Here is a 56,556-nt window from a genome sequence, read left to right as displayed (position 1 = left end):
ACACGGCAAAATAAGCATCAAGTTAGCCGTCTTCATTGCATCCCATCACACCATCACACTCAACAAAACCACGACACAATGAGTTCAGCCATTCAAATTCATGCCGGTAAAACCGCTCTGGAACATCTCCGTACCAACGGATTACATGCCAGCGATATTGCCGTCATTCCGGCAGCGGCAGGTGGGCCCAAAGGTTTGATTTTGCAAGCGCTGGACCAATGGCTGTTTGGCGAATGGCTACCGTCTGCACCGCGTGAACGCAGTCTGATCGGCGCATCGATCGGTGCCTGGCGCATGGCTGCCGCCAGTCATGCCGATCCGGTTGCAGCGTTTCAGCGTCTAGGCGATTTATATTGTGAACAGCGTTATCCTGAAAAGCCATCTGCACGCTACGTGACGGACGAGATTCAACGGCTTTTACAGGCATTTATCGGTGGTCATGAAGATGAGATCGTGTATCAGCCCTTGCACCGTTTGCACCTGCTGGCCGTGCGTGGACGAGGACTACTGGCTGCACCGCAAAGCAGTGCCAAAGCCAAAGCAGGGTTCGTCGCGGCGACGTTTTCGAATCTCGCCTCACGTGCCAAACTGGCGAAACATATGGACAGAGTCGTCATCGGCGACATGCGCGATCCGCTGTTTTGGCTAAAGGCGAAATTCGATCATTTCGATACCCATTTTTCTTCACTAACGCCGGATAATCTGGAGCCAGCTTTACTGGCATCGGGGACCCTGCCCTTGATCATGGAACCGGTACGCCATATTCCGCACGCACCAACCGGTACCTATTGGGACGGCGGAATTATTGATTACCATCTGGCGCTGCCTTATTCACGGCTGACTGGCGGTAAAGAAGGCGGGCTAGTCTTGTATCCGCACTTTACTGATCACATCGTACCTGGCTGGCTGGATAAGCCTTTGCCCTGGCGTCGCGGCAGTCTGGGTAAAGACCGTCATTGGCTGGATAACGTGATCATGATCTCGCCATCACCCGCCTTCCTGCGAACTCTGTCGCGTGGCAAATTACCTGACCGTAAAGATTTTTTCTACTACGGTACCGACCATGATTTCCGGATTCAAAACTGGAAGCTAGCCATCGCAGAAAGTGGCCGCATGCGCGATGCATTTGCGGCTTTTGTCGAACAGCCCGACCTGAGTCAGGTATTGCCGCTGTAAGTGGATCGCATCATTACGCGCCAGTCTCACCCTCATCCGAGACTGACGTAACTGGAGGCGTAACGCCTGTCTGTACACGACCACGCCTACTCAACGCATCTCTCAATAGATATTCGACTTGCGCATTACTACTCCGTAGCTCCTGTGCGGCTAGGCGTTCAATCTCTGCCCACAACGCTGGATCGATGCGCAGTAAAAACGATTTTTTCCCTGGACTGGCCATGTCGTTAATGGCTTGAATGGCTTGTTGGAACGATGAGCTGATGCAATTGCGCGAACAGGCGGTCTGGCTCGGCTGAACCAAGACGGATGGTGCTGCCGTCTGCCTTGGTAATCCTTACAGCTCCGCTGCCCGTAGCGTTGTATAGCATACCTTCTTTGGTGAAGCGTATTCCCCAGCCCTCGACCCAGCGGGTCTCGCATAATTCCACGTGACGGATCTCATTGAGAGGCAGTTTCCATGCGGGCCAGCCGAATACACCAAAATGCCAGCGCAGATACGTGCTATCGACTTTAATGGTGAGGCGCCCTATCACGCCAAGTACGAGGAAATTTATTCCGGCCATCGTCAGTAAAGCACGTAGGCGTGCGGCAGTATCGAGGCCGTTGGTTTCTATCGTCATCACGATCAGCGTGATCAGCGGCAAGGTGATCCACAATACTTTCATCCACTGACTTTGCTGGTATTTAATTTGATTCACACTTATTTCCTTTATTCTTAATGCTTTTTTTAAGCGCCGTTTTTATACGGATGACTCGCTAATTCTTTTTGTATTGTCAGTTTTAGGCGCTGGTACGAAGGGACCTTGCATCCGAAATTTGATAAAGCGTTCCACCTTCTCCTGACCAAAAATCTTCATCAACCAGGCTATCCCGAAGAAGCATATCGTCAGTGCCAATACCGTGACAATCATGACACCGATAATCAGTAAAAGTGGATGCATACCAGCTCCGTTCAAAAAGTAAAGTGACTGAAAACAATCAGCCTCAATTGTAAAGCGTACCGGTGTTGATAATCGGCTGCGTCTCTTTATCCGAGCATAAGACGACGAGCAGATTGCTGACCATGGCGGCTTTTCGCTCGTCATCGAGATTGACGATCTGACGCTCGGATAAGCCTTTTAAGGCTTCTTCTACCATCGAGACCGCGCCGTGGACGATTTTTTTGCGGGCACTGATGATCGCTTCCGCCTGCTGCCTACGCAACATCACTTGCGCGATTTCCGGCGCATAGGCCAAGTGCGTGAGTTTGGCGTCTTCAACATCGATACCGGCGAACTCAAAACGTTTGTGCAGTTCGACGCTGAGTGCCTTGGTGACCTCATCAAGACCGGCACGTAAAGTCGTTTCATGCGTTGGTACGTCGTCGCCTTCGTCATAGGCATATTGCGACGCCAGATGGCGAATAGCAGTTTCTGCCTGCACATTCACAAAGCGCTCAAAATCGTCGATGTTAAATAAAGCCAGAGCGGTGTCCTGGACTCGCCATACGATAGCAGCGCCGATCTCGACCGGATTACCGCGTTTGTCATTCACTTTTAAGGTGGGCGAATTCAAGGTACGGGCGCGCAGGCTGACTTTACGCACCGCATAAAAAGGATTCGCCCAGCGTAAACCCGGATTACGGTCGGTACCGATATATTGGCCAAACAAGGAAAGTAAGGCAGCCTCATTGGGTTGCAACATGTACAGACCGGACAACAAAAAAGCACCCAGCACACTGGTCAGCAATTTAATCAGCAAAGCCGGCAAATCGAGGTTCGCAGCGCCAGACCATGCCCAGTAAGCACCGCCAACGATCAACAAGAGACCAATCGCCACCATTAAGTATCCATCAGGGGACGAGTGGATACGTTCGTGCATCAAGACTTTTTTTCCAGCGGCAACCGCTGGTTTGTTAGATTTGTCCATATATTCTCCGTTTGAATGACATCAAAGTGATATCACTTTAGTAGCAGTCAAATTGAAAGTCAAGGAAGATCTCCATCAGGTTTCCGCAAAAGCATATTTAAAAATGAATCCGCAAGCTGGGTGCGTCTCTTGGCATGAAACAGGGCTGCAACCCGCAACCCGTATGCGGATTTGCTTTTGGGAGCTGCTAAAAATCCTTTAGTCGATAGTTGATGGAACTGCCTAGCCTCTGTCTTTTCTCTGTGGTCCTGTGATGAGAAATCTTGTTTTTGAATAGGTTCTATCGATGTGATTTTTTTAATGTGGGGGTTGTTAGAAATCCCTTTTGGGCGCTTCGACCACCTCCGCTATCTGGCCCTGCTGAAGCTGGATGCGAATCCAGATAAGGTAAGATACCGCTTTCTTTGCAGAACGATTTCTGCCGCGCTAATGCAAAAAAACTATTTGATCGCATTAGAGCCTCACCCGCTCCACTCATTTCACCCGTCTTACTCGCATCATGAAAACAAAAATCCTCACTGAATCCCGGGCTTTATGGCAGCTAGCATGGCCCGTACTGATCGGACAGCTCGCCACCGTTGGTATGGGCGTATCGGATGTGGCGATGACGGGTCACGCGAGTGCCAACGATCTGGCCGCAGTCGCTCTGGGGGCATCACTCTGGTCAATTGTTCTGGTGACGGTGATGGGTGTGATGATGGCGATTAATGCGATTGTGGCGCATGAAGTCGGCGCCAGTGCCGATCACAAGATTCCGCATATCGTCCGCCAGTCTTTATGGATGGGGTTGGGAGTTGGTGTCCTGGCATGCGTGCTGCTAAACTTGTCCACGCTGGTGTTTGATCACCTGTATCTGGAGGATAGCGTACGCGATAAAGCCGCTGAATTCGTCCATGTGATTAGCATCGGTTTGCCCGCTTTTGCCTGCTATCGCGCTTTGTATGGCTATACCGCCAGCCTAAACCAGACCAAACCAGTGATGCTGATTGCATTGGGTGGGCTGGTGTTCAATATCGGCATCAACTGGTTATTAATTTATGGTCACTGGGGACTGCCGCAACTGGGTGCGACGGGCTGCGCTGTAGCGACTGGCGTGGGTTTGTGGCTGATGTTAGGGGCGATGGTTTTCTGGATTAGCAAAGCGCCCGCTTACCGCAGCACTTATCCATTTACGCACAGAGAAGCGCCAAACTGGCATGAAATTCGCAGTATGCTGCGCATGGGACTACCTATCGGCGTCACGTATTTTGCCGAAGTCAGCGCATTTGGCGTGATTGGTCTGCTGGTTGCCCGCTTTGGGGTGACTGCGGTATCGGCGCACCAGATCGCATTGAATTTTTCATCGCTGGTATTTATGGTACCGCTTAGTTTCGGGATCGCCTCGATCACCCGGGTCGGTCAGGCACTGGGTGAAAACGATCCACACAGAGCCCGCTTTTCGTCGTGGGTCGGTGTCGGCATGTCATTGGGCTTTGCGCTGATTTCTGCATTAATGATTACGTTATTCCGTCATGAAATTGCGGCGGCCTATACCAGTGATGTAGCGGTGCAGCAGGTAACCATTAACTTACTCTTGCTCGCCGCCCTGTTCCAATTGTCAGACGGCGCACAGGTCGCCGCATCGTCGGCAATCCGCGGCTACAAAGTGACACGCACACCGATGCTGATTCATCTGGCGGCATTCTGGGGTGTCTGCATTCCTCTTGGCTGTGTGCTTGGGCTGGCACCGGCATGGTTACCATGGCGACCGGCGCAACCAATGGCGGCGACTGGCTTTTGGATTTCACTGGTCGTTGGCCTGACGATCGCTGCCGTCGCACTCGTGATTTACCTGCATCGGGTATCACACCGGCGTCTGAGTGCCTGATTGACTGGCACAACCGGGATTCAAAACAGGTAAAACCCGCCCAAACTCAGCAAAACTGACTTGCACAATCGATGTTCAAGTAAAATAGTGGGTTAATCTAATCACGTTTCACCTACTCGGCAAACTATCATGAGTCTCAAATGCGGCATCGTCGGCCTGCCTAACGTCGGCAAATCCACTCTGTTTAATGCACTGACTAAAGCAGGCATCCCAGCAGAAAATTATCCTTTCTGCACGATTGAGCCTAACGTCGGTATGGTAGAAGTACCCGATCCGCGCCTGGCGCAATTGTCCGCCATCGTCAAACCAGAACGCATCCAAAACGCAATCGTCGAATTTGTCGATATCGCTGGCCTAGTTGCCGGCGCATCCAAGGGCGAAGGCTTGGGCAATCAGTTCCTCGCCCACATCCGCGAAACCGATGCGATCGTCAACGTTGTCCGCTGCTTCGAAGATGACAATGTGATCCACGTCGCAGGCAAAGTCAGCCCGCTGGATGATATCGAAGTCATTCAGACGGAACTGGCATTAGCCGATATGGGTTCAGTAGAAAAAGCAATTCACCGCGAAAACAAAAAAGCCCGCTCAGGCGACAAAGACGCCGCCAAACTGGTCGCCATCTTAGAGCGCATCATGCCAGGTCTGAATGATGCCAAGCCGGTGCGCGCATTAGGTCTGGACGCAGAAGAAATGTTGTTGATCAAACCGCTATGCCTGATCACTGCTAAGCCAGCGATGTACGTCGCGAACGTCTCCGATACCGGCTTTAAAGATAATCCTTTATTAGATCAACTGACTGCCTACGCCAAATCACAGAACGCACCTATCGTCGCTATTTGTGCCGCGATTGAAGCAGAAATTGCCGATCTGGACGACGCCGATAAAACCGATTTCTTAAACGATATGGGCATGGAAGAACCCGGCCTGGATCGTCTGATCCGCGCCGCATTCAAACTACTTGGCCTACAAACTTATTTCACCGCCGGTGTCAAAGAAGTACGCGCCTGGACCATTCATGTCGGTGATACCGCACCACAGGCAGCAGGCGTAATCCATACCGATTTCGAGCGTGGCTTCATCCGCGCACAAACCATTGCATTTGATGATTACATCGCCTGCAAAGGCGAAGCAGGCGCCAAAGAAGCGGGCAAAATGCGCGCCGAAGGTAAAGAATATGTGGTCAAGGATGGTGATGTTCTGAACTTCTTGTTTAACGTCTAAGTACTGATTTAATTATTTTCGCCATCAGTGGTGAAAGTTCTTAAAAAAGCGTAGCCTGCATCAGCAAGCTACGCTTTTTTTATTCGCTCTATCGAATGCTTATTTGAATATTGATGTGATTGCCATATCAGCGTTACAAGAGAGTTTTACTAGAGCTGCGTTTGTACTTTGTTAGTGTTTGATAAGTCCTATTTCGATTAGGCCGATTGATGCGCACGTCCGGCCATGTGCGACACCAATACGTTACTCTTCTCCAACACACCGCCTGCATTAATTACCTTAATCCATTCTGCTGTGCTGTTCACTGCGCCAAAATTGGACTGGAATACGACATTGAAAGCGCGATGGATTTCTTCTGCGCTGGCGTATCCTGCGCTGTTTTCGTAGGGTAAAGCGCCAGTTGCGTCGGATAAAATTTCGACTTGATAAGCATCGTGTGCTGCTTGATAAATGGTGCTGGCATTGCAGTTGTGCGTCATGTAGCCAACGATCGTCAGGGTATCAATTTTATTTTTTTCCAACCATTGTTTGGCATCCGTACCGACAAAAATACTAGCCATCGACTTTTCGATCAAATGATCATAAGGCCGACTTTTGACCGTTGTATGTAGCTCCCAACTGGCAGTGCCACGCGCAAAGATCGGGGAGTTTTCGGGTGCAGAATGCTGTACTACCAAAATGGGAATGCCAGCGGCCTTGGCTGCGTCCATCGCAAGACCAATCTGATGCAGGGACATTTGCGGATCTGGGTATTCGATCAACATGTTGCCGGTAAAGTATTCGTTCTGCACATCGATCACTATCAATGCGCGCTTCGGTGTGGTCGGAATGGATATGGGCGTAGTCATGATGAAGCTCTCCAGATAGAGTAATGTGGCAAACAGCGATTCCGTTTGTGCTGTTATTTTCAGATATCTCGTCCAGATTAAGAAGTGACCCGATTGCCAATATTCGATACAATCAGGCCATGCATAAGGAAACTCTGATTCAGCCTCCGACTCAAGCCAGGATACCATCCTCGATTCAACGCGCGTCCAAGGCTGTAACGGTTGCTGTGCTGGCATTTGATGGCATTAGTCCGTTTCACTTATCAGTCCCTTGTCTGGTGTTCGGCGAGCAGCATGGCGAATTTAACTTACCTGCGTTCAAGCTGAAAGTATGTGCCTTCGCAGAGAAGGCTGGTAAGCATGTGGTGACGACGAGTGCTGGTTTTTCGATCAACACGAATCATGGTCTATCGGCCTTAGCGCGGGCGGATATGATTGTGATCCCGTCGTGGCATAACGATTTACAACCTGCGCCGGCCGCACTGCTAAAGGCTTTGCGCAAAGCGCATGAGACTGGTGTGCGGATTGTTGGTTTATGTTTGGGTGCGTTTGTGGTGGCGGAAGCGGGTTTGCTTGATCAGAAGATGGCAACGACTCATTGGGCATTTGCGAAAGAATTTTTACAGCGCTTCCCACAAGTGCACCTCGATCCCAATGTCTTGTATGTTGACAATGGGGATGTGATTACCTCGGCGGGTACTGCCGCGGGGATTGATTGCTGTTTGCATGTGCTGCGATCTCAGTATGGTGCGGAGGCTGCGGCGCATGTCGCCCGGCGTCTGGTGGTGGCGCCACATCGTCAAGGCGGACAAGCACAATATATTGAGCAACCTGTTCCCACTCTTGCCAGCGATGATCGTTTATCCACAGTACTGGAATGGATGCTACAGCATCTTGCTGAACCACAACATCTGGATCAGCTGGCTGAAAAAGCCTTAATGAGCCGACGTAGTTTTACCCGCCACTTCCAGCAGTTGACCGGGACCACGGTAGGTAAATGGCTGCTCAATCAGCGACTGGCACAGGCGCAACGTCAGCTAGAATCGAGTAAGCGCTCGATTGATGACATCGCAGTGGATACCGGCTTTGGCTCGGCGCTATTATTGCGACGCTATTTTGCGAGAGAATTTAACATCTCGCCATCGGCTTACCGGCAAGCTTTTCAGGGTAGGTAATGGGTTAACGTAGCGGATACGGCGGTTGAATCTGTCAATTTTTATAGAGTGCTTCTGAATATCCGGTAATTTACTGGCCATCAAAATAATGATACTCCCATACAGTATTATTATTCGCCCTTTTAATTCCAGCGCAAATCGGGGTATTTTATAAAAATATGAGGGGAGTATATTCAATATCCGCGCATGAACTGATTACCACGACGACTTATCACCTTATGAATTTTTGATTTGTGAATATGAACTATGCCTACGATTACTGAACTCACGCTTTATCCCATTAAATCCTGTGCTGGTATCGCCTTACGCTCTGCGGTGTTAAGCGAATCTGGTTTATCCACTCAGACCGGCGTGAGTGTGATTCACGATCGCGAGTGGATGCTCGTTGATATGGAGGGGCTATTTTTAAGCCAGCGCAGCCATCCTCGCATGGCATTGATACGGCCAATAATCAACGGCGATCAGTTAACGCTGCTTGCGCCGGATATGCCAGCATTGCCACTGGCACTTAGCTGGACTGAGTTAGCTGCGGCAACATCGTTACAAGTACAAGTCTGGGACGATCTGGTAGCGGCCTTTGACTGTGGCGATCAGGTCGCCGCCTGGCTTAGTCATGTCCTAGACACGGATTGCCGCCTAGCACGATTTGATCCTGCAGGCAGACGTTTAGCCAGCCAAAAATGGACCGGCAATCAGGAAGTCGGTACGCTGTTTTCAGATGGTTTCCCACTCTTGCTGACCTCTACCTCTTCACTGGACGATCTGAACCAAAAGTTAATATCGCAAGGTCGTGAGACGATTCCTATGAATCGCTTTCGCCCGAATATCGTTCTGTCGGGACTTGACGCTTTTGAAGAAGACTATGCGGGCTTTATCGATCTTGTAAGTGCTGACAGAGAGATACAACTACAGGCAGTCAAACCCTGCACCCGTTGTACTATTCCGGCAGTAGATCAGATCACTGGGGAAAGTGGTCCCGACCCTGTCGATATTTTGCAAACCTACCGTGCAAATCCTCAGCTGGATGGCGGCATTACCTTCGGCATGAATTTGATTGTGAGCAAAGGTGTCGGCTCACAGATTCATGTTGGTGATCAGGTCGATCTTCAGTTAGCATTCTAGCGGCTGCAAATAAAAAATACTGGGCAAACCCGGATACCTAACGCACATGAAAGCTGATATGGGGACAGGACTAACACCACCACTTGATCTGAGTACACAATTCACTATGAACGAGCTGCGCAGAGAGAATTCTATGCTGCGCAATCAATTAGCGAATTTGCTGGAGCATGCGCATCAGAATCAGCAAATCATGTCGCGGCATCAGGACTTCGATCTAAGATTGATCAGTACCAGTAGTTTTCGTGAGCTGGTTGAAAATATTTTCAGTACACTGGCAAAAATGTCGGAGCTAGATATTGTGACACTGGGTTTACTGGATAGACAAAAAGGACTGCAAACAATTGTCCAGGATCTTAACATCACACCGGAAGAGTTTCCCTCATTGTTTTTTGTGCAGAACGAACTTGATCTGCGCATACATGGTGAGCAATTACGCAAACCTGCGCTCGGCATCTTCAATCAAGCTGACCACGGCAATATGTTTCTTACTTGCGAGAAAAAACCAGCCAGCGTAGCCATCGTTCCCTTGATACGACAGAATAAATTATTAGGCTATTTGAATCTTGGCAGTTTTCAGGCGTCACGGTTCAATACTACGATGGCAACCGATTTCATTGAACATATGGCATCCATCATTGCGATCTGTCTGGAAAACGTCATCAACAACGAACGCCTGACCCACATGGGACTCACCGATCCTTTGACCAATGTCAGTAACCGTCGTTATGTAGAGCAACGTATGCTGGAAGAAATAGGACGTGCGCGCCGCCAGCAATACAGCATTGTGTGCATGTATTTGGATATCGATTTCTTCAAACAGATCAACGACCGTTACGGCCATCAGGGCGGCGATGATGTCTTGATAGAAGTTAGTAACAGGATCAAAGCAGAGCTGCGATTAAGCGACACCATGGGGCGTTTTGGCGGGGAAGAATTCGTCGCCCTGCTTGTAGACGCGAGTGCAGAGGACGGTATGATGGTGGCAGAGCGCATTCGCAAAAGTATTGCGGAGCGGCCATTCCAGTTTCATCAGATGGGAAGTTGCCAGGCCACGATTTCGATCGGAGTATCAACCCTATCCGAATCCCTGAATTACGGAAAAATCGATAATGTCGCTCGCGAGCTGTTGCAAGATGCAGATCAGGCGCTATTCAGAGCGAAAAATCAGGGTCGTAACCGGGTGTGTGAGTCGACCTAGATCAGCATATTAAAACGAGACGGTTTTAACAGCGGCCTGCAAGCGCTCATACTTGGCTTGCAATTCTTCTTTGGTCTCACGCCAGGCGGGATTGAATGGAATGCAGCTCACAGGACAGACTTGCTGGCATTGCGGTTCTTTGTAATGGCCAACGCATTCTGTGCATTTGTGAGGATCAATTTCATAAATCTCCGGGCCCATATAAATGGCATCGTTCGGGCACTCGGGTTCACATACGTCACAATTTATGCAATCGTCTGTAATCAATAAAGCCATACGTTCTCCTGCTACTGCGTTGCACTACTTAATTAGTTGCATAGTTACTTAGTTAATTCAATCTTGAGCGCCTGTTCAGCTACTTTTTTCTGCAACCATTTATCGACCGACGGGAATACGAATTTAGATACGTCACCGCCAAACATGGCGATCTCACGCACGATAGTGCCTGAAATGAATTGATATTGGTCAGAGGGTGTCAGGAACAAGGTCTCTACGTCCGGTAACAAATATCGGTTCATGCCCGCCATTTGAAATTCATACTCAAAGTCAGATACCGCACGCAAACCGCGAACAATCACACGCGCATCGTTTTTACGGACAAAGTCTTTCAGCAGGCCGGAAAAGCTTTCTACCCTTACATTTGGGTAATGTCCCAGCACTTCGTTCGCAATCGACAATCTTTCGTCCAGCGAGAAAAAAGGCTTTTTGTTCTTGCTGTCTGCAACGCCGACCACCAGCGTGTCAAACAAACCAGAAGCACGACGCACCAGATCTTCATGACCACGCGTTAGCGGATCAAAGGTTCCCGGATATACAGCTGTGACCATTTTTACTCCCTCATTTGTGTCTGTGCACCAATTTGAAGAGGCATTATGCCTGATTTCCGAGCGCCTCATGCGTCATAATGTTGCGTTGCAGTATGTGGAAATACACACTACCAGCCTGATCGGCGCGAATCACTTTCCAATCTGCCAACCATTCAGGAAGCTCTTGCGCACTGCCATCCGTCGATAATACATGCTCTGCTTCGACATACAGCAAGCCTTGTGCGCTTAAGAGTTTTGCACAATAAGGTAAAATTTTTGGCAGGTAAGCTTGATCAAACGGCGGATCCAGAAAAATCAGATCGTACTGTTGTTGGCGCGCCACCATGCTTTGGACAATGGTCAGCGCATCCCCTCTCAGCAAGTTAACCTGGCTGGCGCTCAACTTTTCCTTGACCTGATCGAGTTGCCTGAACGCGGGTGTGTGGTATTCCACCATTGTGACACTGGCGGCACCGCGACTCGCGGCCTCAAAACCCAGCGCACCGGTTCCAGCAAACAGATCGAGGCAAGTAAGCGCCGACCATCTGCCGTCAATCAAGTGGCCAAGCCAGTTAAAAACCGTTTCTCTGACACGATCAGGAGTAGGACGCAATCCCTCTGCGTCAATGACGCTGAGTACAGTACGTTTCCACACACCGCCAATAATACGCACCTGATGAGGCACGCGCTTGTGCGCTACTGGCGGCTTGACGGGTTTCTTTGCCTGGTTTTTCATTCAGTTACTGAGCTCTATTTTGTTGGTGGAAGTCATAGATGGATTCTACGCATCCAAAGAAGGTCGCATTATCCTAGATTTTCCCTCAGAACAGCAGCATGTATATAGTTGGCGAGCTGGCTGTGTATGACGACAATACAGACTGCATGGGGAAACATCAACGCCCATAGTTGGCCAGATGCGCAATTGTCGCAATAGCGCTCGCACGCAAATTACGATGACCATGCCGCCGAGCGCTACATTGCACTTGCGTTATTACGAAGTGATAGCGGCCGAACGGATAGTCCAGAATTATGACGCAGTCTGGACTGCTGCCCCAGCAAACTTCCGTCTGTTAGAATGGCGACATTCCAATCTGTCGCATATTCAGAGTCCCCACTATCCTCGATGTTTAGCTTTTTCAAGAAAAAACCCAAAGAAGAAACCGTCCTCCCGCCGGTTGTCGCAACCCAGGCAGCAGAGCTGGCTATCACGCCTGCCGAACCAGCGCCCGTGACCACGGCTGCGGCGAGCGATATCAATGCAGCAACACCAAAACAATCCTGGTTAAGCCGTCTTAAAGCCGGACTCTCAAAAACCTCGTCGAATCTGACCACCTTATTCGTTGGCGCGAGAATTGATGACGACCTGTACGATGAGCTGGAGGCCGCTTTATTGACAGTGGATGCAGGCGTCGAGGCGACCCAATTTTTACTAGATGGCTTGAAGAAAAAAGTTAAAGAACAGAAGCTAACCGAAGCAGAACAAGTGAAAGCAGCACTCAAAGTTTTGTTACTGGACTTATTAACACCATTACAAAAGCCTCTGGAGCTTGGGCGCTACCAACCTTTAGTGATGATGATTGCCGGTGTGAACGGTGCCGGTAAAACAACAACCATAGGCAAGCTCGCGAAACATCTGCAAAGCCACCAGCAATCCGTGTTACTGGCCGCTGGAGATACTTTCCGGGCGGCGGCACGCGAACAATTGACGATTTGGGGCGAGCGGAACAATGTCACGGTGATCTCACAAGAATCCGGCGATCCGGCTGCGGTGGCTTTTGATGCGGTCGCGTCTGCCAAGGCCCGCGGCACCGATGTAGTGATGGTAGACACCGCAGGCCGTTTACCGACGCAGTTGCATCTGATGGAAGAACTGAAAAAAATTAAGCGCGTGATTGCAAAAGGTATGGATGGCGCACCACAGGAGGTGCTGTTAATCATCGACGGCAACACAGGACAAAATGCACTGGCGCAAGTCAAGGCATTTGATGATGCACTCGGCTTAACTGGTCTGGTGATCACGAAACTGGACGGTACCGCCAAAGGAGGCGTACTTGCGGCGATTGCTAAGACGCGCCCTGTCCCGGTTTATTTCATTGGTGTCGGTGAGCAGATAGAAGACTTGCAACCATTCAATGCCCAGGAATTTGTAGACGCCTTGTTGAATTAAAAGGATCACGCCGATGATAGAGTTCCAGCAAGTCTCCAAGCAATATGCGCACGGCGCTTATGCGCTGCGCAATGTATCGCTGAAGATCAATGATGGAGAACTGATTTTTCTTGCCGGACCATCGGGCGCTGGTAAATCAACCTTACTCAAAATGATCGCGGGTATTGAACGCGCCAGCACTGGCATAGTCAGTGTGAACGGTCAGGATATCAGCAAGCTTAAATCAGGCAGCTTGCCTTATTTACGACGTAAGCTTGGCTTGATATTGCAAGACAAAGGCTTGCTTCTCGACAGAAGCGTGCTGGCAAATGTCATGCTGCCACTGATTGTCAATGGAGCATCTGCCGCAGAAGCAGAAACCCGAGCGCGCGCTGCACTCGACAAAGTCAATCTGGCAGATAAGGCAGATGTATTTCCGCTCGCGCTTTCTGGCGGAGAACAGCAACGTGTTGCAATCGCCCGTGCTATTGTCAATCGCCCACAAATTATTCTGGCTGATGAGCCCACAGCATTTCTTGATCGCGATAATGCAAATAAAGTCATCAGCGCGCTGAAAGCCTTTCAAAGTGCAGGCGTGACCTGCATTATCTCTAGCCATGATGAACAGTTTCTGGATCAGGCAAGCCGCGTCATTTATTTGAACAAAGGTGAATTGTCAGACGTATGGCAATCGCCCATCGCGGCATAGTCCAGGGAAGAAGAGGAAAAATCGATGTCCATCTGGTTACGTCAGCATTTGTTTGCCCTTAAAAGTGCCTTGTCGCACTTACGCTCTGGCCCGGGTAATTTTTTATTCAATGTATTGGTAGTAGCGATTGCGCTCGCATTACCGATTGCAGGATTAACGCTGATTGAAAATATTCGGCCGGTCTCTGCACAGCTCTCCATTGAACCAGAGATTAGCGTATTTCTTACGCCTGACACCGCAAGATCAGATGCAACCGCTCTGTCGCTCACAATTAAAAAACTTTTAAAAGATGCGAATATCAGCGCAAAGCTTAATTTTGTAACGAAAGACAAAGCGCTTGCCGCCTTAGAAGAAACATCAAGCCTGGCAGAAGTGCTATCTACTTTGGGTGGCAACCCGCTGCCCGACGCTTACATTTTGTCCTTGTCTAATTCCGACGCACATCGAGTTGAATTTTTAACACAACAACTTAAAAGCTTGCCGGGAGTTGATGTGGTACAAGTGGATTCTGCATGGGTAAAACGGCTAGCAGCTCTGGTACAAGTTCTCCAGCTGTCCTTACTATTTCTGGCGGTTACACTGAGCGTAGTTGTGGTCGTGGTGATTTTTAATGCAACGCGCTTGCAGGTGATTTCACATCAAGCGGAAATTGCGATTGCCCGTTTATTAGGTGCAACCAATAGCTTCATCCATCGGCCTTATTACTACACCGGCGCTTTATTGGGGTTTCTTGCCGGTGGCATCGCATTGGGTTTAATTGCCCTGTCTTTGCGCCCGCTCAATCAAGCCATTGCAGAATTTGCTAAGTTATATGCATCGGAGTTCCACTTAGTCCCGCTGGGACTGGTTGCCAGCATAATATTGCTTGCAACCAGCGTAATGCTCGGGCTGTGTGGTGCCTTTCTCTCGGTGAGAAGACAGCTATCGCGGCTGACCTGATTAATTATCAATCCAAGAGGAATTACAGGCTGTTTTGCCAATACGCACTTACTACCAAATAATCCGAAACTTTTTTCTTAAATACCCCTCTAATCAATAATAGCAGTTTCAAATTAACCATTATTTTTTAATATAGTTTTTCTATATTAAGTATATAAATTTCGAGTATTAGCACTCAACTCAAGAGAGTGCTAATATAAGAACTTGAAATTGGTGGTTTAGCCCAAAACTGTGGCTAAATCGGCAGCAAATAGGGAGGAAGAATGAATCAATCATCGACATCTGTGATGCCATCTTCGGATAGCACAGCGCTTGCTTTAGGCTTTACTGGCAGTCTGGGTAATATTGACGCCTATATTTCAGCGGTGAACCGCTTGCCTATGCTCACGCACGAGCAAGAGATCGATCTGGCGAAAAAACTCACCCAAAATAATGATTTGAACGCCGCGCAACAACTGGTTATGTCGCACTTGCGCCTAGTTGTATCCATCGCCCGCGGTTACCTCGGTTATGGCTTGCCACATGCTGATTTGATTCAAGAAGGCAATATTGGTCTGATGAAAGCCGTGAAACGCTTCGATCCTGATCAGGGTGTGCGCCTTGTGTCCTATGCGATGCACTGGATCAAAGCCGAAATGCATGAGTACATTTTGAAAAACTGGCGTCTGGTCAAAGTGGCGACGACCAAAGCACAACGTAAATTATTCTTTAATCTTCGTAGCCATAAAGAAGGTTTAGATTCAATGTCGCCTAAACAGGTTGATGCATTGGCTAAAACTCTGGATGTCAAACGCGAAGAAGTCATCGAAATGGAAATGCGCTTATCCGGCAGAGATATCGCTCTGGATGCACCAACTGACGATGACGACGATAAGTTTGCACCTATTGCGTATCTGAAAACAGAAAGCGAAGAACCAACTCGTGTTTTGGAAGCCCGTCAACGTGACCGTTTGCAAAGCGAAGGCTTAGAAAGTGCCTTGTCCAAACTTGATGCGCGCTCGCGCCACATCGTCGAATCACGTTGGTTAAAAAATGATGATGGTTCTGGCTCAACGTTACATGAATTAGCCGATGAGTATGGCGTTTCTGCAGAACGTATCCGCCAGATCGAAAGCGCTGCCTTGAAGAAGATGAAAGGCGCTTTGGCTAGTTTTGCATGATATGGAATCAGCCTAAATAAAAAGCACTCCAAGGAGTGCTTTTTTTATTGTAGAAGTAATTTCAGATCATGGACAATCGGTTCAGCGCCCTGTCCATGACGCAAAAACAAACGTATCCGTCCCTCAGGATCAAATACATAGCTACCTGCGGTGTGATCCATCGTGTAGGAACCTAGCGTCTTTCCTGGCACTTTTTGGTAATACACTTTAAAATCCTTCGCGACCTTAGCCGTGGCTGCAGCATCACCGTACATTCCTAAAAATCTGTGATCAAAATTAGGCACATATGCAGCTAATAGATCCTGCGTGTCGCGCTCTGGATCAACCGTCACAAACAAGACCTGTACCTTATCGGATAAGGTTCCCAATTGCTTCATTACTGTCGCCATTTCAGCCATGGTTGTGGGACAGACATCCGGGCATTGTGTGTAGCCAAAAAAGATGACGACAGCCTTCCCTTTAAAATCAGACAGGGTTCTTGCTTTGCCATTGTGGTCAGTCAAGGAAAAGTCTTTGGCGTAGTCCAGACCCGTCAGGTCCGTGTTTGTAAACTGTGGAGCAGGTTTGCTGCATGCCACCATGACTAACATCAGCAGCACGCTGGCAAAGCGAATGAATGAAGTCATAATTTAATGTAGTGATCGACCAGCAATACAGCAAACAGCAACGATAAATAAATAATAGAAAAAGCAAACGTCTTACGGGCAAGCACGTCATCATAATGACGATAAATTCGCCATGCATACCACAGGAAAATCGTACCGAGAATGACCGCACTGACTAGGTAAATCAATCCGCTCATATGCACGGCATAAGGCAGCATGGTGGTCGCAAACAAAGCAATCGTATATAACCAGATATGAAAACGGGTGAATTCCATCCCATGCGTGATTGGCAGCATCGGTAAGCCGGATTTGGCATAGTCATCACGGCGATACATTGCCAGAGCCCAGAAATGCGGTGGCGTCCAGATGAAGATGATCAATACCAAAAGCCAAGCTTGCATGGGGACATCGTTCGCAATCGCTGCCCAACCAAGCGCCGGAGGCATCGCTCCGGATAAGCCACCGATCACGATATTTTGTGGCGTCGCTGGCTTCAGAATAATCGTATAAATAACCGCATACCCAACAAAGGTAATAAAGGTCAGCCACATCGTGAGTGGATTCACCATGGTGTACAAAACCCACATCCCCAGTGCACCAATGACGCCGGAAAAAATCAATATCTGCAAAGGATTGATTTCACCCTGAGCCGAAGCTCGTCTTGCCGTCCTGGCCATACGTGCATCAATTTCACGCTCAACCAGGCAATTCACGGCGAATGCTGCGCCCGCCAATAACCAGATACCGATCGTTGCTGCGACAACGATTCGCCAATCTGGCAAATCTGGCGTAGCCAGGAACATACCTATCACCGCACAAAATACCGCCAATTGTGTGACACGAGGCTTCGTCAGAGCCCAATATTGAGCCATTCGACTGGATGGAATACTAAGTGATGTCATAGAAAATCTAGGGGAGGAGGACGCGTGTTACTTTTTATTACTGAGTTGCTGCCGATGCACTTACCACGTGTCTAATGCGGTAGTTTAACATGCTCAGTAGCAGGACAAGTAAGGCCGCACCACCGTTATGTAACACGGCGAGAAACAAGGGCCATGAGAAAAATACGGTTGAAACGCCGGTCAAAAACTGAACTCCGATAACAATCAGTATGTATCGGCCCAGCGATGCCACCTCAGTTTTTTTACGCGCCAGAGAGGCGGTAATAACGACCGCAATGATCACTAGCCACGCAAAACTCCGGTGCACCCAATGAATAGCGACCAGTGCAGAAAATGGCAAAAATGATCCGTCGGCTTTCTGACCCAACTGACGCCATAAGCTGAAACCATGCTCAAAATCCATTTCCGGAATAATGACACCATGACAAAGAGGATAGTCTTGGCAAGCTAAAGCAGCGTAGTTAGTGCTAACCCAGCCACCGAGAGCAATTTGTATTGTGAGCAACGTGAGCGCTACGGTTGCAAAAGTAATGAGTGGTTCAGGCTTGGATCTCTGTGTAGTAGCTGTGCCTTGCATTTGATTCTGACTAGCCAGTGACCAAGCTTGAATGGCAAGCAATGCCATTCCCAACAAAAGATGCGTCGTGACAATCACCGGCTGCAACTTCAAAGTCACAGTCCAGGCGCCAAATGCGCCCTGTACACACACAAGAAGAAATATCGACGTTGGCAACCAGGGTGAGGTCAATAAATCTTTGCGTCGCCACCAGGCATAAACCATTTGCGCGACAATCAAGAGACCCACACTCATCGCTAGATAACGATGGATCATCTCTATCCATGCCTTTGACAACGTTACCGGTCCGGTTGGCATCAAGGCCTGGGCAGCACTAATTGCATGGTGGGCTTGAAATGGATTGGCCTCGCCATAGCAGCCGGGCCAGTCCGGACAGCCCAAACCTGAATCAGTCAGACGTGTAAATGCGCCAAACATGATCAGGTCAAAAGTCAGAAACATACTGACCGAGATGAGTTTGTGATATTTACTTTGATTCTTTGACAGCCAGACAAGACTCAGCGGAATCGTCGCAAGAATCAAAGCCGTAATTGCAATTTGCATCCACATATTTAGCCTATTGCCGACGCTTTCAGTAATTTACCGATATCCTTCTTCACCTTATTCGGATCGGCATCTTTTGGGAAACGCATCATCAAATTACCTAGCGGATCAATCATATAAATATGATCGCTGATAACAGTATTCGCATCCACTGGCAGCCAGGATTTGAGCTTATCCTGACTTACGCTCAACATGCGCATGCCGTCGTATTCGCGAATTAAAACGGTATCTACGGGTTTATTGTCAGTAATTAGCCAGACACGCTCTATACGATCCATTTCCTTTCCCTGAATCAGGCGTAACTGCCGCATGTCGTACATTTTTTTCTTACATGCGTCGGCACATTCACCGCTATCGGCTTGCAGCAGAATCCATTTACCTTTATACGCATCGAGCTCTTTTGATTCACCACCTAGCAAATGCGCATCAAGTTTAGGCATGGGATAGGAGCGAGGGTCCAGAATGACACCATAATTAGTTCTGCCTTCGGGTTTAATGACAAAATAAAACAGGTAAGAGAGAAGCATCGGCGCAGCACAAACAGCTAAGACCAATAAAAGTTTCCAGCGACCTGCATGTTTACTATTCGGTTTTTCCACGACGATATCCTGTAACCACAAAAAATATAATTGCCATCAATGACAAGGCGTACCACTGAAACGCATACGCCCGATGTTTATCAGAACCATCTGATAGCAGCGGCCAATCACGCTGTAATCCGTCCGCTAAATCCGAGTTTTGCTCCACAATCAGAGGATGTATTTTCCACCCATTTTTTCTTGATAATTCTGCTGGACTTACATTTTGCAAAACAGCACCAGGCTTAATGACTTCAGCTTGCCCTAACTGCATTACATGACCAAAATTTTCATGCAATTGCCCCTCTAGCTGCACGACTCCCGAAGGGGTAACTAGCGGCGGCATGTTTGCACGGTCATGTGCATTACGTGCTTGCCAGCCTCTGCCGACCAAAACAAACTGATCCACACCTTCAATCTTAAACGGCATAAGAACATAAAATCCTGCCACACCTTTTAATGGCCTGTTATCCAGATAAAGAGGCCATTCAGAGACAAAATGTCCCGTTAAGCTGACGCGCCGATATACAGAATCAGGAGAGGCAAATAGAGCCTGAGAAGATAAAGCTGGTAACTTAGCGCGCTCCCGCATTGCCTGGGCAATTATTTCTTTTTCATGCGCCCTGCGAGTTTGCCATTGTCCCAGACTTATGCCGATCACACAGAGCAACATTGTGACCAATAGAGGAATCCAGCGAAAACGAAACTTATTAAGCATTACAATAGAGTTTTTATGAGTGGGCAGAACGGCATGAAAATCCTGGTAGCAATCGCTTTTTTTCTGATCATCTTTAACATGGGATCTGCACTGGTTTACCTCATGAAGGATAAAGGCCGCAGTAATCGTACCGTCAAAGCTCTGGCCTTTCGGGTTGGTTTTTCGATTAGCCTGTTTCTCTTGATTTTACTGGCAAATCATTTTGGACTGATTCAACCAACTGGCATCAGATAAATAAGCAATCAACTATGCACACCTAACAAAAAGCCGCACATTGTGCGGCTTTTTTATGTATGACAAGTGTATCAGTTATAGCCAATATACGACGACATACAGACCGAGCCATACAACGTCAACAAAGTGCCAGTACCAAGCAGCACCTTCAAAAGCAAAATGCTGTTCAGGAGTGAAATGGCCCTTCATGACACGATACAAAACAACAGACAACATAATTGCACCCATGGTGACATGGAAGCCGTGGAAACCCGTCAGCATGAAGAATGTAGAACCATAGATACCTGAGGTCAGCTTCAGGTTCAGTTCGCTGTACGCATGCATGTATTCATACGCCTGAAAACCCATAAACACTGCGCCTAATAACACCGTAGCAAACAACCAGAACGCAGTTTTCGCGCGATGGCCTTCACGCAGCGCATGATGGGAGATTGTCAGTGTCACACCAGACGTCAACAGCAATGCCGTATTGATGGTAGGAATAGGGAAAGGACCCATGGTTTTAAATGCTTCAATCGTACCCGCCGGGCCTGCATTACCCCATTGTGCTGCGAAATCTGGCCATAAAACCTTATGGTCAAGATCCGCCAGCCAGGGCATAGAAATACTACGCGCATAGAACAAAGCACCAAAGAATGCACCGAAGAACATCACTTCCGAAAAAATGAACCAGCTCATACTCCAACGATAAGACACATCAATACGTGCGCTGTATTTACCGCCTTCAGATTCAGCGATTGCATCACCAAACCAGTTGTAGAGAACAACCAAAGTCAGAAAAATACCTGCAAAATTGAGGTAAGCACCCCAAGTAATACCGTTGACCCATGCTGACGCACCGATCATAGTCAACAATAAACTCGCCCCACCCAGAACTGGCCATTGCGATGGTCCAGGCACAAAGTAGTACGGTGCATTAGCGTTTTGAGAACTCATTTCCATCTCCCGATACAATTTTTAAACTTGAAGTATTACTTTATTTATTGCTAATTTTGACTTACTTTGCCACAACAGCTTTTACTATGAGCACCAAGATCGTAATAAAAATCAATGCGCCGAGAACACCAGCGATGATTACGTGAATTGGATTTAATTGCGCCGCATCCTGCTCATAATCATTTTTTTTTCGTATCCCTAAAAATGACCAGAATACTGCTTTCATCGTGGCAAAAAAAGAAATTTTCCGCTTACTAGCCTGCTTCAGCTCATCCATGTCATACGCCTTTATCAGCCAGTTTAGGTTTTCCACCTACCTCGAAAAACGTGTAAGACAAAGTAATGGTCTTTACATCTTTTGGCAGCGCCGGATCAATATAAAACACGACGGGCATTTGCCTAGCTTCATTCGCTTCTAAAGTCTGCTGCTTAAAACAGAAGCATTCCATTTTCTTGAAGAATGCCGAGGCTTGTTGTGGCGCATAACTAGGGATAGCCTGAGCATCCATTTTGTATGACTGCTTGTTCACCACCTCATACATTACTTGTGCCATTTCACCAGGATGCACTTTCATGCTTGATACCGTAGGACGAAAGCGCCAAGGCCCCTGTGTATTAGCATCAAACTCAATGGTAACTTCCCGCGTGCGGTCAATTTGAGAGTTCGTAATTTCTTTCACCGAAATATCTTTCGGCGTCAAAATATTCACTCCTGTCAACTCACAGATCTGCTTATAAATAGGTACCAAGGCATAACCGAAGCCAAACATCAATACAGCGATCACCAGCAGCTTACTCAACATAGTCGCGTTGAGTTTATTTTTACCTGATTTCACTTGATCTAATTCATCGGACATACCCTGAGCCTCAGCGCAAGGTTTGTTTGACGAATACACCAATAAAAAACACCAGGGCAACCGAAAACAAAATTAAAGCCGTTCTGAGATTGTTTGGTTTTTTGCCGTTACTCATTTTTACTTAAGGCGCTGCTAGCAGCGCCCTACCTTAATTTATTTAACGACAGGTGGTTCTTCGAATGTATGGAACGGTGCAGGACTAGGTACTGTCCATTCCAATCCTTCTGCGCCATCCCAAGGCTTCGCTGCTGCTGGTTGCCCGCCCTTGATCGACGGAATAACCACAGCCAGCAAGAAATAAACTTGCATCAGACCAAACCAGAAAGCGCCAATAGTTGCTACCTGGTTGAAATCCGTAAACTGTGCTGGATAATCCGCATAGCGGCGTGGCATACCGGCCAAGCCCAGGAAATGCATAGGGAAGAAAGTCACGTTGAACGCAATCAATGACCCCCAGAAGTGAATCTTGCCACGTGTTTCGTTGTACATGAAACCAGTCCATTTCGGACCCCAGTAGTAGAAACCGGCGAACAGTGCAAACAGTGAACCCGCCACCAATACATAGTGGAAGTGGGCAACCACGTAATAAGTATCCTGCAACTGGATATCAATCGGCGTCACCGCCAGGATCAGACCTGTGAAACCACCCATGGTGAATACGAAAATAAAGCCGACAGCAAACAGCATAGGCGTTTCGAAAGTCATCGAGCCTTTCCACATTGTTGCTACCCAGTTAAATACTTTCACGCCTGTTGGTACCGAGATCAACATGGTGGCGTACATGAAGAACAACTGTGCCGTCACTGGCATACCGGTTGTAAACATGTGATGCGCCCAGACGATGAAGGACAGAATCGCGATGGATGCAGTTGCATAAACCATCGATGCATAACCAAACAAAGGCTTACGGGCAAATGCAGGCACAATCTGGGAAACAATACCAAACGCCGGCAAAATCATGATGTACACCTCTGGATGTCCGAAGAACCAGAAAATGTGTTGATACATCACAGGGTCACCGCCGCCTGCAGCATTGAAGAAGGAAGTACCGAAATGACGATCAGTCAAAGTCATGGTGATCGCACCAGCCAATACCGGCATAACCGCGATCAACAGATAAGCAGTAATCAGCCAAGTCCAGCAGAACATCGGCATCTTCATCAAAGTCATGCCAGGAGCGCGCATGTTCAGGATGGTGGTGATGATGTTGATGGAACCCATGATGGAAGAAGCACCCATGATATGGACAGCGAAAATCGCCATGTCCATACCTGGACCCATTTGTGTGGACAATGGTGCGTACAGAGTCCAGCCAGCAGCAGTTGCACCACCAGGCACCCAGAAAGAACCCATCAGCAACAAGGCTGCCGGTGGCATCAACCAGAACGAAAAGTTGTTCATGCGGGCAAATGCCATATCGGACGCGCCGATTTGCAAAGGAATCATCCAGTTAGCAAAACCAACGAATGCCGGCATGATCGCACCGAACACCATAATCAGACCATGCATGGTCGTCAGCTGGTTAAAAAATTCCGGTTGCATCAATTGCAAACCAGGCTGGAACAATTCACTACGGATCATTAAGGCCAGCACGCCGCCAGATAACAACATCGTGAAAGCGAACCACAAATAGAGATTACCGATATCTTTGTGGTTGGTGGCGAATAAATAACGGCGCCAGCCATGAGGATGATCATGTGCATGATCGTCATGCGAGTGGTCGTGAGCGTGCGCGACTGTAGTAGAGCTCATCAAATTCTCCTGTTCTTCCTGCAATTACTTACGCGCAGCAAGCACTTCTGCTGGCTGAACAATGTTTTCGGCGGCTTTATTGGTCCAGCTATTACGAGTGTAAGTAATAACAGCAGCAATTTCTGTATCAGATAAAGTTGCTTTCCATGCTGGCATACCATTTTTACCGTTCAACAAAATCGCTTCCTGACCTGCTTTAGGACCATTCACAACAGCTGAGCCGTCCAGCGCAGGGAACGCACCAGGAACACCTTTACCCGTTGCCTGATGACAAGCTACGCAATTTGCCGCGTATACTTTTTCACCGCGCTGTTTCAGCTCATCGACTGTCCATACTTTATTTGGATCATCCGCTTTGGCTGCCATCTCTTTTTTCTTGCCATCGACCCAGACTTTGTAATCTGCTTCGGAAACAACTTTAACAACGATAGGCATAAATGCATGCTCTTTACCGCACAACTCGACGCACTGACCACGGTAAGTACCAACTTTTTCAGCCTTAAACCATGTATCACGAACGAAACCAGGGATAGCATCTTGCTTCACTCCAAAAGCAGGAATCGTCCATGAGTGGATCACGTCATTTGCCGTTGTAATGATGCGGACTTTCTTATTGACCGGCACGACCACTTCGTTATCAACTTCGAGCAAATAGTTATCGCCACGCGCTTCGGTAGGCGCTATACCAGGCGCACCGACTTGAGACCTTGGCGTGGAAAGTGTGGAAAGGAAGGAAATACCTTCACCCTCACCTTTGAGGTAATCGTATCCCCATTTCCACTGCATGCCCGTCGCCTTGATAGTCAGATCCGCATTGGAAGTATCCTTCATCGCGACGACTGTTTTAGTCGCAGGCAATGCCATTGCAATAACAATAATAAAAGGAACGATTGTCCACGCAATTTCAACTGCGGTACTTTCATGAAAAGTCGCCGCTTTGTGTCCTACCGATTTACGATGTTTCAAAATCGAATAAAACATCACGCCAAACACAGCAATAAAGATAGCCAGGCAGATGCCCAGCATTAAATTGTGTATGGAGTAAATTTGTGACGCAATTTGTGTCACCGGTGGTTGCAAATTCAATTGCATTACAGCTGGACCGCCTTGACTGTCTACCACTGCCCAAGATGGCAAGCTTGCCGCCAGGAGCGAGGCACCAAGCATTAACGACGGTAATCGCTTCGCATGTTTCATGATTTCCCCAAAAAACCCATTAGAATTCTTTTAACAGAAGCGTCCGTTTTGCTACAGCTCAAACAAAATATAGTGCCAATGCACAAGGACAACTTCCACAACTGCAAGAGTATAAGGCGTAAAGCGGCCCCATATCAAGCAGAAAGCGGGTCATATCACTATGATCTGGCGCATATCAGGCTCAGATTACGACACCTAAAATAAGTGGTGAGAAAAAAATCTCACCGAAGTTTGAGCTGAATTAAATTCCCTTTTTGGGAAAATCAAGCCGGATAATTGATTCACCTGATGCGAGTTTTTTGGGAATGGGCCGAAACGCATGCCCATAGACCACCTCCAGAGTCAACGGAATTCGCCCGTCTGCGCCGCGTGTGTGCGACAGGGCATCACTTAAACGCTGATGAGCAGCCCGCCCCAATAAGCCCTGACGACGTGTTAAAAGAGGATTGCCACCCATTGACTTCACGTCGGCAAACAATTGCTCCACGCTTTGATAGGTCAGGGTAATTTTTTCCATATCCATCACGGGAGTAGAAAATCCTGCATTGACCAGCATGTCGCCAAAGTCATGCATATCGACAAAAGGCAAGGTATGAGGTAAGTCATCGATCTCCGAGAAAGCACGGCGTAACTCCACTAAAGTATCTGGCCCAAAACAAGAAAACATCAGCAAACCCTCAGTACGCAGGACTCTGCGCCACTCAGCAAAGACCAGATCTGGCTGAGGATGCCAGTGCAAGGCAAGATTTGACCAGACCATATCGATAGAATTTGAGGCGATTGGCAGTCGTGCAAAATCCGCACACAAAAGACTATCCGAATGACTTGCACGCAAACCCGCTGGCAGCCACTTACCCAAAAGACGCCCCACTGAACTCTGTGCCGCGTCTCGCTTCCGGTGAGCTGAGCGCAACATCTGCTGCGAAGCATCCACACCAAGCAATTGCGCCTGGGGATATAAGCTCTGCATGTGAACCAAATCTGCCGCCTCGCCACAACCAGCATCCAGCAAGCGGCCGGGCTGAATTTTGACTAATTCCAGCTTTTCACGCATACGGACAGCGACCTCACGCCTTAAAAAATCAGATCCTTCCGTTTTTTCAGGATGTGAAAACAGGTACCGTACACGTGACAAATCAATTGGAGCGCTCAACATGGCTTAGGAATTTAGAGAATGCGATAATGTGCTGAGTTTACACGTTTGTCATCCATATCGCCGACCCTTGCATGCATTCCTCACGATTTAACCGACTTACTGCGTATCTGATGAAGACGGCAAGGCTACTGCCGTCTGCCTGCGTTTTATGTGGCAAGGACAATGAAAACACGCTTTGTCAAGCTTGTCGCATGCAGTATTTTCAGGCAACACAGATACGCTGCACGACATGCGCGTTGCCGATATTGAACCATATACACGTCATAGCCCTCACCACAAAAACACTACCGCGCTGCGGTGAATGTATTGCAAATCCTCCCAGCTTCGACCGTACGATCGTGGCATGCAACTATGTAGCACCGGCAGATCAGTTAGTACTAGCCTTAAAATTTGCCCATCAATTAATGCTGGCACCGCTGCTATCCAACTTATTAAGAGACGCCATCTTAAACAGCCTGGATCATCCATTGCCCGATGTATTGACGACAGTACCGCTTGGACAAAAAAGATTACAGGAACGTGGGTTTAATCAAGCAGTTGAGATAGGGAGACCGCTTTCCAAGCAGTTAGGCATTAAGTTTCAGGCCAATCTAATGGAGCGGACCAGAGAAACGCGACAACAAAGCAGCCTGCATCCAGATGAAAGACACAAAAATATGCGACAGGCATTTATCCCCAATGCCCAGTTCATTGACCAAGTTAAAGGTCGCCATATCGGAATCGTCGACGACGTCATCACAACAGGCACCACCTTGAACGAGATGGCCATGACACTTAAACGTTTTGGCGCCATCCGCGTAAGCAACTATGTATTTGCCAGAACCATCCCTCACTAATATCATCGCACTATCACGTAGCATCATGCACCACATCAGCTAAACAACTAAAGGAAATCACCTTGTTTCATGTCGTCTTAGTAGAACCCGAAATCCCGCCAAACACAGGGAACATTATCCGCCTCTGTGCCAACACAGGTGCAGAGCTGCATCTGATTGAACCACTTGGGTTCCCTCTGGACGATAGCAAAATGAAGCGTGCAGGTCTGGATTACCATGAATACGCAAATATGAAGGTGCACAAGAACTGGGAAGCTTTTTTGGAACTGGAACAGCCTGATATGGGCCGTATGTTTGCGCTCACCACACATGGCTCGTCAAGGTTTTCGGCAGCCAGCTTTATGCCGGGCGATTACTTTGTATTCGGCGCTGAAACACGTGGCTTGCATCCGAACTTGAGAAACTCATTTCCCGAATCCCAACGCATACGCTTACCTATGCGACCAGATAACCGCAGTCTCAACCTATCAAATACAGTAGCAATCGTCGTGTATGAGGCATGGCGTCAGAACGATTTTGCTGGCGGCGCTTAATTCGGTCCAACATTGCAAGGACCGAGTTGAAAACAACTAAATTAGATTCTTTCTGGAAAATTCCTCCCGCAGACAATACAAAGAGTTAATATTTGATCAAAGCTACCAAGCAAAGCTCAACCAAACGTACGCTATAAACTTCAATGTTCGACCTGATTGAATGGGGCTGATGAATTGAAAAATGTCGGTACATGGACCTGGTCCAAAGAATCCGGAGAATTCTACTGGTCACCGCTGGTGTGCGCCATTTTTGCTCTTGATCCCGCAAAAACCCGCTTATCAGCAACAGAAGCAGCACAGATTTATCCGGATCCCACCTGGAAGAAACTAGATTCAGCAATCAAAGAATCCGTCTTAAAAAGTACCCCCTTTGATATTGAATTTCAATTCACTGGCCCTGACGGACGCAGCAAATGGATAAGGCAACGTGGTATTGCTAATCAGGTCATCGAAGGAAAGGAATTTGCCACCGGTGTCACGATCCGCGGCACCATAGAAGATATCAGTGCAATGAAGTCGATCACTCAAGGCTTTCCGCATGAAACAGAAAATCTTCTGAATCTGATCGACGCACTTCCTTTCTGTATCTCCTATCTCGACGCAAATTTTCGCTACCAATTCATCAATCAAACCTATGTGAAATGGTTTGGCTTTGAAAAATCGGACGCAATTGGTATGGAAATATCGTCCGTCATCGGTCTTGAAGCGTTTGAAAAAGTACACGGGTACATTGATAGGGCCTTGGCTGGCGAGTATGTATCCTACGAAGCCCTCGTACCCTATTTTGGCAACACAGCCCGACACATAGCGGCGGAGCTCTATCCCGATTTTGGTGACAATGGCGTAAGAGGTTGCTATGCATTTATCCGGGATATTTCAGATCAAAAAAAAATTGAAGAACAACTCAAGACGAATGAAGAACGATGGAAACTCGCGCTAGAAGCATCTGGAGATGGCGTCTGGGACTGGTATCCGCAAACCGGTATAGAAATACTCTCGCCCAGACTAAAAGAAATTTACGGCTACGATGATAAAGAAATTCTAGATCTGTCAGAAGAACTAGACCGGCGCACACACTCGGATGATCTGGCTCAGATGTACGCTGATCGTCAGGCACATTTTGAAGGTAAGACGCCGATCTACATCAACGAACATCGGGTTCAGTGCAAAGACGGTCGCTGGAAATGGATACTCACTCGCGGTACCGTTATCCAAAGGAATGAACAAGGTAAACCTGTGCGTGTCATCGGTACACATACCGATATTTCAGAACGTAAACATGCCGAAGCCGCATTAAAGGAAAGCGAAGAACGGTTGAGGATGACGCTCTCAGCCAGCAGACAAGGACTCTACGATGTCAATGTCCAGACTGGCGCAGCGGTGGTGAATCAGGAATACGCGCAGATGTTGGGATACGAGCAAGCTGATCTTTGCGAATCGCATCAAGCCTGGATAGAGCGCATGCATCCCGATGACGTTCCTGTCGCAACCAAAGCTTACAATGATTACATTCAGGGACGCACCCCTGCGTACCGTGTCGAATTCAGACAAAAAACGACCAGCGGAGACTGGCGCTGGATACTCTCAGTCGGCGCGATTGTTGAGCGTGACGAGCATGGACAGCCGTTACGCATGCTCGGTACGCACCTCGACATCGACGAACGGAAAAATGCAGAAAGCGTTATCTGGCAACAAGCTCATATTGATACACTGACTGGCTTGCCAAACCGCAGGATGTTTTATGACCGCCTGGAACAGGACATCAAAAAATCCAAGCGCAACGGAAGAATGCTGGCCATCCTGTTTATCGATCTGGATCATTTCAAAGAGGTCAATGATACACTCGGCCACTCCGTCGGCGACACCTTATTAATTGAAGCAGCCAACCGACTGCTAGGTTGCGTCAGAGAATCCGACACCGTGGCACGTCTCGGTGGCGACGAGTTCACGATCGCCCTGCCGGGTCAGCATAACCCTGAACACGCGGAGCAAATTGCGCAGGCCGTCATCGATAAAATGACGAAGCCGTTTCAATTGGGAGAAGAAGAAATTTTTCTCTCCGCCAGCGTAGGAATCAGCTTGTATCCAGACGATGCGGACAACCTTGATGATTTGCTCAAGCACGCCGATCAGGCGATGTACGCGGCAAAAAATTCCGGTCGCAATCGCTTTCACTACTTCACACCGAGCATGCAAACTGCATCACTTGCTCGCCTCAGGTTGGGTAATGACTTGCGTACGGCGCTTTCAGAAAATCAACTTTCAGTTCATTTCCAACCTATCATTTCTCTGGAGACAGGACAAATCCATAAAGCGGAAGCGCTGATTCGCTGGCGTCACCCGCAACGTGGCTTTATCAGTCCGCTGGAATTCATTCCGATCGCTGAAAGCAGTGGATTGATTGTAGAAATCGGCGACATCGTATTTCGCGAAGCTGCGCGCTGCACGGCAAAATGGCGCCAGCGATTTCATGCACAAAAAGATTTTCAGATTAGTGTAAATCAATCGCCTGTCGAATTTCAACGCGACACATCCCGCTATGTCAGCTGGATCGATTATTTACATGAATTAGCATTGCCGGGACAAGCAATCAGTGTAGAAATTACCGAGGGTTTGCTGCTCGATGCAAGCACCAAGGTCACGGACAAATTATTACAGTTCCGGGATGCAGGGATTCAAGTCGCGCTGGACGATTTTGGTACAGGCTATTCATCCTTGTCCTATTTGAAAAAGTTTGATATCGACTACCTGAAAATCGATCAGTCATTTGTACGCAATATGACACCCGGCTCTAGCGATTGTGCACTGGCGGAGGCCATCATTGTCATGGCACACAAGCTAGGACTGAAGGTCATTGCCGAAGGGGTAGAAACTGAATTGCAGCGCGACTTGTTAAAAAATGCCGGATGCGATTATGGACAAGGCTACTTGTTTTCGAGACCGGTGCCACCAGACGAATTTGAGCTGCTGTTAGCGCGGAACCATTAATGTCCCCTTGATACAGCAACAATTGCGGCAATTATTTTGCCCGGACTTTCGCCAGTAATTTACTCGTGGAGCGATCATGTTCAAAATCAATTGCTTTCACCTGCCCGCCATAAGCCAAGACCGCTTTGCCTTCCGGAATCGCCGCCATATCGTAGTCTCCACCCTTTACATACAGATCTGGCTGAGCAAGCTCAACAATTTGTAAAGCCGTGTCCTCATCAAAATCGACAACCAGACTAACGGACTCCAAGGAAGCTAACACAGCCAGTCTGTCTTCACAGCTATTGACCGGTCTGTCGTCACCTTTGCCTAAGCGCTTCACAGAAGCATCTGTGTTTACCGCAACAACCAGAGATGCCCCTAAAGCGCGTGCCTGATCAAGGTAAGTGACGTGCCCCCTGTGCAAAATATCAAAGACGCCATTCGTCATCACGACCGGCTTTGGCAAAGCTGCGATACGCTCGCGTAAGCCGCTTGCTGTGGTTATTTTTTGTTCAAATGTGGTCATGATGTCTTGTGATTCCAACCAATGAAAAAAGCCGCAATCTGCTGCGGCTTTTTCATTGTAAACGAATTGCGTAACAATTCGGATTCTATGCGGCACCCAAAATAACAGGATCTCCTGCTGCCAGTCTCTGCGTCACTTCTTTACGGTAGCGATTTAAATCCTGAACAGATTCAAAGGTGCGGTCAAACAGCAAGGACATATTGTGCAAAATTCGTTCGATCACTTTCTTTTCCCAAACACCGTCGAACTTAATCTGGCCATCAAGCCAGCGCTCCAGCCAGTCAGGATCAGGCAGGCGACTTTGCACTGTGTCTTTAGGAAACAACGACTGATTTACATGCAGATTGGTCGGATGCAAGGGCTTTTCGGTACGGCGGGCAGACGCCATCAATACACCGATCTTTGCAAACGCTGCGCGGGCAGTATCGCCGGCTTCGCCCAGGGCTTTTTTCATATAGCGTAAATATGCACCGCCGTGACGTGCCTCATCCTGGCTGATGATTTTGTAAATCTGCTTGATCACAGGTTCTGTATGCCAGTCGGATGCGCAGCGGTACCAGTGATTCAAACGGATTTCGCCGCAAAAATGCAGCATCAGCGTTTCCAGCGGTGGTGCAGGGTCGAACTCAAAACGCACATTGTCCAGCTCTTCTTCAGTAGGCACTAATTCAGGGTGAAAGCGGCGCAGATACTCCATCAATACTAACGAATGTTTTTGCTCTTCAAAAAACCAGATCGACATAAAAGCAGAAAAATCACTATCGCCACGGTTATCGCGCAAAAACATTTCCGTAGCAGGTAATGCCGACCATTCGGTAATCGCATTCATTTTGATCGTCTGCGCCTGCTCTGGCGTCAACTTTGACGCATCGTACTGATCCCAATTAATGTCCGTTTCCATATTCCAGCGGACTTGCTCTAAGGATTTAAACAATTCTGGGTAAAGCATGATGACCTTTACAAAGTTAAAGCAAAAATAGAGTCGATTTTCTAATTTTACCAGACGGATGTGACCGCTTCACGACAAGCTCGATTTTGCCTGTTTTATATCTTGCTGCTAATTTGATAATTGGGGTTCAACCGCATTTTTTCAAATGCGATAAGATAGTTTTCAGGAAAAAAACGCTGAAATCCCCCAAAACTAGGCCAAGGAAACCATCATGAGACGACTAATTCGCATTTTCACCATCCTGAGTGTAGGATTTATTGTAAATGTAGCATCAATATCAAGTGCCTTTGCCGAAGACAAGACAAGTTGTCCCGCAGTTTTAAACCATAAATTTAAACGCTTACAAGACGAATCTGCACAAGATCTCTGTCAGTTCGCAGGCAAAGTCACTTTGGTTGTGAACACCGCTAGCTACTGTGGATTCACCAGCCAATATCAGGGGCTGGAAGAGCTGCACGCTAAATACAATCCTAAAGGTCTGGTGGTATTAGGATTTCCCTCAAACGATTTTGGCCAGCAAGAACCGGGCAACAGCAAGGAAATTGCCGACTTTTGCTTCAATACTTACGGAGTGAAATTTCCCATGTTCACCAAGACCTCAGTCAAAGGCAAAGAGGTGAATCCTCTGCATGCACAGTTGATCCAAGCAACCGGTACGACACCAAAATGGAATTTCTACAAATACCTGATTGACCGCAAAGGCAACGTCGTAGCGGCCTACTCCAGCACCACGACACCGGACGATAAAAAGCTGGTTGCTGACATCGAAAAAGCACTAGCCCAATAAACCAGAAGACAATCAGACGAAGGGTGCGGATTACGCACCCTTTTTTTAAAAATGAACCTCGGGATCTTACCGGCATTCAGATCCTGGATACTTCCAATATCAAAAAGTTTTTTGCAATAGTTAAAAATAGTTGAATCCGATAGGCAACTTCAAACGAATAAGACATAAGAACATCGTTTTATTGCCAAAAATTTATTACCCTCTGCCCTCACAAAATAATATGAAAATTGCGGTCATCGGTTCCGGCATCTCCGGTCTCTCCTGTGCATATCGTCTTTCACAGGCGCAATATGATGTCAGCCTGTTTGAGGCAAACGACTATTTCGGCGGTCATACTCATACCGTTGATGTCAGCCTGGACGGCCATACCTACGGCGTAGATACCGGTTTTTTGGTCTTCAATCACAAAACCTATCCGAATCTGGTCAGCTTATTTAAAGAATTAGACATCGAAACGGCTGCGACCGATATGTCGTTTTCCGTCAAGATGCCGGTGAACAACCGCAGCCTGGAATGGGCCGGCGCAAATCTGGATACCGTGTTTGCCCAACGACGCAATCTGTTCAGTCCAAGTTTTTTGGGTATGTTGCGCGATATCCTGCGCTTTAATCAGCAAACTACGGCACTCGCAAATTCAAAAAATGTAGCTGACAGCGATTTTCAGTTGTCGCTGGGAAGCTTCCTGGATAAGCATCACTACGGACAGGCATTCCGCACCTGGTACTTGCTGCCGATGGCTGCCTGTATCTGGTCTTGTCCCACCGCGACCATGATGAGTTTTCCGTTGTCCTCCTTCGTCCGGTTTTGCCATAACCACGGGCTGTTGCAGGTAAATGACCGTCCACGCTGGCAAACCGTCAAAGGCGGAGCACGTCACTATGTGGAAAAAATCCTCAAGCTGATTCCAAAAAAATATCTGAACACGCCCGTTCTTTCCATCCACAGAACGCCGCGACACACTGTTCAGTTAATGACCAAAGACGGCATCCAAGAATTTGATCAAGTGGTACTTGCGACCCATAGCGATCAGAGTCTCGCGATGCTCAGCGATGCATCGCGCGATGAACAAGATATTTTATCGGCGGTCACGTATCAGCCAAACAAGGCTGTCCTGCATACCGATGCATCTTTCTTACCGAAGAAAAAGAAAGCCTGGTCTGCCTGGAATTACCAGAGCGAGAGCGGTAATGAAGCGAAAGTCTGCGTTCACTACCTGATTAACCAGTTGCAGCCACTACCGTTCAGTACCCCTGTCATCGTCAGCCTGAATCCGATTGACGCTCCTGCGCCGTCATCCGTACTGGCAAGCTTTGACTATGCCCATCCCGTTTTTGATCAAAAAGCGATAACAGCGCAAAGCCGGCTGCATCAGATACAAGGTAACAATGGCGTTTGGTTTGCGGGTGCCTGGACCGGCTATGGCTTCCATGAAGATGGCCTGAAATCTGGTCTGGCAGTTGCGGAGCAAGTACAACGCCTGGATCAACAAGAAGCACGCGCAGCCTAAAATGACATCGACCATGACATCGATACGTTTATGCACCGGCGAGGTCAGACATCATCGCCTGCGTCCTGCTGTTAACCGCTTTACTTACGGCGTGTTCTTCATTCGCGTGAGCTTGCGTGGTACCGCTCATCAGGCATCAGAACTCTCATGCTCTGGGTTTTCACATAACCGGTTTAATTTGCTATCTTTCTTCGACAAAGATCATGGCGATGGTCAGCAGACGCCTCTTGCCTGGGTAGAAAACTTATTACTGTCCGAAGGCATCGCTGATGCTGATGGCGACATCACACTGCAATGTTTTCCGCGGGTTTTCGGTTATGTATTTAACCCTGTGTCTTTCTGGTTTTGTCATCGTCAGGACGGCGAACTGCGTGCCGTTGTTTGCGAGGTTCGCAATACCTTCGGGGAAAAACATATCTACCTGCTAGACACCGGCGACATACAGCACTACGGACAAGAGTTAAGTGCAAAAAAAATCTTCCATGTGTCACCATTTTGTGCGATCGAAGGCCAATATCGCTTTCGCTTCATGCGTACATCGCGCGACATCGGAGAACAGCATCAGACTCAGCACGTCGCCCGCATCGAATATGACGATGATGCAGGCCCGCTGCTGCTGACGAGCATTGCCGGTAGCGAACAGAACATGACTGCAACAAGTATTGCCAGAGTCATGCTGCGTTATCCCCTGATGACGTTCGGTGTGGTCGCCCGCATCCATTTACAAGCGCTATACCTCTGGTTCAAGCGTGTACCTTTTTTTTCCAAACCACTCCCACCAGCTAACGAGGTCAGTCGATGAGTAGTCTGCATCCCACCATCCATCCCCATCAGGAGCAAAGCACGCCTTTAAATGCGGCGCAGTTCCCGGCTGAAGCTAAATTCGTGTTGAGCCTGCTGCATAAGCTAGAGAACGCTAACCTGACAATACAATTTCCCGATGGTCAGGAAGGCCATTTTGGCGATCATAATCACAGCCCGGTCAGAATGGTGCTGAATAACTGGCAGCTCTGCCGCTCAGTGCTCAAATCAGGGGATATCGGCTTTGCAGAAAGCTATATCGAAGGTCACTGGACCACCGGTCAGTTACCCGCTTTAATCGAACTGATTTCCCGTAACCGTCAGCAACTTGAATCTGTGATTTACGGTACCTGGTGGGGTAATCTGCTGTATCGGATTAAGCATCTGCTGAACCGCAATTCGCGTGCTGGCAGTAAGAAAAATATTCACGCCCATTACGACATCGGCAATGATTTTTACCGCTTGTGGCTGGATCCTTCGATGACCTATTCAAGTGCATTGTTCTCTGGCGATAAAGTCGAGACTTTGCATGATGCGCAGCTGGCAAAGTACCGTCGTATCCTGCAACAGCTCGCGGTTCATCCACACGATAACATTCTGGAAATCGGCTGTGGCTGGGGCGGCTTTGCAGAAATCGCCAGCACCGAAGCGTTCGCCCATGTGACAGGTCTGACGCTCTCCACTGAGCAATTGCACTTTGCCCAAGAACGTCTGCAAAAAGCGGGCCTGCATGAAAAGAGCAAGCTACAGATTCAGGACTATCGTGACGCTCACGGTAGCTACGACGCTATTGCGTCTATAGAGATGTTTGAAGCCGTCGGTGAAGCTTACTGGCCAAGCTATTTTGAATGCATCAGCCGCAATCTGAAACAAGGCGGCAGAGCATGTGTGCAAAGTATCGTGATCGCCGATGAATTGTTTGAGCGCTATCGCAAAGGAACCGACTTTATCCAGCAATATATTTTTCCTGGCGGGATGTTGCCATCGATACAGATTTTCAAAGAATATGCAAAACAACATGGCCTGCAGGTGGTCGATACTTTCACTTTCGGCCTCGACTATGCACGTACTTTGCAGGAATGGAGAAATGCATTCATGGCGAAACTGCCAGAAATCATAGCCCAAGGATTCGATCAAGAATTTATCCGCACCTGGGAGTTTTATCTCGCCTATTGTGAAGCTGGCTTCCGGGCGCATAGCATTGATGTTGCGCAATTCACCTTGATCAAATCATGATTTTGTACATTTATGTGTGGCGAACCCTCTATATAAGCACTATGCTGTGTTGTATGTGGGGTGCCACGCCTGCATTTGCCAACAGCGACAAAGCAATCTCTAACGTACATATTCAGCAAGAACTCGGTCAGGCGAAGCCCTTGGGCAAAGGTACGTTCCGCTGGTTTGGAATCGCTATATACGACGCGCAGTTATGGGTAGGCAAAGACGGCTACTTGCCAGAAGCCAACGGTCAGTTAGGACGTCAAACAATCGCGCTGGACCTGACCTATGCCCGTAACCTGATTGGTGCAAAAATAGCCGAAGCCAGCATTGAAGAAATCCAGAAACTCAAGCTAGGCACCGAGGAGCAACGAAAATCCTGGCTGACACAAATGACGAAATTGTTCCCTGATGTAAAAGAGGGCAATCACATCACAGGTATATTTCTGCCAGGTCTCGCGGCACGTTTTTATCTCGACGGAAAATTATTGGGGGAGATCAAGGACCCTGAATTTGCTCATGCCTTCTTTTCCATCTGGCTGGATAAAAAAACCTCAGCCCCGGGCCTGCGCCAAAAGTTACTGGAAACCAGTTCCCAATAAACTAGCACAGCGCTGTCTCACCTAATAGCAAGGACAAAATCATGAAGCTCTCTACACTGATGCGCAGTATCGCCTTATTTACTGCCGTACTCTTACTGAGTTCCTGCGCGAGCACGAATGATCCGAAATTATATGTAGCAGAAAAACCCGTACTCGAATTAACGCAGTTCTTTAACGGCACCATTGATGCGTGGGGAATGTTTCAGGATCGTTCAGGAAAAATCGTAAAACGGTTTACCGTTGTCATGCGTTGCGAATGGCAAGGCGATACAGGCACGCTTGATGAAGATTTTACTTACTCAGACGGTACTCGCCAAAAACGTATCTGGACCTTGAAGAAAACGAGTGCAGGTAAGTTCACCGGGACCGCCCCAGATGTCATTGGTGAAGCGCAAGGCGTTGTATCAGGTAATACCCTGCACTGGAATTATGTCCTGGCATTGCCCGTCGATGGAAGAATCATCCATGTTGATTTCGATGATTGGATGGTGCTGATGGACGAGAAGGTCATGCTGAATCGTGCGATTATGAGTAAATACGGGATAGAACTTGGTAGTGTGACCTTGTCTTTTACCAAGCGGAGTAGCAAGTAATCATGGCAACGATGAATCCAAAAATTACTGACTGGCTTGGTAAAAAAGTATGGGTCATCGGCGCGTCGTCTGGGATAGGTGCGGAGACTGCCTTGCTCTTGCTACAAAAAGGCGCGCAGGTAGCCTTATCGGCGCGGCAAACAACTCTGTTGAACCAGCTCGCCGCTGGACACAGCCATGCGGTGGTCGCACCCGTAGACATCACCGACCATACTACCCTGGTAAAAGCACATGCCGATTTAATACAGCAATGGGGCAAGATTGACCTGACGCTGATCGTCGCTGGTGGCTACAACGCGATGCGTGCCGATGAATTCGATTTGAAGGCGGCTAATCGTTTAATCGATCTGAATTTGCGCGGCGTATTGAATTGTCTCGATGTAGTTTTACCGCCTCTGATCAAACAGGGATCTGGCGGGGTCGGCATAGTTGGCTCTGTCGCGGGCTTATCAGGCCTGCCAAAAGCCTTGATTTATGGACCCACTAAAGCCGCCATCATCAACTTGTGCGAATCGTTGTACTTCGATTTACATCCAAAGAATATTGCGGTCTATCTAATCAGCCCGGGGTTTGTCAAAACACCACTCACGGCAGGCAATGATTTTGAGATGCCGTCACTCATCACCGCAGAGGTCGCTGCCGCAGAACTCGTTGGCGGGATGGAGCGAGGAGAATTTCATATCCATTTTCCGAAGCGATTTACCAACTGGCTGAGATTCGCACGCCTGCTTCCATACCGCTGGTATTTTGCTCTAATACGCAAGACCACTGGCCTATGAACACCAAAAGCACTGAGAATACTGACAATGCCGATGCCACTCTCTATGAAGAGGCTTTGCGCAAACTCGTCATCTTCTTTGAAACGCTGACACCAGAAAGCGTGCAGCAGATCCCGTCGGTCTACGCTGAAAAAGCCTACTTCAAAGACCCTTTTAATGAAGTGCAGGATGTCGCTGCGGTACAAGCAATTTTTGCGCACATGTTTGCCCAGGTCGATCAACCACGTTTTAAAGTGCATACCAGGCTGTTGCAAGGAAATGAAGCATTCATCAGCTGGGATTTTCTGTTTTCGATGAAGCGTTTTTCGACGGAGCTGCAAAGAATCAAAGGCGCAACTCATCTTCGCTTTCGTGAAGATGGTCGAGTCAGTTATCACCGGGACTATTGGGATGCTGCCGAAGAACTATATGAAAAACTTCCGGTACTGGGCGGCCTGATGCGACTGCTGAAGCGCGCTGCCAAGAACTGAGGCATGTCGTCTCCATTGATGACAAATAGCGTCGCGAGTCAATAAAGCGCGACCATCGAACGACGCGATGCGCTTGATTCGATTTTTGAAGTTTCCTACGAATCCGCAATATAGATGCGCCTTCCAGGCTGAAATGCTTCTGAAAGCCGCATCTATATTGCGTATTGAATGTAGGAGAACTTCCAGAATCTCCGAATAGAACAATCACATCGAGGACTGACACAAAAACCAAGACCTCTCACCACAGAGATACGGAGGCGCGGAGACACAGAGAAAAGACGGGAATATGCGGCTCCCTGAAATACCGATTAAAAGGTTTTTAGAAGTTCTCGTTAATGGTGATAGATAAACCAAGTAGCTTTCTGCTTTGCGTCAGTCCTGTTCTGACTATTTATTCGCCGCTGTCGATTTTTTCACACTCGCAACAGTGGTTTTTGCGACCGCTGACGGCTGACGAGATACAGATTTTTTGATAACCGGGCCCGGCGTTTTTTTATTCGCAGTCTTAGTGCTAACGGTTTTTTTGTTAGCCGGCACAATGGTCTTCGATGTATTGACGGTGCTGCCTTCGGTTTTTTTAGAGACAGTTTTTATTGCTGCTGTTTTTTTCAGTGTTGCTTTTTTTAATGCTGCTTTTTTTATAGATTGATCAGCCTTATCTGATTTGGTAACTATTGCGGCATCTGCCTCACCGATCATCGCGTTACTAACCGCTTGCTTGAACTGATCTTGCAACAGATTCCACCATGCTGCCGGATTAGAGAAGGCTGAATTACCATCCGCCGCTTGCGCTGCCTTCTCTGCGGGTTCTTCCGAGTCTTTGCTATCCATCACTTTAGCAGAGCTTACACTCGCTGTTGCTGGCTCTGTTGCCGCTTCCATAAACGTTTTGTGTACCGGCTCACCATCCGGTTCCTGCTTTACCTCTGACGCTGCAGCATTAGGCCAAAATGTATTTTTGGTGAATTCAAACGGTTTTACTGGCACTTCGGATTTGCCTGCGCCTGCATTGGCCATTGTGCTGGCGAAGCTCTCTCCGAGAGAATTCAGTGCAGCGATCGTCGCTCTTTGTACTTCTAGGGCTTGTATGGTTCCTCGCAACATATTCATGTTAACGGTCAGCCATGATTCCACGGTTTTGAGATCCTTGATTTTTTTATCCAGCTCATCTATCGACACGGTCGGCGTTACCATCCCTGGCACATGCATACCTCCCCAGATATTTTTAACAAAAGACAGGGTGTCGTTCATTGAATTCATGCCTGGAAAATCATTTCCTTGAAACGGGGAAGTCATACTGCTCTCCTAAAGGGGCTGTCAGATCGTCTATTTCGTCAGAACACGCAACACTCATACAAGACTCATAGGAATGCTATAAGGCTCATGCGCCGTGTCAGTGATCACGTAAGAAGCTTTTGTCCATCTTGCATGAGCTTGGCAATGCCGTCAATGCAGATGCGAAATAGCGCTCTGTTTTAAAACCGTAGCCACTACCCTCATTATCAAACCTTAGCCCGCTTCTGGCGTCAGGATTGCGCTTCTGCATGACGGAGACGTATAAGGCCTGTATCAATTGGTGATCGCTTGCACGCATGCTCGCATCATGAAAGCCATTATTGAAACCGGCCCCCTCCATTGCCCTGGCGACGGCGCCGGCTTCTACGCTACCCGCTTTTTCTATCGCCGCCACCAGCATATTCACCAGTATATGCATACGTAAATGCACATAATCATCACGGGGATCAGGATAACGTCGCCGGAAGCTTTGATAAAACGCATCGCTGTCAGATCCTCCGGCATTCGGATGCCACTCAGCAACTGCTCTGACACGGCCAATACCGGCATCGCCAATCGCTGCCGGGGCACCCAGAGCGTTTGCATAAAAGGTATAAAACCTGGTATCCATGCCTGCATCTTTCACGGCTTTGATTAACAAGGTCAGGTCATTACCCCAGTTTCCAGTGATCACCGTATCTGCGCCGCTGGCCTTGATTTTGGCGGCATAGGGGGCGAAATCTTTAATCTTGCCTATGGGATGCAAATCATCCCCGACAATGCTGATATCCGGACGCTTCTTTGTCAGCATGCTGCGCGCAGTGGCCGCGACCTGCCTGCCAAAACTGTAATCCTGGCCAATCAGATACACTTTCTTTACCCGTTCGTCATCGCGTATCACTTCAGTCAATACATGCAAGCGCATATCGGCATTCGCATCAAAGCGAAAATGCCAGTAGCTACATTTCTCATTCGTCAAACTCGGCTCCACTGCCGAATAATTCAAAAACAGAACACGATGCTGCGGCACTCGCTGATTATGCTTATTGATAGCATCGACCAGTGCCAAGGCAACCGCCTAGCTGTTGCCCTGAACAATGAACGGAATATCCTGATCGGTCACATGTTTAAAAATCGTCAGGCTATCTTCAACTCCCTGCTTGTTATCAAAGCTTGTTAATTGCAGAGGATGCTGGCCATCTGCCAGCCGCACACCCCCTCGGGCATTCACCTGCTCTATCGCCATTTGCAGGTTACGGACAACCGCTTCACCGGCATTACTGAATGCACCACTCAAGCCATCGATCATTGCGATCCGTATTGGCTTAGCTTGCACAGATGCATTAGCTGCGTACGATTGAGATAGTGTAAGCACGCTAAATAAAGTAAATAAGACCAAGACAAACAAATCTGCGCGACGCATTTGTTTTGATGGGGAGAAAGAAAACCAGAGGGAGGTCACGGACGACACCAAGGACATAAAACTTCTTCTTTTCTAATTTTTTGACAAGTTAAGCGGAACTTTCGCGCAACGTTTCGCCCATAACGCATTTTTTCTTCTTCATTTTACATGGGCAAGGTCATCGCATGCGATGCCCGGAACGTTTACACTACTCGTTGCTCCTTTTATTGCTGCATGTGCTTTTTGTGCGCTGTATTGTGCTCTGTTCACTCTGCGTGTTTTATTTGCTAATTTTTTCTTACGACCCCTTGTCTCATGATTGCAGCCTGGTTTAATCAAATACCGCGTCGTCAGATTCTGAGCTTTGCCATGGCGGCGATCGCTCTGCATCTGTGCGTTTTTTTCTGGTTGAATAAAGTACAAAGCAAGGCAGAAATCAGCATCCTCAAAGAATCCAAGGTACAAATCAAACTACTCAAACCTGATCAACCCGCCATCGGGAACAAGATAGAAGCAGTAAAGACAAGTCCGCGTCAAGCAGCGGACGACGTCAAAAAAATCGTCACAAAAACACAGAAGCCAGCGCAAGCAGTTCCTTTTCAGATTGCAGACAGCAATGACGATAACGCCACCTACCAGGCGGCATCCGGCTATCTGGCGGTTACACCAGCCATCGGGTCCGATGCAGGAAATAAGGACACAAAGGAGTTAAATGAAAGTGCTGCCTCAATACCGGCCAATAACAAAGAGGTTCTGAAGGAGAGTCATAGCAGTGTGGGCGAGACACACGATGTACCCAAAAAAGTAATTGATCCGGATACACCGAATCTGGCGCAGTTCACATCAACGCCGTTACCGTCAGCTCAGCTCAAATTGCAATTAGTACGTACGGAACTCAATAAGAGTCCCTATTACGGTGTCGGAGAAATCAACTGGCAACTGACGGACGATCGCTACATGATGACGATCGATGCTGGATTGGATTTATTAGTGACGACCCTCAATTTATTCAAACTGAAAAGCGAAGGCAAAGTGTCACAGGCAGGTATTACACCGCTGACCAGCAGCGAGGTACGCCGCAATCGCTCCGAGACAGCCATTCATTTCAATCACGTCGATAACACACTGAGTTTTTCATCATCGAACAAGACACAGCGCATGGCCAATGCTGCGCAAGATAAAGCCTCTGTGCTGATGCAATTAGCAGGTATCGGCTATGCTGACCCAGCACAGTTTACAACCGGACAAGAGATTATTATTCAGGTAGCAGAAGAACGTGAAGCAACGACGTTTCGCTTTGTTATTGCCGGTCAGGAAGAGCTGACAACAAAACTTGGTACCCTGATGACCTGGCACGTTGTCCGGCCGCCAAGAGCAGGTGCATATAACTCACAACTGGATATCTGGTTTGCACCAGCGGTGAACTGGTACCCAGTACAAATACGAAATACCGAAACTAACGGTGCAATCACGACCCAGATTGTGACCAAAATTATTCCGACGACCGTCACCGAAAGGTAAGTATGAATCTGTTCCAGAATTTCTATCAAAAACCATTGCAGTTACTCTGCACAGGCTTGTTCATCAGCATTAGTTTGCATGCTCCTGTCATGGCAGATACGGACAACAGACATACAGTTAATCTGCCGCCGTCGGCCAATTTAACGTACCTCATCAAGGCAAAACAAAGTGGCATTCCTCTTAGTGGCGAGGCAAGTGTCAACTGGCAACTCAACGATAAAAAATACAGCATCGTCACAGAAACCCGCGCCATGCTGGTGGGCAAAATTCTGGATGCCAGCAGTATCGGCAACATCGACGACTACGGTTTAGCGCCAGATAAATTCATCGAAAAGAGATTCCGCAAAAACGAAAGCACGACACGTTTCGAACGCAGTACCGCAAACAAAGTCATCAGCTTTAGCGAATCCTCAGAACAATATCCCATCAAAGGTGGGGAACAGGATCGTACCAGCGCAACCTGGCAACTAGTGGCAATCGCCCGCGCAGCAGGTGAAAAATTTAAAGCGGGTAGTGAATGGAAAATGTTTGTAGCAGGCCGGCGCGACGCAGAGCCATGGACGTTTAAAGTGATCCAGAAAGAAACGATCAATACGGCTCTGGGAGAACTCGCGACCATCCACATTGTCAAAGCACCTCCGCCTGACTCCAAAGATCAGCAACTCGAATTATGGCTGGCGCCCGCAATGGAATGGTATCCGGTACGTCTACGTTTTAGCGATGCAGACGGCGACTATGTAGAGCAGTCGATAGGCCAGATAAAAAAATAATCCTGGCAATTGCGGATAAGTCTTACTCACCTACTTACTCACTCACTCAGACAGAACGAATATGCGTATCCACGCCAGACTCAGTTACTTTTCAGAAGTACGCTCATAAAGCGCCACAACGGTACACAACACCATACCAAGCAACAGCTGACCTGCGATTGTGCCGGTATTCGCCACACCGTTAAAACCCACAACATCCAGAACAGCTACGGTTCTCGCTTGGGTTGCGATATACAAACCGAAAAGGAAAAGTGCTAGAAAAGTTCTTGCAGTCCGTGTCATTCGCCCCAAAAAACTAGCCACGGCGGATAACACGAACAAGCCTGTGATAAGCGCCAAAGCTCGGCCAGAATCGCTCGCGGACCAGCGCACAATGACAGGAAAAAACAGCAATAATCCTGCTAGATAACCCGCACATAATTGCCGCATATACCGGTAGCGACGACCGCCATGCACTACCCCGCTGAGATCTTCGCTACCGGACTGAAAATCCCGCACACTCAGATCAGCAATCTGTATGCCCCAGCAAGCGACACTAACCATGACAAGCGCACTCAAGTCAGCTTGCTCCAATACACTACCAAGCAACATCACCACGACTATTCCGATCACCACCACGGGGCTGGTCGCTACTGTCAGCGCTAGTTCCGCCACAATCTGACCGGGCAATCCGGGCAGTCTGGCAGACAATACAAACAGAGGATGGCTAAAGGCAGCAAGAGGCCTGACCAGACGATTCAGCAAACGTAAAGGTGACCAGCTTTTTTTGACGCCCGCGCTCTTCACCTTATCAGGGGAGAAACGATGAAATAAAAAAATCGCTGGTAAAAGCGGCAGCATTGCAACTGCGAGACACAGTAGTCTTGCGAAGATCATGTCAGCCGACCAAAATCCCTCAGACAAGGTAACAGGTGCCAGCGCATGATTAAAATCAGCGATGCCTAAAGAAAAATGATTGCTTGCCAGTACCTGATGAAACCGGATCATCGCAGTACCGGTAGCAGAAAAATCGAACAAGAGCGCGGGATGCCATCCCGCAGAAGTGCCTCCATTCATCATCGAAACAGGGGCACCAATTTGCGTCGTCCATATGAGAAAGTACAACACATCGCCTGATTTCCCCATCAAAGGTGCGAATGACTCACATAACAGAGCCATGCTCGCGGCAAAAAAACAGGCCGGCAACAACACCAGCGCATAACTTTGCAGATAAATACCTAACTGTATCGGCCCCTCACCACTCAGCAAATGCAACACCAGCACCGTCAGCAAAAATACCAGCACCATAAAGCACAGATACGCCACGCCGCCAAGCCAGCGACCAAAAATGAACTGGCGATTGCTTACCGGCATGCTCGCCATCACCGCGCCAGCACCGCTGCGTACATCTTCTTGCATACGACCGCGAACCAGGTAAAAACCAGCCAGTCCAAATAACAGACTGGACAGCAATGAGCTGCCAAGCGCCAGACATACACTGTTATAGCGCACACGTGCATCACCAACTGCGATCAGGGTATTTCCACTAGCAGGATCAGGAATCATGAGCCAGGTAATCGCCACCACAACCAGCATGGCGACGAGAGTACTGGTACGGCGCATCCGCAGACGCGCCTCACTTTTCATCATCTCCAATAATAAGTACCGATTTACATACCTGCTCATGCTGCCAGCTCCTGTACCGCATAGCGCCGGGACATCAATGCCTCTTCCAGCGTTGGCTCGACTATTTGCGCACCGTGACAAGGTGAATGCGGATGGGCGATGCGCAAACTAATCCCCGATGCCTGTCGCTGCGCCTGTAAGACCTGCACCTGCTGGCTCAGCAAATCATATTGCTGCGTATCGACTGTTGCTGACCAGATTTGTCCGCGGCCTTGTTGCACAAAACTTTCTGGAGTGTCGTAAGCCACCAGTTTGCCGTTACGCATGATGGCAAGATGCCCCGCCATGTTTTCGATATCCGACACGATATGCGTTGATATGATCACCAGTTTCTTAAACCCAATCTCCGACAATAACTGACGAAAACGCAACCGCTCCTCATGATCAAGTCCGGCAGTCGGTTCGTCTACAATCAAAATATCCGGATCATTCAACAAGGCCTGAGCAATACCGAGACGTCGTCGCATACTGCCGGAAAAAGTCGACGCAACACGTGAGGCATGCTCATGCAAATTGACAAGCTCCAGCAAATGCCGGATACGTGCGCTGTCGCATACCCCTTTCAAGGCAGCAAAATAGCGCAGAAACTCCAGCGCCGTGAGGTTTGGGTAAATACCAAAGTCCTGCGGGAGATAACCGAGCCGCTGGCGTATTGCATTCGGTTTTTTCACAATGTCACTGCCATCAAACAGAATCTGCCCGCTTGTTGGTCTGGTCAGTGTGGCAATCATTTGCATCAATGACGTTTTACCTGCGCCGTTGTGACCGATCAGGCCGACCACACCCGCGGACAGCTGCAATGACAGATCATTAACTGCTCTTACGCGACTACCATAGGTTTTAACTACGTTCTGGATGCTCAGCATAATTTATTCCGTCTCTTGGTGTGGTGGTCTGGAGTCGTGAGTCTGCTCAACGACACATACATTTACGGCGGCACTCCTACAATGAACCAGAGCTTATTGCTACCTAGAGTATGTTTCCAGCGTGATAAGACGAAATGCAGTCTGATCAGGACAAAACGAAAAATAACGGGAACCGAGTGCGTCGCACAAAACCAAAATACACTCAATGCGTAAGCCGGAATTGACGTTTTTTAACGATGGACAAGTTAACGTTCTGTTATTCTATCTACGATATTCTGATTACTTTTTGATGGCGTCATTCCTGCTAAAGAACTCGATGAAACGCACTTTTTCACGCTTTTCTAAAACTGTGGTTCGCTCGCGATCAACACAGGTCGTTGCGAGTGCTAAGTTAGCGATAGGCACTGATTTGGTGTGGATACCCGGAATTGAGCAATCGGTTCAGCAGTTTGGTCAGCGGTTTTTGCGACGTCTTTTCACTTTACGCGAGCTGGACTATTGTCATAACAAGGTGAACGGAGCATTTCGCTTCGACCGGCTAGCGGCGCGCTTCGCGGCAAAAGAAGCGGTCATGAAATTGCTCAGGCCAAGTAAGGATGAGGTACTGCCCTGGCAATCCATAGAAATCGTCGCCGACGAGAATGGCGCACCTGTCGTTCTACTGGCGCCAGAGCTGCGACGCCGGTATCAGCAATCAGGCATATACCAGATCGTCCTCAGCCTCAGCCACGACCATGAATATGCAACGGCGTCTGCGATTGCAGTACCGGTAGCCGTAATTTAAATTCTCTTTATCTTTCAAAAAAGCACAGCAATGAGTACAGAAAAAATTCGCCAAGTTTTAAAAGATCATGCCCGTCTGGCAGTTGATGTGGCGACACTCGCCGACGAGGCAGACCTATATGAAGCAGGAATGACCTCGCATGCCAGTGTGAACGTGATGCTGGCACTGGAGGATGCGTTTGATCTGGAGTTTCCCGACCGTATGCTCAAGCGTAGTGTGTTTGAAAGTATTGCCGCAATGCATGCTGCGATTCAGGAGTTGACTGCCTGAACACCGGCAACCCGGTGAGAAGTATTCAAGATGCCGGCTGATGTCACGACTTTAAATGACAACAAATTTTTATCGTCCATCATTACAGCCAATATTGCCACTACCGCCAAAGATCTTTATGTCCGAATCTGCGTCAGCCCTGCTGACATTTGCCAAACAAATCGCAAAAGAGATCGCTGCGCCGCATGCCGACGAGGTTGATCGCGATGCACGCTTCCCGCATGAAGCGATCAATGCGCTGAAACAAGCGAAATTGCTCAGCGCCTATATCCCTGAGGAGCTCGGTGGTGCAGGTGCCAGCCTAACTGAACTCGTTGAAATATGTGACGCACTGGGACAGCAATGCTCAGCAACGGCAATGATTTTTGCGATGCATCAGATTCAAGTCATTACTCTGGTAAGGCATGCGCTCGACAACCCATGGTATCGCCAGTATTTACGTGACCTGGTTGAACATCAATACCTGATTGCCTCTGTGACTTCTGAGGTGGGCGTCGGCGGCGAAATGCGCCGCAGTTCCTGCTGTGTGGAGTCCGACGGCGCAGAATTCCGTCTGGTTAAAAATGCGACGACGATTTCTTATGGCGCACAAGCCGATGATTTACTGGTAACCGCACGCCGAGCGCCGGATGCAGCAAACAGCGACCAGTCGCTGATTCTGGTACGTAAATCTGCCTACAGTCTGGAACAAAGAGGACATTGGGACACCATGGGCATGCGCGGCACTTGCAGTCCGCCGTTTCTGCTCAGTGCAACCGGAATCGCCGCACAAATTATCGCGACTCCCTTTGCCGATATGTCGAATGTCACGGTCGTTCCTGTCTCACATTTATTGTGGAGTGGCTGCTGGCAGGGGATCGCCGCGGCTGCAGTTAACAAAGCGCGTGCATTTGTCCGGGGTCAGGCCAGAGCCAATCCTGGCACGGTACCCCCGACCGCCTTACGCCTGGCAGAACTGGTGAGCATGCTACAAACCCTGCGCACGACTTCGCAAGCCTGCCTGATGGAATACGAGCAACTCACGGCAGCGCATTCAGTTGATACCGGCGACTCAGCAAGCGATCGTTTGTCAACGATGGGTTATGCCCTGAAAATGAATAATTTAAAAATCCAGGCATCGCAAGATCTACCGGAGATCGTGACAAAAGCCCTGTCGATCTGCGGCATACTCGGCTATAAAAATGATAGCCCGTTCAGTATGAGCCGTCACCTGCGCGATGCCCATTCTGCTGCGCTGATGGTAGGCAACGACAGGATTCTGGCGACCAACGCCAATATGCTGCTCATCCTAAAAGACAATTAAAAAGAAAACGAAGGATCACTATGTCGATCAATTTTTCCCCTGAACTGCTTACCGATGATCTGGTTACTGCCGGACATATTATTCCAGTCGGCGTACAAGGCATCTTTGGCCGGGGTCCGGTCTTTGAAGATGTTTTACGTCGCTTCGATGACTACGTAACACGGGTAGCCGCAGACGACAAGGCAGTCAAGATGTCGTTCCCGCCCTGCCTGGATCGTCAGGTATTAGAGCAGAGTGAATTTCTCGACTCTTTTCCCCAGCTTGCCGGAACGATTTTCAGTTTTACCGGCAATGAGGCTCAGCATAAAGAACTCAGTGAAGCCGTGCATGAAGGTCGTCCCTGGACCCATCTGCAAACCATGACAGCGGTGTGCCTGACACCGGCGGCATGCTACCCTGTGTATCCGAGTTTCAGCGGTACGCTGGCGGCTGAGGGACGTCTGGTCGATATGCAAAACTGGGTATTCCGGAATGAGCCGTCGCCAGAACCGACTCGCATGCAATCCTTTCGTGTGCGTGAATTCGTACGCGCAGGCAGTCCAGAAATGGTGATTGCATGGCGCAATGTCTGGTTGCAACGTGGTCTGGATATCTTGTTATCGCTAGGCTTACCGGCACGCTCCGAAGTCGCATCAGATCCTTTCTTTGGACGCGGTGGTCGCATGCTGGCTGCCAATCAGCGCGAACAGCAATTGAAATTTGAAGTTGTCGTCCCGGTGATTTCACAAGAGAAACCGACGGCAGTCTGCTCATTCAATTATCACCAGGATCATTTTGGCAAATTGTTCGGCATCCATACAGCAGGAGGCGATGTCGCCCATACCGCCTGTCTGGGATTCGGTCTGGAACGTATTGTGATGGCCTTGTTTAAGACCCACGGTATGGACACGGCAGACTGGCCGCATGCAGTGCGCGCCTTGCTCTGGTCATGATGTTGCACGCCCTGCCGCGCATTGATCGCGCCAGCTATGTGCCGCATGCTTTACACGGCAATGAGCGCGCTTGGGGCGAAACCAATTGCTATATCGATGTTTGGATCGAGGTCTTGCACAGCCTGAAACTGAATCCTGTTGCCTGCATGGCGATGGTATTTGCACTCGACTTCGATGGTGATCAATGGACGTTTTATAAGCCACCACATGAGGACTTATTCACGCTGTATGGGATCGATGTACAAGAGCTGAATGTCTGGCGCAATCTGCTGGATAACGCCTGCGTCCAATTACAGCGTGGCCGTCTGGTGCTGACTGAAACCGATTCTTTTTATCTGCCAGATACCTCCGGCACCGATTACCGTACTAATCACGTCAAGACCACCATCGCGATTCAGGAAATCGATATCGCTCAACAGCGTATGGGCTATTTTCATAACAGCAGTTATCACGAACTCAGCGGTGATGATTTTGTACAGACCTTCCGTACCGGCGCACTGCATGATTCGTCAGCAGTTCAGGCGGCCATGCCAATGTTTGCTGAATTTGTACGCCTTGACCGGCTAATGTTTCTGGATGAGCGCTCACTGGCGCAGGCGTCGCGAGCACTCCTCATCAAGCATCTGGTACGCCGCCCTGCACATAATCCCATCAGCTTGTTTCAACCCGTCTTTATTAGCGACGTTGAGCAGTTAAAAGCAGAGGGACTGGCCGCTTACCACGCCTACGCATTTGCGACGTTGCGGCAATTGGGAGCGGGATTCAGCGTCGGCGCGACTTACCTGCGCTGGCTGGAACAAATGGGACAAGGCAATTTTGCGAGCGCTGCGCTAGCCTTCGACGGCATCTCCGATGGAACTAAAGCGCTGCTGTTAAAAACTGCCCGCGCTGTGATGGGCAAAAAATCCGTCGACCTGACATCTATTCTTACCGAGATGGAAACCCACTGGCAAACTGGCATGGATCAGCTTGAGCATGCTTTGATTCAGGATGAACGTTGATGGCACTGGTCCGACATCCGTATCAACAGCCTCTCGACGCTCAATGGCAATTTGCCGAAGTCGCTGCCAATGAGCTTCCCACGATCGAATTCGCATCCCAGATTGCCGACCATCGCTGGCAAACAGCGCAGGTACCGGGAACCGTTGCATCATCGTTGCATGCTCTGGAGCGCTTTACTTACGGTGACCGGCAGTTTGACGACGCAGATTACTGGTTCCGTTGCCACTGTGACTTGCCGCAAGCCGCCGCGCTGTGTTTCGACGGTCTCGCCAGCCTGAGCGAGGTATTCTGGAATGATATTTTGCTGCTCAGCTCGGAGAATATGTTTGTCCAGCACCGGATTGATCTGTCTGCCCACCTCGCCAGAACGGGCGGCATGATCCACTCAGGCATCCTGAGTCTGCGATTTCGTTCGCTAAATACTGCACTCAAAATCCGTCGCCCGCGTGGCCGCTGGCGTACACGACTGGTCGAACAGCAACAACTGCGCTGGGTCAGAACCAGCCTGCTCGGCCACATGCCGGGATGGTCGCCGCCGGTCGCGGCTGTCGGTCCTTATCGGGCAATACGTATCGAAACCGCGAACGATATCCGCATTGTGGATGCCGATGTACGTACCCGACTTGATGCATCCGATGTATTTCATACGCCGGATGTTGCCGCACAAAGCGCAGGCATCGTCAGCGCAAAAATACATATTGCGGCGACAACCCCGATTGATCAGGTGATCCTGCATGTCGGCGATACTCAATGTCGGTTAGATATAGCAGACCAGCTTTCCGGCGAATCTCCGGCCTTCATGGCGGGTGGTGAATTACGCCTGGTAAATCCGTCGCTCTGGTGGCCACATACGCATGGCCAGCCTACGTTATATCCGGCGCAGATCGAGATCATCAGCGCGGGTCAGCGTCATCTGTTCGATCTGGGTCAACTCGGTTTCAGATCGATTCAGGTGCGACGGGAGCAAGATGATTTTCATCTCCATGTGAACGGAGTTCCGATATTTTGTCGCGGTGCATGCTGGATGCCGCCGGATATTCTCTCACTTGCGGGCGACGAGGCCCGTCTGCGGCCTACGCTGCTGCTGGCGCGGGATGCGGGTATGAACATGATACGGGTGGTCGGTACCATGCATTATGAGAGCGATAGTTTCTATCGCTTGTGCGATGAACTGGGGATTCTGGTCTGGCAGGATTTTATGTTTGCGAACATGGATTATCCGGTCGATGATCCTGTCTTCTCTGCAAACATCCTGCATGAAGCAAATCAATTTTTAAACCGGATTCAACTCTCGCCCTGCATCGCCGTGCTCTGCGGCAGTTCGGAAATTGAACAACAGGCAGCGATGCTCGGCGTATCGCGCGATTTGTGGCGCAATCACTTTTTTGCCGATAGTTTGCCTCGTTTATGCGCTGGGTTTCTACCTGAAACAAGCTACGTTCCGTCCAGCCCTAGCGGTGGTGTGATGCCGTTCCAGCTTGATGCGGGCGTCTCGCATTATTTCGGCGTCGGCGCCTATCTGCGTCCGCTCGACGATGCGCGTCGTACCGGTCTGCGTTTCACCTCTGAGTGTCTGGGCTTCTCGAACATGCCTGATGACAGCACGATAGAGCAGCTCTTACAAAACGGCGAAGCGCCCGGACCACATCCCTCATGGAAGCAACGGATCCCCCGTGATAACGGTACCAGCTGGGATTTTGAAGACGTGCGGGATCACTATATGGCGCAGTTGTATCAGGTCGATCCTGCCAGCTTGCGTTATGCCGATATGCCTCGCTATCTGGCCTTGTCGCGGGTCAGCACAGGTGAAGTCATGGCGCAGACGCTGGCAGAATGGCGACGTGCCGGATCGACTTGTCACGGCGCTTTGATCTGGTTCCTGCGCGATCTCTGGGCCGGTGCAGGCTGGGGCTTGATTGATGCACTCGGCAAGCCGAAAGCCGCCTATTACTATGTGCGGCGGGCGATGGCAGCACTGACCGTGCTGATCACAGATGAAGGCTTGAATGGCCTCGCGATACACATCGTGAACGATGGTCCAACCTCGGTGCAGGCAGAATTGCAACTCGACTTATATCGTCATGGTGAAACCCTGATTGCGCAAGGCATGCAGGCCGTCACGATTAACTCACACAGCACCATACAGATACGCGCCGATAGTCTGCTGGAACATTTTTTTGACACAGCTTACGCCTATCGCTTCGGCCCTCCAGGTCACGATGTGGCGGTAGCACGGCTGCGCTCCGCTGATGCTGATGCTGATGCTGACGGTAATGAAATTCCGTATTGTGCGGCATTTCATTTCCCGACCGGGATCAAGCATCATGGTGAACGTGATCTCGGCTTACAAGCGCAATTTGAACCGGCAGAACCTGCTAGCAATACCGATGATTTTGTCGTGTACCTGACGACACGCAAGCTTGCTGTATCAATCGCTATCGATGTGCCAGGCTACCTGCCTGATGATAATTATTTCCATCTCGCACCGGGCGCTATCCGCGAAATCAGGCTAACCAGCAGCTCCGGTAGCTCCACTTCCTCCAATGGAAAAAAATCTGTACAAGGCTCAGTGTTTGCCCTCAATGCACTCAGTCCGGTTAAGATCGGCAAACCTGCATCGCCTTCCGAATAACCTGCCGACCATGAATCCACAGTGACTATCGCCATGTCCCCTCCACTCCAGACCCATCAGGATGCTGATTCAGCACAGGGTTTTTGGTTTGGTGATGCGGATACGCCTTTATTCGGCTGGTATCATCCGGCACAAGGAGCCATCCGCAATTCCGGCGTGGTTCTGTGTCCGCCTTTCGGCCACGAATATATGGTCTCGTACCGGTCATATAAGCATCTCGCGATGCGTTTGGCCAGAGCTGGGTTTCCCGTTTGTTTTTTTGATTACGATGCAAGCGGCGATTCCGCTGACAGCGATACGGCGAGAGTCACAAGCTGGCGAAAAAATATTAAGCAGGCAGCCGAGCAGTTACGGCGTTTGTCCGGTGTTGCCCAAGTCAGTTTATTTGGCATGCGGCTAGGCGCCCTGCTGGCGGCTGCAGTGGCAGATGACTTATCCGCACCGGCGCTGATCTTGTTTGCGCCGGTAGTGTCAGGACGAGCCTATGTCAGAGAACTCATCGTATTACGTGGCATGCATAGCATTCCGCCCTCGGACCACCCACAACAGCAGATCAGTGATGATGAACTGACGGGTTACGCTTTTGATGCCAGAACCCGGACTGAGCTTGGCCAGCTCGATTTGCTTAAAATCGCTGCGCCGCAGGCCGCCACGATGATCGTGGCAAGAGATGACATATCAGGACAGGAAGCCAAACTTGCCAATGCCTGGCACCTCGATCACAGGGCAATCCATCTATCCGACAGTAGCGGCTATGCGGCGATGATGACCGAGGACGCGCATGAATCCGTAGTGCCGGATACAGTCTGGAAAGACATCAGCGAATGGTTGTGCAGCCAGATTCCTCATAAAAAACTACGAGCTGAACCTGCCGTCATACGTCGCGGAGATGCAGCACTGTCGATTCAGGCACCGCTGGCAAAACATTGCCGCCTGCCATACGCAACATCGATACTTGAGGAAGAGATTGTCAGCTTTGCCGGCATGCATGGCATCGTGTGCAGACTACGGCCAGAGCATCCTGTCAGCAACGTCCCTGATAACAAACTCTCCGCCAGACCCGCCATTATTTTGACCAATGTCGGCGCCAATCATCGGGTCGGCAATCATCGCCTGTATGTCAAACTCGCCCGCCGCCTGGCAGCACAGGGCTTTACAGTATTGCGCTTCGACAAGCGCGGTATAGGCTATAGCCTGCCAACTCCAGCCGGTCTGGAAAATGATGTCCACAGCACGTCGGGGATAGACGATATCCGATGTGCAATGAAATTTCTAAGAGAATCATACGACGCGCAACAATTCGTACTTGGCGGAATTTGCTCAGGCGCTTACCTGGCTTATCTAACGGCAGTTCACGATGAGCGTGTGGTTGGCCTGGTGTTGATGAATCAACTGACGTTCCACTGGCGTCATGGCGACGTCATACAAACCAAGAAAGCATCCACGCTGAAATCGACACAGTTCTACTGGCGCGCCGCCAGTGCGGGCGATACCTGGCGTCGTATGTTGCGCGGCAAGATTGCGCTGCGTCGCATCGTTGGCAATCTCAGCAAACGTCTGAGCAAACAGGTCGTCAATAGAGTACGACACCGTATGGCACATTTTATGAAAACGCATCATCTGCTGGGTCGTGTCGCGAGAAATTTCAGGGCCATGCAGGCGCGGGGTGTCGAGTTACTGTTTGTCTTTGGAGAAAACGATAGCAGCATCGACCTGATGACTCAGCATCTTGGCGCCAATGCCCATTTACTACCGGATCGCGACGGCATCCGTATCGAAGTAATACGCCATGTTGATCATACTTTTACACCGATGTGGTCGCAGGAATATCTGACCGACATGCTGGCCGCGCATCTGGCAAAACGCTTTCCGGAGTAGCGCGCACTGAAGGTCACGCTACACATCAGAGTGAAGCATCCGCAGGCACCGGAACAACTGTCAGATACCGTTCAGACCTTTTTTCTGCAAACCCGGCAGGATAAATTTCCAGACCACGAAGAGTTCAAACACCTCGACCACCATCAGCGCAATAATCGCACCGGCAGATCCCCAGTGCGGAATGGCCCATGAGGTGATTGCCAGTACCAGCGCCAGAGTCACGCTACCGAGGAAAAATAAAGAACGAAACGCCCCGCCGCTGCTCAGCCATGAGGTGCCCACCCAGCGCGCCGCGTTGATCGCAAAATAACCGCCCCACAGCGTCACCAGAGGATCAAGGCCACTGTATTTGCTACCGATCACATGCGTTTCCAGCCAAGGCAACATCAGCAATAACACCACGACATATGCCAGGACCACCAGCTCAATACCCGCGATAGAAAACAGGGTGAGCTTGCGTAAACCAGCCCAGTTTTGGTCAGCCATCAGACGGCTGGCCTCGGGACGTGCAATACGTGACCAAGCCGCGACCGCCAACGGGATAGGCATCAGCAATAAGCGGGAAGCGTTCAGGTCGGCAATTGCTGCCACACCGAGCCAGGCACCCGAAAGATAGACATAACTGTAATTCGATAGCCAGCCAACCAGCACACCAAGTATTGCCCAGCGCCCGTGACCGCTGATCGTATCCTGATGTTCGGCAATCGCCTTCTGCATTTCATCCTGCGCCTCATGTTCCTCAGCCAGAGGCGTATGCGTACTCGCCTTCAGACGTCCAGCACCGATCGCCGAACACAGGATAGAAGCGCCAGCCAGACTCAGAAAAATATTCTCAAGACCGAGGTAATCACCAGCAAACAATCCTGCCAGGCTAATGACGACCAGGCCGACATACAGCAAATCCTGACGTAGCACCGCGACGATATCAGATTGAATAAAGCCCACCGTGCGGCCGTATTCTCGCAAGCCGTTACCGATCACATACGCGCCGAACGCCAGCGCCAGCAAATTTCCTTTATGGCTGTTGTGGGTTGCCGCCGGCACGAACTCAACAATCGCAAACGCCAGCCCACCCATTAGCAGCGTGCTCCAGATCTGGCGTATCCAATAGTGGCGTAACAAGGCTTTGCGGGTTGCATCATGGACAGCGCTGGCAACCGTAGTTAGCGGCCCGGCGATCCAGGAATCCACCACCAGCCCCGCCAGCAAACCACCCGCATACAACTGACCGTACAAGCCGTAATCTTCCTTGGTCACGAGCCGTATCAACAACATGCCAATCGCAAAGTTCAGCGCGCTCAGCATGCCCTGATCAATGACTGACAAGATGGAGGACGACAGGAATTTTTTGGTGACACTCATGAAGAAACCAG

The 56,556-nt window shown here is 49.2% G+C and carries 58 protein-coding genes and 1 pseudogene (1 of these 59 running past the window's edge); 32 read left to right on the top strand and 27 right to left on the bottom strand.

The window, feature by feature from the left end; genetic code table 11:
• Together pth and ACO0LE_RS03045 are read left to right on the top strand one after the other, a co-directional pair.
• Nucleotides 1-14, top strand: the 3' portion of a protein-coding gene (pth, locus tag ACO0LE_RS03050) for an aminoacyl-tRNA hydrolase (RefSeq protein WP_422958969.1). 562 nt of this gene lie to the left of the window's left edge; only the last 14 of its 576 coding nucleotides appear in the window; the start codon falls outside the window, past its left edge; its stop codon occupies nt 12-14.
• A gap of 64 nt (nt 15-78) precedes the next feature.
• Complete coding sequence (locus ACO0LE_RS03045) at nt 79-1,176, top strand: patatin-like phospholipase family protein (protein WP_422958933.1); 1,098 nt, start codon at nt 79-81, stop codon at nt 1,174-1,176.
• 13 nt (nt 1,177-1,189) lie between these two features.
• Here the strand turns inward: ACO0LE_RS03045 and ACO0LE_RS03040 are convergent, their stop codons facing one another.
• The 4 genes from ACO0LE_RS03040 to ACO0LE_RS03025 are packed head-to-tail and all read right to left on the bottom strand — an operon-like array spanning nt 1,190 to nt 3,087.
• A complete protein-coding gene (locus ACO0LE_RS03040) occupies nt 1,190-1,399 on the bottom strand; it encodes a hypothetical protein (protein WP_422958932.1) in 210 nt (69 codons plus the stop codon).
• Between the two features lie 4 nt (nt 1,400-1,403).
• Nucleotides 1,404-1,877 (bottom strand): hypothetical protein, encoded by a 474-nt coding sequence (locus tag ACO0LE_RS03035; RefSeq protein ID WP_422958931.1) that lies wholly within the window; start codon nt 1,875-1,877, stop codon nt 1,404-1,406.
• A 42-nt stretch (nt 1,878-1,919) separates the two neighbouring features.
• Nucleotides 1,920-2,120, bottom strand: coding sequence for a hypothetical protein (locus ACO0LE_RS03030; protein ID WP_422958930.1), 201 nt, complete (start codon nt 2,118-2,120; stop codon nt 1,920-1,922).
• A 43-nt stretch (nt 2,121-2,163) separates the two neighbouring features.
• Nucleotides 2,164-3,087 (bottom strand): SPFH domain-containing protein, encoded by a 924-nt coding sequence (locus ACO0LE_RS03025; protein WP_422958929.1) that lies wholly within the window; start codon nt 3,085-3,087, stop codon nt 2,164-2,166.
• 499 nt (nt 3,088-3,586) lie between these two features.
• Between ACO0LE_RS03025 and ACO0LE_RS03020 the strand changes: the two genes are divergently transcribed.
• Nucleotides 3,587-4,954 carry an MATE family efflux transporter gene (locus ACO0LE_RS03020; protein ID WP_422958928.1) on the top strand — a complete coding sequence of 456 codons (1,368 nt, stop codon included), beginning with the start codon at nt 3,587-3,589 and terminating at the stop codon, nt 4,952-4,954.
• A 129-nt stretch (nt 4,955-5,083) separates the two neighbouring features.
• A complete protein-coding gene (ychF, locus tag ACO0LE_RS03015; RefSeq protein WP_422957364.1) occupies nt 5,084-6,175 on the top strand; it encodes a redox-regulated ATPase YchF in 1,092 nt (363 codons plus the stop codon).
• Nucleotides 6,176-6,372: 197 nt separating this feature from the next.
• On the opposite strand, the gene ACO0LE_RS03010 is transcribed toward ychF, so the two are convergent.
• Nucleotides 6,373-7,023: a cysteine hydrolase family protein gene (locus ACO0LE_RS03010; RefSeq protein ID WP_422958927.1), complete on the bottom strand. Its 651-nt coding sequence runs from the start codon at nt 7,021-7,023 to the stop codon at nt 6,373-6,375.
• A 119-nt stretch (nt 7,024-7,142) separates the two neighbouring features.
• Here ACO0LE_RS03010 and ACO0LE_RS03005 point away from each other — a divergent pair, with 119 nt between their 5' ends.
• From ACO0LE_RS03005 to ACO0LE_RS02995, 3 genes are all read left to right on the top strand, one after another.
• Nucleotides 7,143-8,177, top strand: a complete 1,035-nt coding sequence (locus ACO0LE_RS03005; RefSeq protein ID WP_422958968.1) for a GlxA family transcriptional regulator — start codon at nt 7,143-7,145, stop codon at nt 8,175-8,177.
• A 246-nt stretch (nt 8,178-8,423) separates the two neighbouring features.
• Nucleotides 8,424-9,299, top strand: a complete 876-nt coding sequence (locus ACO0LE_RS03000) for an MOSC domain-containing protein (protein WP_422958926.1) — start codon at nt 8,424-8,426, stop codon at nt 9,297-9,299.
• Nucleotides 9,300-9,345: 46 nt separating this feature from the next.
• Nucleotides 9,346-10,497, top strand: coding sequence for a DUF484 family protein (locus ACO0LE_RS02995; protein ID WP_422958925.1), 1,152 nt, complete (start codon nt 9,346-9,348; stop codon nt 10,495-10,497).
• 9 nt (nt 10,498-10,506) lie between these two features.
• On the opposite strand, the gene ACO0LE_RS02990 is transcribed toward ACO0LE_RS02995, so the two are convergent.
• From ACO0LE_RS02990 to rsmD, 3 genes are read right to left on the bottom strand one after another with little or no spacing between them, the layout of a single operon-like run.
• The gene (locus tag ACO0LE_RS02990) at nt 10,507-10,773 is read right to left on the bottom strand and encodes a YfhL family 4Fe-4S dicluster ferredoxin (protein ID WP_422958924.1); all 267 of its coding nucleotides are present in this window, start codon (nt 10,771-10,773) and stop codon (nt 10,507-10,509) included.
• 44 nt (nt 10,774-10,817) lie between these two features.
• Nucleotides 10,818-11,324: a pantetheine-phosphate adenylyltransferase gene (gene coaD / locus ACO0LE_RS02985; RefSeq protein ID WP_422958923.1), complete on the bottom strand. Its 507-nt coding sequence runs from the start codon at nt 11,322-11,324 to the stop codon at nt 10,818-10,820.
• 43 nt (nt 11,325-11,367) lie between these two features.
• Nucleotides 11,368-12,039, bottom strand: a complete 672-nt coding sequence (gene rsmD, locus ACO0LE_RS02980; protein WP_422958922.1) for a 16S rRNA (guanine(966)-N(2))-methyltransferase RsmD — start codon at nt 12,037-12,039, stop codon at nt 11,368-11,370.
• A gap of 387 nt (nt 12,040-12,426) precedes the next feature.
• Between rsmD and ftsY the strand changes: the two genes are divergently transcribed.
• The 4 genes from ftsY to rpoH all read left to right on the top strand — a co-directional run bounded on the left by ftsY (nt 12,427) and on the right by rpoH (nt 16,257).
• Nucleotides 12,427-13,470 carry a signal recognition particle-docking protein FtsY gene (gene ftsY / locus ACO0LE_RS02975; RefSeq protein WP_422958921.1) on the top strand — a complete coding sequence of 348 codons (1,044 nt, stop codon included), beginning with the start codon at nt 12,427-12,429 and terminating at the stop codon, nt 13,468-13,470.
• A gap of 13 nt (nt 13,471-13,483) precedes the next feature.
• Nucleotides 13,484-14,158, top strand: coding sequence for a cell division ATP-binding protein FtsE (locus ACO0LE_RS02970; protein WP_422958920.1), 675 nt, complete (start codon nt 13,484-13,486; stop codon nt 14,156-14,158).
• Between the two features lie 24 nt (nt 14,159-14,182).
• Nucleotides 14,183-15,097 (top strand): cell division protein FtsX, encoded by a 915-nt coding sequence (locus ACO0LE_RS02965; protein ID WP_422958919.1) that lies wholly within the window; start codon nt 14,183-14,185, stop codon nt 15,095-15,097.
• A gap of 263 nt (nt 15,098-15,360) precedes the next feature.
• Entirely contained in the window at nt 15,361-16,257 is an 897-nt protein-coding gene (gene rpoH / locus ACO0LE_RS02960; protein WP_422957374.1) for an RNA polymerase sigma factor RpoH, read from the top strand.
• A 44-nt stretch (nt 16,258-16,301) separates the two neighbouring features.
• Here the strand turns inward: rpoH and ACO0LE_RS02955 are convergent, their stop codons facing one another.
• The 5 genes from ACO0LE_RS02955 to ACO0LE_RS02935 are packed head-to-tail and all read right to left on the bottom strand — an operon-like array spanning nt 16,302 to nt 20,180.
• Nucleotides 16,302-16,883 carry an SCO family protein gene (locus tag ACO0LE_RS02955; protein WP_422958918.1) on the bottom strand — a complete coding sequence of 194 codons (582 nt, stop codon included), beginning with the start codon at nt 16,881-16,883 and terminating at the stop codon, nt 16,302-16,304.
• Nucleotides 16,880-17,764 (bottom strand): heme o synthase, encoded by an 885-nt coding sequence (gene cyoE, locus ACO0LE_RS02950; RefSeq protein WP_422958917.1) that lies wholly within the window; start codon nt 17,762-17,764, stop codon nt 16,880-16,882. The genes ACO0LE_RS02955 and cyoE overlap by 4 nt, the downstream gene beginning before the upstream one ends.
• Before the next feature lie 37 nt (nt 17,765-17,801).
• Nucleotides 17,802-18,890, bottom strand: a complete 1,089-nt coding sequence (locus ACO0LE_RS02945; RefSeq protein ID WP_422958916.1) for a COX15/CtaA family protein — start codon at nt 18,888-18,890, stop codon at nt 17,802-17,804.
• Nucleotides 18,891-18,892: 2 nt separating this feature from the next.
• Entirely contained in the window at nt 18,893-19,483 is a 591-nt protein-coding gene (locus ACO0LE_RS02940; RefSeq protein WP_422958915.1) for an SCO family protein, read from the bottom strand.
• Complete coding sequence (locus tag ACO0LE_RS02935) at nt 19,467-20,180, bottom strand: SURF1 family protein (RefSeq protein WP_422958914.1); 714 nt, start codon at nt 20,178-20,180, stop codon at nt 19,467-19,469. Before ACO0LE_RS02935 ends, ACO0LE_RS02940 begins: the two co-directional genes overlap by 17 nt.
• 33 nt (nt 20,181-20,213) lie before the next feature.
• Here ACO0LE_RS02935 and ACO0LE_RS02930 point away from each other — a divergent pair, with 33 nt between their 5' ends.
• Nucleotides 20,214-20,414 carry a twin transmembrane helix small protein gene (locus ACO0LE_RS02930; RefSeq protein WP_422958967.1) on the top strand — a complete coding sequence of 67 codons (201 nt, stop codon included), beginning with the start codon at nt 20,214-20,216 and terminating at the stop codon, nt 20,412-20,414.
• A gap of 75 nt (nt 20,415-20,489) precedes the next feature.
• Here the strand turns inward: ACO0LE_RS02930 and ACO0LE_RS02925 are convergent, their stop codons facing one another.
• The 7 genes from ACO0LE_RS02925 to ACO0LE_RS02895 form a co-directional block, all read right to left on the bottom strand.
• Nucleotides 20,490-21,350: a cytochrome c oxidase subunit 3 gene (locus ACO0LE_RS02925; RefSeq protein ID WP_422958913.1), complete on the bottom strand. Its 861-nt coding sequence runs from the start codon at nt 21,348-21,350 to the stop codon at nt 20,490-20,492.
• A gap of 61 nt (nt 21,351-21,411) precedes the next feature.
• Complete coding sequence (locus ACO0LE_RS02920) at nt 21,412-21,627, bottom strand: DUF2970 domain-containing protein (RefSeq protein ID WP_422958912.1); 216 nt, start codon at nt 21,625-21,627, stop codon at nt 21,412-21,414.
• Between the two features lies 1 nt (nt 21,628).
• Nucleotides 21,629-22,207 (bottom strand): cytochrome c oxidase assembly protein, encoded by a 579-nt coding sequence (locus ACO0LE_RS02915; RefSeq protein WP_422958911.1) that lies wholly within the window; start codon nt 22,205-22,207, stop codon nt 21,629-21,631.
• A 10-nt stretch (nt 22,208-22,217) separates the two neighbouring features.
• Nucleotides 22,218-22,322: a cytochrome oxidase small assembly protein gene (locus ACO0LE_RS02910; protein WP_422957382.1), complete on the bottom strand. Its 105-nt coding sequence runs from the start codon at nt 22,320-22,322 to the stop codon at nt 22,218-22,220.
• 38 nt (nt 22,323-22,360) lie between these two features.
• Nucleotides 22,361-23,959, bottom strand: coding sequence for a cytochrome c oxidase subunit I (ctaD, locus tag ACO0LE_RS02905; protein ID WP_422958910.1), 1,599 nt, complete (start codon nt 23,957-23,959; stop codon nt 22,361-22,363).
• 24 nt (nt 23,960-23,983) lie between these two features.
• Nucleotides 23,984-25,156, bottom strand: coding sequence for a cytochrome c oxidase subunit II (gene coxB / locus ACO0LE_RS02900; protein WP_422958909.1), 1,173 nt, complete (start codon nt 25,154-25,156; stop codon nt 23,984-23,986).
• Between the two features lie 241 nt (nt 25,157-25,397).
• Entirely contained in the window at nt 25,398-26,312 is a 915-nt protein-coding gene (locus tag ACO0LE_RS02895) for a methyltransferase domain-containing protein (RefSeq protein ID WP_422958908.1), read from the bottom strand.
• 71 nt (nt 26,313-26,383) lie between these two features.
• Between ACO0LE_RS02895 and ACO0LE_RS02890 the strand changes: the two genes are divergently transcribed.
• From ACO0LE_RS02890 to ACO0LE_RS02880, 3 genes are all read left to right on the top strand, one after another.
• Nucleotides 26,384-27,148 (top strand): ComF family protein, encoded by a 765-nt coding sequence (locus ACO0LE_RS02890; protein WP_422958907.1) that lies wholly within the window; start codon nt 26,384-26,386, stop codon nt 27,146-27,148.
• A 62-nt stretch (nt 27,149-27,210) separates the two neighbouring features.
• A complete protein-coding gene (gene trmL / locus ACO0LE_RS02885) occupies nt 27,211-27,681 on the top strand; it encodes a tRNA (uridine(34)/cytosine(34)/5-carboxymethylaminomethyluridine(34)-2'-O)-methyltransferase TrmL (protein ID WP_422958906.1) in 471 nt (156 codons plus the stop codon).
• A 156-nt stretch (nt 27,682-27,837) separates the two neighbouring features.
• Nucleotides 27,838-30,669 (top strand): EAL domain-containing protein, encoded by a 2,832-nt coding sequence (locus ACO0LE_RS02880; RefSeq protein ID WP_422958905.1) that lies wholly within the window; start codon nt 27,838-27,840, stop codon nt 30,667-30,669.
• Between the two features lie 31 nt (nt 30,670-30,700).
• On the opposite strand, the gene rfaE2 is transcribed toward ACO0LE_RS02880, so the two are convergent.
• The gene (gene rfaE2, locus ACO0LE_RS02875) at nt 30,701-31,177 is read right to left on the bottom strand and encodes a D-glycero-beta-D-manno-heptose 1-phosphate adenylyltransferase (RefSeq protein WP_422958904.1); all 477 of its coding nucleotides are present in this window, start codon (nt 31,175-31,177) and stop codon (nt 30,701-30,703) included.
• Between the two features lie 85 nt (nt 31,178-31,262).
• A complete protein-coding gene (locus tag ACO0LE_RS02870) occupies nt 31,263-32,126 on the bottom strand; it encodes a ferritin-like domain-containing protein (protein ID WP_422958903.1) in 864 nt (287 codons plus the stop codon).
• 211 nt (nt 32,127-32,337) lie between these two features.
• Between ACO0LE_RS02870 and ACO0LE_RS02865 the strand changes: the two genes are divergently transcribed.
• From ACO0LE_RS02865 to ACO0LE_RS02830, 8 genes are all read left to right on the top strand, one after another.
• Nucleotides 32,338-32,913 (top strand): glutathione peroxidase, encoded by a 576-nt coding sequence (locus tag ACO0LE_RS02865; protein ID WP_422958902.1) that lies wholly within the window; start codon nt 32,338-32,340, stop codon nt 32,911-32,913.
• 220 nt (nt 32,914-33,133) lie between these two features.
• The gene (locus ACO0LE_RS02860) at nt 33,134-34,420 is read left to right on the top strand and encodes an NAD(P)/FAD-dependent oxidoreductase (protein WP_422958901.1); all 1,287 of its coding nucleotides are present in this window, start codon (nt 33,134-33,136) and stop codon (nt 34,418-34,420) included.
• A gap of 1 nt (nt 34,421) precedes the next feature.
• Nucleotides 34,422-35,222 (top strand): DUF1365 domain-containing protein, encoded by an 801-nt coding sequence (locus tag ACO0LE_RS02855; protein ID WP_422958900.1) that lies wholly within the window; start codon nt 34,422-34,424, stop codon nt 35,220-35,222.
• Nucleotides 35,219-36,457: a class I SAM-dependent methyltransferase gene (locus tag ACO0LE_RS02850; protein WP_422958899.1), complete on the top strand. Its 1,239-nt coding sequence runs from the start codon at nt 35,219-35,221 to the stop codon at nt 36,455-36,457. The genes ACO0LE_RS02855 and ACO0LE_RS02850 overlap by 4 nt, the downstream gene beginning before the upstream one ends.
• On the top strand, nt 36,454-37,041 hold the full coding sequence (locus ACO0LE_RS02845; RefSeq protein WP_422958898.1) for a chalcone isomerase family protein: 588 nt from the start codon (nt 36,454-36,456) through the stop codon (nt 37,039-37,041). Before ACO0LE_RS02850 ends, ACO0LE_RS02845 begins: the two co-directional genes overlap by 4 nt.
• A 41-nt stretch (nt 37,042-37,082) precedes the next feature.
• Nucleotides 37,083-37,634 carry a DUF3833 domain-containing protein gene (locus tag ACO0LE_RS02840; protein WP_422958897.1) on the top strand — a complete coding sequence of 184 codons (552 nt, stop codon included), beginning with the start codon at nt 37,083-37,085 and terminating at the stop codon, nt 37,632-37,634.
• Nucleotides 37,635-37,645: 11 nt separating this feature from the next.
• On the top strand, nt 37,646-38,413 hold the full coding sequence (locus ACO0LE_RS02835) for an SDR family NAD(P)-dependent oxidoreductase (protein ID WP_422958966.1): 768 nt from the start codon (nt 37,646-37,648) through the stop codon (nt 38,411-38,413).
• Complete coding sequence (locus ACO0LE_RS02830) at nt 38,410-38,883, top strand: nuclear transport factor 2 family protein (protein ID WP_422958896.1); 474 nt, start codon at nt 38,410-38,412, stop codon at nt 38,881-38,883. The genes ACO0LE_RS02835 and ACO0LE_RS02830 overlap by 4 nt, the downstream gene beginning before the upstream one ends.
• A 387-nt stretch (nt 38,884-39,270) precedes the next feature.
• Here ACO0LE_RS02830 and ACO0LE_RS02825 read toward each other — a convergent pair whose 3' ends face one another.
• Nucleotides 39,271-40,179 (bottom strand): PhaM family polyhydroxyalkanoate granule multifunctional regulatory protein, encoded by a 909-nt coding sequence (locus tag ACO0LE_RS02825; RefSeq protein ID WP_422958895.1) that lies wholly within the window; start codon nt 40,177-40,179, stop codon nt 39,271-39,273.
• Between the two features lie 97 nt (nt 40,180-40,276).
• Nucleotides 40,277-41,581 (bottom strand): annotated as a pseudogene (locus ACO0LE_RS02820) (branched-chain amino acid ABC transporter substrate-binding protein).
• A 294-nt stretch (nt 41,582-41,875) separates the two neighbouring features.
• Here ACO0LE_RS02820 and ACO0LE_RS02815 point away from each other — a divergent pair.
• The gene (locus ACO0LE_RS02815; RefSeq protein WP_422958894.1) at nt 41,876-43,081 is read left to right on the top strand and encodes a DUF3108 domain-containing protein; all 1,206 of its coding nucleotides are present in this window, start codon (nt 41,876-41,878) and stop codon (nt 43,079-43,081) included.
• A gap of 2 nt (nt 43,082-43,083) precedes the next feature.
• Complete coding sequence (locus ACO0LE_RS02810; protein ID WP_422958893.1) at nt 43,084-43,851, top strand: DUF3108 domain-containing protein; 768 nt, start codon at nt 43,084-43,086, stop codon at nt 43,849-43,851.
• An 84-nt stretch (nt 43,852-43,935) separates the two neighbouring features.
• Here ACO0LE_RS02810 and ACO0LE_RS02805 read toward each other — a convergent pair whose 3' ends face one another.
• Both ACO0LE_RS02805 and ACO0LE_RS02800 read right to left on the bottom strand, forming a co-directional pair.
• Entirely contained in the window at nt 43,936-45,516 is a 1,581-nt protein-coding gene (locus ACO0LE_RS02805) for a hypothetical protein (RefSeq protein ID WP_422958892.1), read from the bottom strand.
• Nucleotides 45,513-46,382, bottom strand: coding sequence for an ABC transporter ATP-binding protein (locus ACO0LE_RS02800; protein ID WP_422958891.1), 870 nt, complete (start codon nt 46,380-46,382; stop codon nt 45,513-45,515). Before ACO0LE_RS02800 ends, ACO0LE_RS02805 begins: the two co-directional genes overlap by 4 nt.
• 316 nt (nt 46,383-46,698) lie before the next feature.
• Here ACO0LE_RS02800 and acpS point away from each other — a divergent pair, with 316 nt between their 5' ends.
• From acpS to ACO0LE_RS02765, 7 genes are all read left to right on the top strand, one after another.
• Complete coding sequence (acpS, locus tag ACO0LE_RS02795; protein ID WP_422958890.1) at nt 46,699-47,166, top strand: holo-ACP synthase; 468 nt, start codon at nt 46,699-46,701, stop codon at nt 47,164-47,166.
• Between the two features lie 30 nt (nt 47,167-47,196).
• A complete protein-coding gene (locus tag ACO0LE_RS02790) occupies nt 47,197-47,436 on the top strand; it encodes an acyl carrier protein (RefSeq protein WP_422958889.1) in 240 nt (79 codons plus the stop codon).
• Between the two features lie 118 nt (nt 47,437-47,554).
• Nucleotides 47,555-48,739: an acyl-CoA dehydrogenase family protein gene (locus ACO0LE_RS02785; RefSeq protein WP_422958888.1), complete on the top strand. Its 1,185-nt coding sequence runs from the start codon at nt 47,555-47,557 to the stop codon at nt 48,737-48,739.
• A 20-nt stretch (nt 48,740-48,759) separates the two neighbouring features.
• On the top strand, nt 48,760-49,671 hold the full coding sequence (locus ACO0LE_RS02780; RefSeq protein ID WP_422958887.1) for an amino acid--[acyl-carrier-protein] ligase: 912 nt from the start codon (nt 48,760-48,762) through the stop codon (nt 49,669-49,671).
• Complete coding sequence (locus ACO0LE_RS02775) at nt 49,671-50,672, top strand: DUF1839 family protein (RefSeq protein ID WP_422958886.1); 1,002 nt, start codon at nt 49,671-49,673, stop codon at nt 50,670-50,672. The genes ACO0LE_RS02780 and ACO0LE_RS02775 overlap by 1 nt, the downstream gene beginning before the upstream one ends.
• A complete protein-coding gene (locus ACO0LE_RS02770) occupies nt 50,672-53,305 on the top strand; it encodes a glycosyl hydrolase 2 galactose-binding domain-containing protein (protein WP_422958885.1) in 2,634 nt (877 codons plus the stop codon). Before ACO0LE_RS02775 ends, ACO0LE_RS02770 begins: the two co-directional genes overlap by 1 nt.
• A gap of 33 nt (nt 53,306-53,338) precedes the next feature.
• Nucleotides 53,339-55,183 (top strand): alpha/beta fold hydrolase, encoded by a 1,845-nt coding sequence (locus tag ACO0LE_RS02765; protein WP_422958884.1) that lies wholly within the window; start codon nt 53,339-53,341, stop codon nt 55,181-55,183.
• Between the two features lie 60 nt (nt 55,184-55,243).
• Here the strand turns inward: ACO0LE_RS02765 and ACO0LE_RS02760 are convergent, their stop codons facing one another.
• Complete coding sequence (locus ACO0LE_RS02760; protein WP_422958883.1) at nt 55,244-56,545, bottom strand: lipopolysaccharide biosynthesis protein; 1,302 nt, start codon at nt 56,543-56,545, stop codon at nt 55,244-55,246.
• Nucleotides 56,546-56,556 lie beyond the last annotated feature (11 nt).

The organism is Undibacterium sp. Xuan67W (genome assembly GCF_049340165.1).
GTDB lineage: Bacteria > Pseudomonadota > Gammaproteobacteria > Burkholderiales > Burkholderiaceae_D > Undibacterium.
Note: the sequence above shows the minus strand (reverse complement) of the source record. Positions and strands in the feature narration are given on the sequence as shown.

What these genes read in the sequence shown, in the direction of transcription:
- ACO0LE_RS03045 (WP_422958933.1), top strand. Translation starts at nt 79, where the DNA reads ATGAGTTCAGCCATTCAAATTCATGCCGGTAAAACCGCTCTGGAACAT.
- ACO0LE_RS03040 (WP_422958932.1), bottom strand. Translation starts at nt 1,399, where the DNA reads ATGGCCAGTCCAGGGAAAAAATCGTTTTTACTGCGCATCGATCCAGCG.
- ACO0LE_RS03030 (WP_422958930.1), bottom strand. Translation starts at nt 2,120, where the DNA reads ATGCATCCACTTTTACTGATTATCGGTGTCATGATTGTCACGGTATTG.
- ACO0LE_RS03025 (WP_422958929.1), bottom strand. Translation starts at nt 3,087, where the DNA reads ATGGACAAATCTAACAAACCAGCGGTTGCCGCTGGAAAAAAAGTCTTG.
- ACO0LE_RS03020 (WP_422958928.1), top strand. Translation starts at nt 3,587, where the DNA reads ATGAAAACAAAAATCCTCACTGAATCCCGGGCTTTATGGCAGCTAGCA.
- ychF (WP_422957364.1), top strand. Translation starts at nt 5,084, where the DNA reads ATGAGTCTCAAATGCGGCATCGTCGGCCTGCCTAACGTCGGCAAATCC.
- ACO0LE_RS03010 (WP_422958927.1), bottom strand. Translation starts at nt 7,023, where the DNA reads ATGACTACGCCCATATCCATTCCGACCACACCGAAGCGCGCATTGATA.
- ACO0LE_RS03005 (WP_422958968.1), top strand. Translation starts at nt 7,143, where the DNA reads ATGCATAAGGAAACTCTGATTCAGCCTCCGACTCAAGCCAGGATACCA.
- ACO0LE_RS03000 (WP_422958926.1), top strand. Translation starts at nt 8,424, where the DNA reads ATGCCTACGATTACTGAACTCACGCTTTATCCCATTAAATCCTGTGCT.
- ACO0LE_RS02995 (WP_422958925.1), top strand. Translation starts at nt 9,346, where the DNA reads ATGAAAGCTGATATGGGGACAGGACTAACACCACCACTTGATCTGAGT.
- ACO0LE_RS02990 (WP_422958924.1), bottom strand. Translation starts at nt 10,773, where the DNA reads ATGGCTTTATTGATTACAGACGATTGCATAAATTGTGACGTATGTGAA.
- coaD (WP_422958923.1), bottom strand. Translation starts at nt 11,324, where the DNA reads ATGGTCACAGCTGTATATCCGGGAACCTTTGATCCGCTAACGCGTGGT.
- rsmD (WP_422958922.1), bottom strand. Translation starts at nt 12,039, where the DNA reads ATGAAAAACCAGGCAAAGAAACCCGTCAAGCCGCCAGTAGCGCACAAG.
- ftsY (WP_422958921.1), top strand. Translation starts at nt 12,427, where the DNA reads ATGTTTAGCTTTTTCAAGAAAAAACCCAAAGAAGAAACCGTCCTCCCG.
- ACO0LE_RS02970 (WP_422958920.1), top strand. Translation starts at nt 13,484, where the DNA reads ATGATAGAGTTCCAGCAAGTCTCCAAGCAATATGCGCACGGCGCTTAT.
- ACO0LE_RS02965 (WP_422958919.1), top strand. Translation starts at nt 14,183, where the DNA reads ATGTCCATCTGGTTACGTCAGCATTTGTTTGCCCTTAAAAGTGCCTTG.
- rpoH (WP_422957374.1), top strand. Translation starts at nt 15,361, where the DNA reads ATGAATCAATCATCGACATCTGTGATGCCATCTTCGGATAGCACAGCG.
- ACO0LE_RS02955 (WP_422958918.1), bottom strand. Translation starts at nt 16,883, where the DNA reads ATGACTTCATTCATTCGCTTTGCCAGCGTGCTGCTGATGTTAGTCATG.
- cyoE (WP_422958917.1), bottom strand. Translation starts at nt 17,764, where the DNA reads ATGACATCACTTAGTATTCCATCCAGTCGAATGGCTCAATATTGGGCT.
- ACO0LE_RS02945 (WP_422958916.1), bottom strand. Translation starts at nt 18,890, where the DNA reads ATGTGGATGCAAATTGCAATTACGGCTTTGATTCTTGCGACGATTCCG.
- ACO0LE_RS02935 (WP_422958914.1), bottom strand. Translation starts at nt 20,180, where the DNA reads ATGCTTAATAAGTTTCGTTTTCGCTGGATTCCTCTATTGGTCACAATG.
- ACO0LE_RS02930 (WP_422958967.1), top strand. Translation starts at nt 20,214, where the DNA reads ATGAAAATCCTGGTAGCAATCGCTTTTTTTCTGATCATCTTTAACATG.
- ACO0LE_RS02925 (WP_422958913.1), bottom strand. Translation starts at nt 21,350, where the DNA reads ATGAGTTCTCAAAACGCTAATGCACCGTACTACTTTGTGCCTGGACCA.
- ACO0LE_RS02920 (WP_422958912.1), bottom strand. Translation starts at nt 21,627, where the DNA reads ATGGATGAGCTGAAGCAGGCTAGTAAGCGGAAAATTTCTTTTTTTGCC.
- ACO0LE_RS02915 (WP_422958911.1), bottom strand. Translation starts at nt 22,207, where the DNA reads ATGTCCGATGAATTAGATCAAGTGAAATCAGGTAAAAATAAACTCAAC.
- ACO0LE_RS02910 (WP_422957382.1), bottom strand. Translation starts at nt 22,322, where the DNA reads ATGAGTAACGGCAAAAAACCAAACAATCTCAGAACGGCTTTAATTTTG.
- ctaD (WP_422958910.1), bottom strand. Translation starts at nt 23,959, where the DNA reads ATGAGCTCTACTACAGTCGCGCACGCTCACGACCACTCGCATGACGAT.
- coxB (WP_422958909.1), bottom strand. Translation starts at nt 25,156, where the DNA reads ATGAAACATGCGAAGCGATTACCGTCGTTAATGCTTGGTGCCTCGCTC.
- ACO0LE_RS02895 (WP_422958908.1), bottom strand. Translation starts at nt 26,312, where the DNA reads ATGTTGAGCGCTCCAATTGATTTGTCACGTGTACGGTACCTGTTTTCA.
- ACO0LE_RS02890 (WP_422958907.1), top strand. Translation starts at nt 26,384, where the DNA reads ATGCATTCCTCACGATTTAACCGACTTACTGCGTATCTGATGAAGACG.
- rfaE2 (WP_422958904.1), bottom strand. Translation starts at nt 31,177, where the DNA reads ATGACCACATTTGAACAAAAAATAACCACAGCAAGCGGCTTACGCGAG.
- ACO0LE_RS02870 (WP_422958903.1), bottom strand. Translation starts at nt 32,126, where the DNA reads ATGCTTTACCCAGAATTGTTTAAATCCTTAGAGCAAGTCCGCTGGAAT.
- ACO0LE_RS02865 (WP_422958902.1), top strand. Translation starts at nt 32,338, where the DNA reads ATGAGACGACTAATTCGCATTTTCACCATCCTGAGTGTAGGATTTATT.
- ACO0LE_RS02860 (WP_422958901.1), top strand. Translation starts at nt 33,134, where the DNA reads ATGAAAATTGCGGTCATCGGTTCCGGCATCTCCGGTCTCTCCTGTGCA.
- ACO0LE_RS02855 (WP_422958900.1), top strand. Translation starts at nt 34,422, where the DNA reads ATGACATCGACCATGACATCGATACGTTTATGCACCGGCGAGGTCAGA.
- ACO0LE_RS02850 (WP_422958899.1), top strand. Translation starts at nt 35,219, where the DNA reads ATGAGTAGTCTGCATCCCACCATCCATCCCCATCAGGAGCAAAGCACG.
- ACO0LE_RS02845 (WP_422958898.1), top strand. Translation starts at nt 36,454, where the DNA reads ATGATTTTGTACATTTATGTGTGGCGAACCCTCTATATAAGCACTATG.
- ACO0LE_RS02840 (WP_422958897.1), top strand. Translation starts at nt 37,083, where the DNA reads ATGAAGCTCTCTACACTGATGCGCAGTATCGCCTTATTTACTGCCGTA.
- ACO0LE_RS02835 (WP_422958966.1), top strand. Translation starts at nt 37,646, where the DNA reads ATGAATCCAAAAATTACTGACTGGCTTGGTAAAAAAGTATGGGTCATC.
- ACO0LE_RS02830 (WP_422958896.1), top strand. Translation starts at nt 38,410, where the DNA reads ATGAACACCAAAAGCACTGAGAATACTGACAATGCCGATGCCACTCTC.
- ACO0LE_RS02825 (WP_422958895.1), bottom strand. Translation starts at nt 40,179, where the DNA reads ATGACTTCCCCGTTTCAAGGAAATGATTTTCCAGGCATGAATTCAATG.
- ACO0LE_RS02815 (WP_422958894.1), top strand. Translation starts at nt 41,876, where the DNA reads ATGATTGCAGCCTGGTTTAATCAAATACCGCGTCGTCAGATTCTGAGC.
- ACO0LE_RS02810 (WP_422958893.1), top strand. Translation starts at nt 43,084, where the DNA reads ATGAATCTGTTCCAGAATTTCTATCAAAAACCATTGCAGTTACTCTGC.
- ACO0LE_RS02805 (WP_422958892.1), bottom strand. Translation starts at nt 45,516, where the DNA reads ATGAGCAGGTATGTAAATCGGTACTTATTATTGGAGATGATGAAAAGT.
- ACO0LE_RS02800 (WP_422958891.1), bottom strand. Translation starts at nt 46,382, where the DNA reads ATGCTGAGCATCCAGAACGTAGTTAAAACCTATGGTAGTCGCGTAAGA.
- acpS (WP_422958890.1), top strand. Translation starts at nt 46,699, where the DNA reads ATGAAACGCACTTTTTCACGCTTTTCTAAAACTGTGGTTCGCTCGCGA.
- ACO0LE_RS02790 (WP_422958889.1), top strand. Translation starts at nt 47,197, where the DNA reads ATGAGTACAGAAAAAATTCGCCAAGTTTTAAAAGATCATGCCCGTCTG.
- ACO0LE_RS02785 (WP_422958888.1), top strand. Translation starts at nt 47,555, where the DNA reads ATGTCCGAATCTGCGTCAGCCCTGCTGACATTTGCCAAACAAATCGCA.
- ACO0LE_RS02780 (WP_422958887.1), top strand. Translation starts at nt 48,760, where the DNA reads ATGTCGATCAATTTTTCCCCTGAACTGCTTACCGATGATCTGGTTACT.
- ACO0LE_RS02775 (WP_422958886.1), top strand. Translation starts at nt 49,671, where the DNA reads ATGTTGCACGCCCTGCCGCGCATTGATCGCGCCAGCTATGTGCCGCAT.
- ACO0LE_RS02770 (WP_422958885.1), top strand. Translation starts at nt 50,672, where the DNA reads ATGGCACTGGTCCGACATCCGTATCAACAGCCTCTCGACGCTCAATGG.
- ACO0LE_RS02765 (WP_422958884.1), top strand. Translation starts at nt 53,339, where the DNA reads ATGTCCCCTCCACTCCAGACCCATCAGGATGCTGATTCAGCACAGGGT.
- ACO0LE_RS02760 (WP_422958883.1), bottom strand. Translation starts at nt 56,545, where the DNA reads ATGAGTGTCACCAAAAAATTCCTGTCGTCCTCCATCTTGTCAGTCATT.